57 protein-coding genes (1 of these 57 running past the window's edge) are annotated in these 57,393 nt (G+C 69.6%); 40 read left to right on the top strand and 17 right to left on the bottom strand.

The genetic code is table 11. The features are described from left to right. The 8 genes from FNH13_RS17450 to FNH13_RS17415 form a co-directional block, all read left to right on the top strand. Positions 1-473: the final stretch of a zinc-dependent metalloprotease gene (locus FNH13_RS17450; protein WP_143784611.1), read on the top strand. The gene continues 667 nt to the left of window position 1, outside the view; only the last 473 of its 1,140 coding nucleotides appear in the window; its start codon lies beyond the left edge, outside the window; its stop codon occupies positions 471-473. 7 nt (positions 474-480) lie between these two features. Then, positions 481-1,479, top strand: a complete 999-nt coding sequence (gene tilS / locus FNH13_RS17445; RefSeq protein ID WP_143784610.1) for a tRNA lysidine(34) synthetase TilS — start codon at positions 481-483, stop codon at positions 1,477-1,479. Positions 1,480-1,592: 113 nt separating this feature from the next. Beyond that, positions 1,593-2,144, top strand: a complete 552-nt coding sequence (gene hpt / locus FNH13_RS17440; RefSeq protein ID WP_143784609.1) for a hypoxanthine phosphoribosyltransferase — start codon at positions 1,593-1,595, stop codon at positions 2,142-2,144. Positions 2,145-2,315: 171 nt separating this feature from the next. Next, positions 2,316-4,337 (top strand): ATP-dependent zinc metalloprotease FtsH, encoded by a 2,022-nt coding sequence (gene ftsH, locus FNH13_RS17435; RefSeq protein ID WP_228266473.1) that lies wholly within the window; start codon positions 2,316-2,318, stop codon positions 4,335-4,337. Further along, positions 4,315-4,908 (top strand): GTP cyclohydrolase I FolE, encoded by a 594-nt coding sequence (gene folE, locus FNH13_RS17430; protein ID WP_143784608.1) that lies wholly within the window; start codon positions 4,315-4,317, stop codon positions 4,906-4,908. The genes ftsH and folE overlap by 23 nt, the downstream gene beginning before the upstream one ends. Continuing rightward, the gene (gene folP / locus FNH13_RS17425) at positions 4,905-5,783 is read left to right on the top strand and encodes a dihydropteroate synthase (RefSeq protein ID WP_407669917.1); all 879 of its coding nucleotides are present in this window, start codon (positions 4,905-4,907) and stop codon (positions 5,781-5,783) included. The genes folE and folP overlap by 4 nt, the downstream gene beginning before the upstream one ends. Next, positions 5,776-6,669: a 2-amino-4-hydroxy-6-hydroxymethyldihydropteridine diphosphokinase gene (gene folK / locus FNH13_RS17420; RefSeq protein ID WP_143784607.1), complete on the top strand. Its 894-nt coding sequence runs from the start codon at positions 5,776-5,778 to the stop codon at positions 6,667-6,669. The genes folP and folK overlap by 8 nt, the downstream gene beginning before the upstream one ends. After that, on the top strand, positions 6,662-7,180 hold the full coding sequence (locus FNH13_RS17415) for a DUF3180 family protein (protein WP_165700165.1): 519 nt from the start codon (positions 6,662-6,664) through the stop codon (positions 7,178-7,180). The genes folK and FNH13_RS17415 overlap by 8 nt, the downstream gene beginning before the upstream one ends. A 42-nt stretch (positions 7,181-7,222) precedes the next feature. Here the strand turns inward: FNH13_RS17415 and FNH13_RS17410 are convergent, their stop codons facing one another. Next, positions 7,223-8,326: an NADH-quinone oxidoreductase subunit D gene (locus tag FNH13_RS17410; protein WP_143785215.1), complete on the bottom strand. Its 1,104-nt coding sequence runs from the start codon at positions 8,324-8,326 to the stop codon at positions 7,223-7,225. Between the two features lie 79 nt (positions 8,327-8,405). Continuing rightward, a complete protein-coding gene (locus FNH13_RS17405) occupies positions 8,406-9,359 on the bottom strand; it encodes an SAM-dependent methyltransferase (protein ID WP_228266471.1) in 954 nt (317 codons plus the stop codon). Positions 9,360-9,546: 187 nt separating this feature from the next. On the opposite strand from FNH13_RS17405, the gene FNH13_RS17400 reads away from it, so the two are divergent. The 3 genes from FNH13_RS17400 to FNH13_RS17385 all read left to right on the top strand — a co-directional run bounded on the left by FNH13_RS17400 (position 9,547) and on the right by FNH13_RS17385 (position 12,472). Beyond that, on the top strand, positions 9,547-10,113 hold the full coding sequence (locus tag FNH13_RS17400; protein WP_143784604.1) for a methylated-DNA--[protein]-cysteine S-methyltransferase: 567 nt from the start codon (positions 9,547-9,549) through the stop codon (positions 10,111-10,113). Positions 10,114-10,242: 129 nt separating this feature from the next. After that, entirely contained in the window at positions 10,243-11,766 is a 1,524-nt protein-coding gene (gene lysS, locus FNH13_RS17395; protein WP_143784603.1) for a lysine--tRNA ligase, read from the top strand. 370 nt (positions 11,767-12,136) lie between these two features. Continuing rightward, entirely contained in the window at positions 12,137-12,472 is a 336-nt protein-coding gene (locus FNH13_RS17385) for a histone-like nucleoid-structuring protein Lsr2 (RefSeq protein WP_143784601.1), read from the top strand. A gap of 99 nt (positions 12,473-12,571) precedes the next feature. On the opposite strand, the gene ligD (FNH13_RS17380) is transcribed toward FNH13_RS17385, so the two are convergent. Together ligD (FNH13_RS17380) and ligD (FNH13_RS17375) are read right to left on the bottom strand one after the other, a co-directional pair. Continuing rightward, positions 12,572-13,432 (bottom strand): non-homologous end-joining DNA ligase, encoded by an 861-nt coding sequence (gene ligD / locus FNH13_RS17380; protein ID WP_143784600.1) that lies wholly within the window; start codon positions 13,430-13,432, stop codon positions 12,572-12,574. Between the two features lie 31 nt (positions 13,433-13,463). Then, a complete protein-coding gene (gene ligD, locus FNH13_RS17375; RefSeq protein ID WP_143784599.1) occupies positions 13,464-14,426 on the bottom strand; it encodes a non-homologous end-joining DNA ligase in 963 nt (320 codons plus the stop codon). Positions 14,427-14,443: 17 nt separating this feature from the next. Between ligD (FNH13_RS17375) and ku the strand changes: the two genes are divergently transcribed. After that, entirely contained in the window at positions 14,444-15,475 is a 1,032-nt protein-coding gene (gene ku, locus FNH13_RS17370) for a non-homologous end joining protein Ku (RefSeq protein ID WP_143784598.1), read from the top strand. 2 nt (positions 15,476-15,477) lie between these two features. Here the strand turns inward: ku and FNH13_RS17365 are convergent, their stop codons facing one another. Beyond that, entirely contained in the window at positions 15,478-16,164 is a 687-nt protein-coding gene (locus FNH13_RS17365; protein WP_143784597.1) for a hypothetical protein, read from the bottom strand. Between the two features lie 284 nt (positions 16,165-16,448). Between FNH13_RS17365 and FNH13_RS17360 the strand changes: the two genes are divergently transcribed. The 4 genes from FNH13_RS17360 (at position 16,449) to FNH13_RS17345 (ending at position 25,449) form a co-directional block, all read left to right on the top strand. Continuing rightward, positions 16,449-18,959, top strand: coding sequence for an ATP-dependent Clp protease ATP-binding subunit (locus FNH13_RS17360; RefSeq protein WP_143784596.1), 2,511 nt, complete (start codon positions 16,449-16,451; stop codon positions 18,957-18,959). 367 nt (positions 18,960-19,326) lie between these two features. Next, complete coding sequence (locus FNH13_RS17355) at positions 19,327-19,947, top strand: winged helix-turn-helix domain-containing protein (RefSeq protein WP_143784595.1); 621 nt, start codon at positions 19,327-19,329, stop codon at positions 19,945-19,947. Between the two features lie 301 nt (positions 19,948-20,248). Next, entirely contained in the window at positions 20,249-24,583 is a 4,335-nt protein-coding gene (locus FNH13_RS17350) for a S8 family serine peptidase (protein ID WP_228266470.1), read from the top strand. A 266-nt stretch (positions 24,584-24,849) separates the two neighbouring features. After that, positions 24,850-25,449: a winged helix-turn-helix domain-containing protein gene (locus tag FNH13_RS17345; RefSeq protein ID WP_143784593.1), complete on the top strand. Its 600-nt coding sequence runs from the start codon at positions 24,850-24,852 to the stop codon at positions 25,447-25,449. Here the strand turns inward: FNH13_RS17345 and FNH13_RS17340 are convergent. The 4 genes from FNH13_RS17340 to FNH13_RS17325 form a co-directional block, all read right to left on the bottom strand. Continuing rightward, the gene (locus tag FNH13_RS17340) at positions 25,439-26,335 is read right to left on the bottom strand and encodes an HhH-GPD family protein (protein WP_228266469.1); all 897 of its coding nucleotides are present in this window, start codon (positions 26,333-26,335) and stop codon (positions 25,439-25,441) included. The genes FNH13_RS17345 and FNH13_RS17340 overlap by 11 nt on opposite strands. Further along, the gene (gene disA / locus FNH13_RS17335; protein WP_143784592.1) at positions 26,332-27,408 is read right to left on the bottom strand and encodes a DNA integrity scanning diadenylate cyclase DisA; all 1,077 of its coding nucleotides are present in this window, start codon (positions 27,406-27,408) and stop codon (positions 26,332-26,334) included. The genes FNH13_RS17340 and disA overlap by 4 nt, the downstream gene beginning before the upstream one ends. Before the next feature lie 139 nt (positions 27,409-27,547). Continuing rightward, positions 27,548-28,918 (bottom strand): DNA repair protein RadA, encoded by a 1,371-nt coding sequence (gene radA / locus FNH13_RS17330; protein ID WP_143784591.1) that lies wholly within the window; start codon positions 28,916-28,918, stop codon positions 27,548-27,550. An 89-nt stretch (positions 28,919-29,007) separates the two neighbouring features. Next, positions 29,008-29,841, bottom strand: a complete 834-nt coding sequence (locus FNH13_RS17325; RefSeq protein WP_228266468.1) for a hypothetical protein — start codon at positions 29,839-29,841, stop codon at positions 29,008-29,010. A 57-nt stretch (positions 29,842-29,898) separates the two neighbouring features. On the opposite strand from FNH13_RS17325, the gene FNH13_RS17320 reads away from it, so the two are divergent. The 5 genes from FNH13_RS17320 (at position 29,899) to FNH13_RS17300 (ending at position 34,024) form a co-directional block, all read left to right on the top strand. Next, positions 29,899-30,825 (top strand): Ppx/GppA phosphatase family protein, encoded by a 927-nt coding sequence (locus tag FNH13_RS17320; RefSeq protein ID WP_143784590.1) that lies wholly within the window; start codon positions 29,899-29,901, stop codon positions 30,823-30,825. Then, positions 30,825-31,604, top strand: coding sequence for a sugar phosphate isomerase/epimerase family protein (locus tag FNH13_RS17315; protein WP_143784589.1), 780 nt, complete (start codon positions 30,825-30,827; stop codon positions 31,602-31,604). Before FNH13_RS17320 ends, FNH13_RS17315 begins: the two co-directional genes overlap by 1 nt. A 41-nt stretch (positions 31,605-31,645) precedes the next feature. Continuing rightward, on the top strand, positions 31,646-32,611 hold the full coding sequence (locus FNH13_RS17310) for a proline dehydrogenase family protein (protein ID WP_143784588.1): 966 nt from the start codon (positions 31,646-31,648) through the stop codon (positions 32,609-32,611). 4 nt (positions 32,612-32,615) lie between these two features. Beyond that, positions 32,616-33,419 (top strand): pyrroline-5-carboxylate reductase, encoded by an 804-nt coding sequence (gene proC, locus FNH13_RS17305; protein WP_143784587.1) that lies wholly within the window; start codon positions 32,616-32,618, stop codon positions 33,417-33,419. A 71-nt stretch (positions 33,420-33,490) separates the two neighbouring features. Further along, complete coding sequence (locus FNH13_RS17300; RefSeq protein ID WP_143784586.1) at positions 33,491-34,024, top strand: GNAT family N-acetyltransferase; 534 nt, start codon at positions 33,491-33,493, stop codon at positions 34,022-34,024. A 113-nt stretch (positions 34,025-34,137) separates the two neighbouring features. Here FNH13_RS17300 and FNH13_RS17295 read toward each other — a convergent pair whose 3' ends face one another. Continuing rightward, positions 34,138-34,815 (bottom strand): potassium channel family protein, encoded by a 678-nt coding sequence (locus tag FNH13_RS17295; protein ID WP_165700164.1) that lies wholly within the window; start codon positions 34,813-34,815, stop codon positions 34,138-34,140. A gap of 36 nt (positions 34,816-34,851) precedes the next feature. Between FNH13_RS17295 and FNH13_RS17290 the strand changes: the two genes are divergently transcribed. From FNH13_RS17290 to hemB, 11 genes are all read left to right on the top strand, one after another. After that, positions 34,852-36,039 (top strand): acetoin utilization protein AcuC, encoded by a 1,188-nt coding sequence (locus tag FNH13_RS17290; protein ID WP_143784585.1) that lies wholly within the window; start codon positions 34,852-34,854, stop codon positions 36,037-36,039. Between the two features lie 170 nt (positions 36,040-36,209). Further along, entirely contained in the window at positions 36,210-36,410 is a 201-nt protein-coding gene (locus tag FNH13_RS17285; protein ID WP_143784584.1) for a helix-turn-helix domain-containing protein, read from the top strand. A gap of 123 nt (positions 36,411-36,533) precedes the next feature. After that, positions 36,534-36,632: a 30S ribosomal protein bS22 gene (locus FNH13_RS17280; protein WP_003792170.1), complete on the top strand. Its 99-nt coding sequence runs from the start codon at positions 36,534-36,536 to the stop codon at positions 36,630-36,632. 74 nt (positions 36,633-36,706) lie between these two features. Beyond that, complete coding sequence (locus tag FNH13_RS17275; protein ID WP_143784583.1) at positions 36,707-37,714, top strand: NAD-dependent epimerase/dehydratase family protein; 1,008 nt, start codon at positions 36,707-36,709, stop codon at positions 37,712-37,714. Beyond that, positions 37,711-38,667, top strand: coding sequence for a lysophospholipid acyltransferase family protein (locus tag FNH13_RS17270; protein ID WP_228266467.1), 957 nt, complete (start codon positions 37,711-37,713; stop codon positions 38,665-38,667). The genes FNH13_RS17275 and FNH13_RS17270 overlap by 4 nt, the downstream gene beginning before the upstream one ends. A 2-nt stretch (positions 38,668-38,669) precedes the next feature. Next, positions 38,670-38,972 carry a glutaredoxin family protein gene (locus tag FNH13_RS17265; protein ID WP_143784582.1) on the top strand — a complete coding sequence of 101 codons (303 nt, stop codon included), beginning with the start codon at positions 38,670-38,672 and terminating at the stop codon, positions 38,970-38,972. A 152-nt stretch (positions 38,973-39,124) separates the two neighbouring features. Beyond that, positions 39,125-39,790, top strand: a complete 666-nt coding sequence (locus FNH13_RS17260) for a redox-sensing transcriptional repressor Rex (protein ID WP_229576543.1) — start codon at positions 39,125-39,127, stop codon at positions 39,788-39,790. Beyond that, complete coding sequence (gene hemA, locus FNH13_RS17255) at positions 39,787-41,181, top strand: glutamyl-tRNA reductase (RefSeq protein ID WP_143784581.1); 1,395 nt, start codon at positions 39,787-39,789, stop codon at positions 41,179-41,181. Before FNH13_RS17260 ends, hemA begins: the two co-directional genes overlap by 4 nt. Before the next feature lie 23 nt (positions 41,182-41,204). After that, positions 41,205-42,143, top strand: coding sequence for a hydroxymethylbilane synthase (gene hemC, locus FNH13_RS17250; protein ID WP_143784580.1), 939 nt, complete (start codon positions 41,205-41,207; stop codon positions 42,141-42,143). A 4-nt stretch (positions 42,144-42,147) separates the two neighbouring features. Next, on the top strand, positions 42,148-43,785 hold the full coding sequence (locus tag FNH13_RS17245; RefSeq protein WP_165699942.1) for a bifunctional uroporphyrinogen-III C-methyltransferase/uroporphyrinogen-III synthase: 1,638 nt from the start codon (positions 42,148-42,150) through the stop codon (positions 43,783-43,785). 53 nt (positions 43,786-43,838) lie between these two features. Beyond that, entirely contained in the window at positions 43,839-44,819 is a 981-nt protein-coding gene (gene hemB, locus FNH13_RS17240; protein WP_202878991.1) for a porphobilinogen synthase, read from the top strand. Between the two features lie 75 nt (positions 44,820-44,894). Here hemB and FNH13_RS17235 read toward each other — a convergent pair whose 3' ends face one another. Beyond that, positions 44,895-45,446 carry a YceI family protein gene (locus FNH13_RS17235; protein ID WP_143784578.1) on the bottom strand — a complete coding sequence of 184 codons (552 nt, stop codon included), beginning with the start codon at positions 45,444-45,446 and terminating at the stop codon, positions 44,895-44,897. 155 nt (positions 45,447-45,601) lie between these two features. Here FNH13_RS17235 and FNH13_RS17230 point away from each other — a divergent pair, with 155 nt between their 5' ends. The 8 genes from FNH13_RS17230 to FNH13_RS17195 are packed head-to-tail and all read left to right on the top strand — an operon-like array spanning position 45,602 to position 52,434. Then, positions 45,602-46,138, top strand: coding sequence for a MarR family winged helix-turn-helix transcriptional regulator (locus FNH13_RS17230; RefSeq protein ID WP_143784577.1), 537 nt, complete (start codon positions 45,602-45,604; stop codon positions 46,136-46,138). Then, positions 46,132-47,448: a glutamate-1-semialdehyde 2,1-aminomutase gene (gene hemL, locus FNH13_RS17225; RefSeq protein WP_143784576.1), complete on the top strand. Its 1,317-nt coding sequence runs from the start codon at positions 46,132-46,134 to the stop codon at positions 47,446-47,448. Before FNH13_RS17230 ends, hemL begins: the two co-directional genes overlap by 7 nt. Positions 47,449-47,492: 44 nt before the next feature. Next, positions 47,493-48,140 carry a histidine phosphatase family protein gene (locus tag FNH13_RS17220; RefSeq protein ID WP_143784575.1) on the top strand — a complete coding sequence of 216 codons (648 nt, stop codon included), beginning with the start codon at positions 47,493-47,495 and terminating at the stop codon, positions 48,138-48,140. Between the two features lie 8 nt (positions 48,141-48,148). Further along, entirely contained in the window at positions 48,149-48,757 is a 609-nt protein-coding gene (locus FNH13_RS17215) for a TlpA family protein disulfide reductase (protein WP_143784574.1), read from the top strand. A 39-nt stretch (positions 48,758-48,796) separates the two neighbouring features. After that, the gene (locus FNH13_RS17210; protein ID WP_143784573.1) at positions 48,797-49,537 is read left to right on the top strand and encodes a cytochrome c biogenesis CcdA family protein; all 741 of its coding nucleotides are present in this window, start codon (positions 48,797-48,799) and stop codon (positions 49,535-49,537) included. Further along, entirely contained in the window at positions 49,537-51,144 is a 1,608-nt protein-coding gene (gene resB, locus FNH13_RS17205; protein ID WP_143784572.1) for a cytochrome c biogenesis protein ResB, read from the top strand. The genes FNH13_RS17210 and resB overlap by 1 nt, the downstream gene beginning before the upstream one ends. Further along, complete coding sequence (gene ccsB, locus FNH13_RS17200; RefSeq protein WP_143784571.1) at positions 51,141-52,169, top strand: c-type cytochrome biogenesis protein CcsB; 1,029 nt, start codon at positions 51,141-51,143, stop codon at positions 52,167-52,169. The genes resB and ccsB overlap by 4 nt, the downstream gene beginning before the upstream one ends. 4 nt (positions 52,170-52,173) lie before the next feature. Beyond that, positions 52,174-52,434: a DUF4229 domain-containing protein gene (locus tag FNH13_RS17195; protein ID WP_165700163.1), complete on the top strand. Its 261-nt coding sequence runs from the start codon at positions 52,174-52,176 to the stop codon at positions 52,432-52,434. A 225-nt stretch (positions 52,435-52,659) separates the two neighbouring features. On the opposite strand, the gene FNH13_RS17190 is transcribed toward FNH13_RS17195, so the two are convergent. From FNH13_RS17190 to FNH13_RS17165, 6 genes are all read right to left on the bottom strand, one after another. Next, a complete protein-coding gene (locus FNH13_RS17190) occupies positions 52,660-53,535 on the bottom strand; it encodes a 1,4-dihydroxy-2-naphthoate polyprenyltransferase (RefSeq protein WP_143784569.1) in 876 nt (291 codons plus the stop codon). Between the two features lie 3 nt (positions 53,536-53,538). Further along, positions 53,539-53,784 (bottom strand): PLDc N-terminal domain-containing protein, encoded by a 246-nt coding sequence (locus FNH13_RS17185; RefSeq protein WP_321169239.1) that lies wholly within the window; start codon positions 53,782-53,784, stop codon positions 53,539-53,541. 37 nt (positions 53,785-53,821) lie between these two features. After that, on the bottom strand, positions 53,822-54,970 hold the full coding sequence (locus FNH13_RS17180) for an AMP-binding protein (protein ID WP_143784567.1): 1,149 nt from the start codon (positions 54,968-54,970) through the stop codon (positions 53,822-53,824). Between the two features lie 76 nt (positions 54,971-55,046). Beyond that, complete coding sequence (locus tag FNH13_RS19370; protein ID WP_202878818.1) at positions 55,047-55,724, bottom strand: hypothetical protein; 678 nt, start codon at positions 55,722-55,724, stop codon at positions 55,047-55,049. 145 nt (positions 55,725-55,869) lie between these two features. Beyond that, positions 55,870-56,799, bottom strand: coding sequence for a 1,4-dihydroxy-2-naphthoyl-CoA synthase (locus FNH13_RS17170; protein ID WP_143784566.1), 930 nt, complete (start codon positions 56,797-56,799; stop codon positions 55,870-55,872). Between the two features lie 66 nt (positions 56,800-56,865). Then, positions 56,866-57,279 (bottom strand): VOC family protein, encoded by a 414-nt coding sequence (locus tag FNH13_RS17165; RefSeq protein WP_143784565.1) that lies wholly within the window; start codon positions 57,277-57,279, stop codon positions 56,866-56,868. Positions 57,280-57,393 lie beyond the last annotated feature (114 nt).

Raw genomic sequence — 57,393 nt, 5'->3', positions numbered from 1 at the left:
AGCTCGGCACCCAGCTGGTGCCCGAGTCCGACCAGCTCGGCCAACGGGTGCAGGAGATCGTCTCGGCACTGCCGGGCGTGGTCCGCGGCGAGACTGACATCACCCAGGTCCTGGCCACCCCCGAACAGCGCGAACGGCTGGCCGCCGTCACGGCGATCATGTCGCTGCTCGAGGGGCACGCCGACGTGATCATGGACGACGTCGGCCCCTCCGTGATCCCCAGCGTGGCCACCATCCGCTCCCGCTTCCAGGAACGGCGCAAGGGCTCCGGCTCGGTCGACCGGATCCTGCGCCGACTGCTGGGCATGGACGCCAAGATGGCGCAGTACCGCGACGGCGCTGTCTTTGTCCGGACCGTCACCGACCAGGTGGGCCGTGACGGGTTCAACCGCGTCTGGGAGTCACCTGAGACCCTGCCGCGGGCGGCGGAGATCGCCGACCCTGCTGCCTGGGTGGCTCGGGTCCACGGCTGAGTCGGCAGTGGTCGGCCCCGACCCGCACGTCGCCGCCGCCCGGGTCGCGGTCCGGCGGACCGTGCAGTCCCTCGGCCTGGGGGGCCAGTTCCTGCTGGTGGGCTGCTCGGGGGGAGCAGACTCCCTGGCGCTCGCCGCCGCCGCCGGCTTCGTCGTCCCCCGGCTGGGGGGCACGGTCGGAGCCGTCGTCGTCGACCACGGGCTGCAGCCCGGGTCGGCACGGGTGGCCGAGAAGGCCGCGGCGCAGTGCCGGCAACTGGGACTGGCGCCGGTGCAGGTCCTGACCGTCACGGTCACCCGCGCGGGGGAGGGCCCGGAGTCGGCGGCCCGGGACGCCCGATACGCCGCGCTCACGGAGGCAGCCAGGGCCCACGGGGCCGCCGCCGTCCTGCTCGGTCACACCCGGGACGACCAGGCCGAGCAGGTGCTCCTCGGCCTGGCGCGCGGATCCGGGGCGCGCTCGCTCGCCGGTATGCCGGTGGCGCGCCCTGCAGGACCTGGGGCAGTCATCCAGATCGTCCGCCCCCTCCTGACGGTGTCGCGCACCCAGACCGAGGGCGCCTGTCGCGCGCTGGGACTGAGCACCTGGACGGACCCGCACAACACCGACCCGGGGTTCGCGCGGGTGCGAGCGCGCGCCCTGCTGCCGGTGCTGGAGGGTGCGCTCGGTCCTGGCATCTCGGCAGCGCTGGCGCGCTCTGCCGACCTGCTCCGCGACGATGCCGATGCGTTGGACGCGGCGGCGCGCACGGCATACGAGCAGCTCGGCGAGCCTCCCTGGCCGGTGAGCCGGCTGGTGGACCTGCCGGTCGCGGTGCGACGCCGGGTCTGGCGCGAGCTCGCGCTCGGTGCCGGCTCCCCCTCCGGGGCGTTGAGCGCCGAGCACCTGCGCGCCGTCGATGACCTGGTCACCGGATGGCGGGGGCAGGGGCCGGTCGACCTGCCCGGCGGGCTGCGGGTGCACCGGCGCGCAGGTCTGGTGTCGCTGCTGGACCGGACCCCCTAAGGTGGGAACGCCCGATCGAGCGCAACCGACGGGTCACGACCGACAGCCAGACCGACAGCCAGACCGACTGGGCACGCTCAACCAGAGCACCCCGACCGAGCACAGGAGATGACGTGGACGCCGAGGACATGGGTGCCGACCTGGAGCAGGTGCTCTTCTCCGAGGAGCAGATCCAAGCGCGACTTGGGGAGCTGGCGGCCGATATCTGGGCCGACTACCAGGATAAGAATGTGTTGTTGGTCGGTGTGCTCAAGGGTGCGGTCGTGGTCATGGCCGACCTGATGCGGGCCCTGCCCGGGACCGCCGAGATGGACTGGATGGCGGTCTCCTCCTACGGCTCGGGGACAAAGTCCTCCGGCGTGGTGCGGATCCTCAAGGACCTGGACACCGACATCACCGGTCGCCACGTCCTGATCGTCGAGGACATCATCGACTCCGGGCTGACGTTGAGCTGGATCCGCTCCAACCTTGACTCCCGCCACCCGGCGTCGGTCGAGATCTGCACGCTGCTGCGCAAGCCGGAGGCTGCCAAGGTGGAGATCGACGTGCGCTATGTCGGCTTCGACATCCCCAACGCCTTCGTCGTCGGCTACGGCCTGGACTTCGCCGAGAAGTACCGCAACCTGCGCGTCGTGGGCACTCTGGCTCCCCACGTCTACTCCTGATCACTCCTGCACAGGCCACCACCCCTGAGCGGGTGCCTGGCGGATGGCTCGATGCAGGACGGTGCTCGTGTCCCGTCTAGTCTGGAACACTGGGATGATCTGGGTCGTTGTCGGCACCAGACACAGTTGTGAACCGAGCAGGAGGACCGGGGCCCACCGCCTCGACAGTTAATGACCAAACAGCGCACGCGTGGCCCCTGGATGTGGATCCTGATGATCCTCGGTCTGGGCGTCCTGTGGTACACCCTGATGATGCCCAGCCCCTACGAGCGCATCGACACCTCCGAGGCACTGGAGCTGATCCGCAGCGACAAGGTCGCCGAGGCCACCCTGACACCGGACCGTGTCGACATGGTGCTCAAGGAGGGGGAGTCCTTCAGCAACGACGAGGTGGAGGACGCCACCCGGGTGCAGGCCTTCTATGTCCCCTCCCGCGGTGACATGTTGGTCCAGGAGTTCGAGGAGCACCAGCCCAGCGAGTCCTTCACCGACGACCCGGCGCGGGCCAACTGGCTTGCCTCGCTGCTGATGACCGTCATCCCGCTGCTGCTGATCCTGGGTCTGTTCCTGTTCCTCATGACCCGCATGCAGGGTGGCGGACGCGGGGTCATGCAGTTCGGCAAGTCCAAGGCCAAGCTCGCCTCCAAGGACATGCCCAAGGTGACCTTTGCCGATGTCGCCGGCACGGACGAGGCGGTGGAGGAGCTCCACGAGATCAAGGAGTTCCTGGCCGAGCCACGCAAGTTCCTCGAGGTCGGTGCCAAGATCCCCAAGGGCGTCCTGCTCTATGGCCCGCCCGGCACGGGCAAGACCCTGCTCGCGCGGGCGGTCGCCGGTGAGGCCGGGGTGCCGTTCTACACGATCTCCGGCTCCGACTTCGTGGAAATGTTCGTCGGCGTCGGTGCCTCTCGCGTGCGCGACCTGTTCAAGGAAGCCAAGGAAAACGCCCCGGCCATCATCTTCGTCGACGAGATCGACGCGGTCGGCCGACACCGCGGCGCCGGCATGGGAGGCGGGCACGACGAGCGCGAGCAGACGCTCAACCAGCTGCTCGTGGAGATGGACGGCTTCGACGGCCACGCCAACGTCATCCTCATCGCGGCGACCAACCGGCCCGACATCCTCGACCCCGCGCTGCTGCGCCCCGGACGTTTTGACCGGCAGATCGCCGTCGAGGCACCGGACATGCTCGGCCGTCTGCACATCCTGCAGGTGCACTCCAAGGGCAAGCCGATGGGGGCTGACCTGGACCTGATGACCGTCGCGCGTCGCACCCCGGGCTTCTCCGGTGCCGACCTGGCCAACGTGCTCAACGAGGCGGCGCTGCTGACCGCCCGGCGCAACGAGACCGTCATCGAGGACCACCACCTCGACGAGGCGATCGACCGTGTCATGGCCGGGCCGCAGAAGAAGACCCGCATGATGAGCGCGAAGGAAAAGAAGATCACCGCCTACCACGAGGGTGGGCACGCGCTGGTCGCCGCGGCGATGCGCAACACCGACCCGGTGAGCAAGGTGACGATCCTGCCGCGCGGACGGGCACTGGGTTACACGATGGTGCTGCCGACGGACGACAGGTACTCCACGACGCGCAACGAGCTGCTCGACCAGTTGGCCTACGCCCTGGGCGGCCGCGTCGCCGAGGAGATGGTCTTCCATGACCCGACGACCGGCGCCTCCAACGACATCGAGAAGGCCACCGCCCTGGCCCGCAAGATGGTCACCGAGTTCGGCATGAGCGAGCGCATCGGCGCGGTCAAGCTCGGCGCGGGCAGCGGTGAGGTCTTCATGGGCCGCGACATGGGTCACGGGCGCGACTTCTCTGAGGACCTGGCCGGCGTCGTCGACCAGGAGGTGCGTCGCATCATCGAGTCCGCCCACGACGAAGCCTGGCACGCGCTGAACGACAACCGGCACATCCTGGACCGTCTGGTGCTCGAGCTGCTCGAGAAGGAGACGCTCAACGCCCCCGCGCTCGCCGAGATCTTCGCTGACGTGCACAAGCGCCCGGAGCGACCGATCTGGTTGAGCAGTGATCACCGCAGCGTCCACACCTCCGGTCCGGTGATGACCGAGGCCGAGCGGCGCGCGCTGGCCAACGGTCACCACCCGCACGGCGACGGGCGGGAGCACCCGCCGAGCGCGGTCGTGGAGATCCCTGACGGCGGATATGTCGACGGTGGCGAGTACTGAGGTGGACCACGGCCGGATCGAGGCTGCGGTCCGGGAGATCCTGATCGCCGTGGGTGAGGACCCCGATCGTGAGGGTCTGCGCGACACCCCGGCCCGAGTGGCCCGCTCCTACGCCGAGATCTTCGCTGGCCTGCACCAGGACCCCGAGTCCGCGATGTCCGTGACCTTCGACGTGGCGCACGACGAGATGGTGCTGGTCAAGGACATCGCAATGTACAGCACCTGCGAGCACCACCTCGTGCCCTTCCACGGGGTGGCTCACGTCGGCTATATCCCCGGCGCGGACGGACGGGTCACCGGACTGTCCAAACTCGCGCGTCTGGTGGAGGTCTTTGCCCGGCGCCCCCAGGTGCAGGAGCGACTCACCACGCAGATCGCCGAGGCGCTCAAGGAGCACCTGCAACCCCGCGGCGTGATCGTGGTCATCGAGGCCGAGCACCTGTGCATGTCGATGCGTGGGGTCCGCAAGCCGGGCGCCACGACCATCACCTCGGCCGTCCGCGGTCAGCTGACAGACCCGGCCACCCGGGCTGAGGCGATGAGTCTGATCCTCGCCGACCGAGGTCGGTGAGCTCGACGGTGCTGGCGACGCTGCGTCCGCCCGGCCACCCGCCCGGCCGGCCGCTGATCATGGGCGTGGTCAACGTGACCCCCGACTCCTTCAGCGACGGGGGCCGCTGGTTTGAGCCGCGGGCCGCCATCGAGCACGGTGCCCTGCTGCTCGAGCAGGGCGCTGACCTGCTCGACATCGGGGGTGAGTCCACCCGACCAGGAGCCGCTCGGCCCTCGGAGCGAGAGGAGCTCGACCGGGTTCTGGAGGTCGTTCGTGCCCTCGCCGACCAGGGCGCCAAGGTCTCGGTGGACACCATGCGTGCCCGGGTGGCCGCTGAGGCCCTCGACGCCGGCGCCTGCCTGATCAATGACGTCTCCGGTGGCCTGGCCGACCCGCAGATGGCTCCGCTCGTCGCCTCCGCAGGCGTGCCTTTCGTGGCCATGCACTGGCGTGCCCACTCCGCGCAGATGGACCTCGAGGCGCGGTATGCCGATGTCCTGGGTGAGGTGGTCGCCGAGCTTGAGCAGCGGGTCGCCGGACTACTCGAGGCGGGGGTCGCCGCGGAGGCGATCATCCTGGACCCCGGGTTCGGATTCAGCAAGGACGCCGGACACAACTGGGAGCTACTCGCCGGCCTCGGTCAGGTGGTCGCGCTAGGCCACCCGGTGCTGGTCGGCACCTCTCGCAAGCGCTTCCTGGGCCGCCTCGACCCGACCGCCGGTCCCGATGCCGAGCCGTCCCCGCCCATCGAGCGGGACGCCGCGACAGCCGCGACCAGCCTGCTGGCGGCGCAGGCGGGGGCCTGGGCAGTGCGGGTCCACGACGTGCCCAGCACCCGCGACGCCCTGGCGGTCTGGGAGCACGTGCGGGCAGCTGGGGCAGACCATGACTGACACCCACTCAGCCAGGCGCAGCCCGGACCGGATCACCCTGACCGGTGTCACGGCATACGGGTATCACGGGGTCCTGGCCAGTGAGAAGACCGACGGCCAGGAATTTGGCGTCGACCTGTGCCTGGAAGTGGACCTGTCCCGGGCAGGCGAGAGCGACAACCTGGCTCACACGGTCAACTATGCGGAGGTCGCGGCGGACGTCGTGACGATCCTGCAGGGCCCGAGCCAGGACCTCATCGAGGGCGTCGCTGCGCAGATCGCGGACGCGGTCCTCACCCGTCCACTGGTCGAGGCCGTCGAGGTCACCCTGCACAAGCCGCACGCACCGGTCGGGGTCCCGTTCACCGACGTGACCGTGCAGGTGCGCCGGGAGCGGGACGTGCCCGTGGTCATCGCGCTGGGCGCCAACCTCGGCGACGACCCGGCGGACACCCTGAACCGTGCCGCCGAGCGGTTGAGCGGGCTGCCCGGGCTGCGCGACGTGGTGCTCTCCGCGTTGTTTGAGACCGACCCGGTCGGTGGCCCAGAGCAGCCGGTCTACACCAACGCGGTGGCCCTGGCCCGCACCTCACTGGCACCCTGGCGGCTGCTCGCCGCGCTGCACGGCATCGAGCACGAGTTCGGGCGCACCCGGGAGATCAGGTGGGGTGCCCGGTCCCTGGACCTCGACCTGATCCAGGTCGGGGTGCCCGGTGAGACCTCAGAGGTGCTCAGCGACGACCCTGAGCTCCTGCTTCCCCATCCGCGGGCCCACCAGCGCGGCTTCGTGCTCACTCCCTGGCACAGCGTCGACCCCTCCGCCGCGCTGCGCGTCGGTGACGCCGTCTCCCCGGTGGCCGACCTGCTCCCGGACGTGGCGGATCAGGGGGTGCGGCCGCGTGGATGACCTCACCGGTGTGCGGGTGTCGGCGGTCGCCCTCGTCGCGGTCGCCTCGACCGCGGTCTGTGTGCTGCTGCTGCGAGGGTGGCAGGCCCTGGGCAACGGGGTGCCGGAGGTGCCTTGGATCGCTGTCGCCCCGCTGCTCCTGCTCATCGTGCTGGTCCTGTTCAGCGCCTGGCAGGTGCGCCGCTATGCGCGCTTCCGCAGCCAGGGCTCACGGGGCAGCGCTCCGCAGCGGGTCTCGCCCCAGCGTGCTCGAGGCACGCTGGTCGCCGCCCAGGCCGCGGCGCTGGGCGGGGGAGCGCTGGTGGGGTGGTATCTCGCGATCGTGCTGCTGCGGGTGCCCAACACCGACGTGTCCTCGGTGCGGGATCAGGCCGTGCGCGCTGCTGTCTGCGCAGGCGTCGCGGTGGTCCTGGGGCTGGCTGGCCTGGTCGCCCAGCACTGGTGTCGGCTGCCCCCGGGTGACAGCGATGACGAGGACGACGAGCCGCCCCGCGGGGTCTCCTACATCTGAGGGGCCGGTGACGATTTCTGAGCGGTCCGGCGACGCGGCGTCCTACTTGTCGATGTCGCCGACCACGAAGAAGGTGGAGCCCAGGATCGCGACCATGTCGCCGATCAGGGCACCGGGCAGCAGCTCGGACAGCACCTGGACGTTGTTGAACGAGGCGGAGCGCAGCTTGAGGCGCCAGGGGACCTTGTCGCCCCGACTCACCAGGTAGTAGCCGTTCAGGCCCAGCGGGTTCTCGGTCGCGAAGTAGTGCTCGCCCTCAGGCACCCGCAGCACCTTGGGCAGTTTGACGTCGATCGGACCGTCGGGCAGCCCGCGCAGCACCTCGGTGCACCGCTCGGCGAGGTCGAGACTGACCTGCACCTGCTCCAGCAGCACTTCGAGGCGCGCATAGCAGTCGCCCGCGCTGCGGGTCACCACCCGGCCGGGACCGTCTGGCCCGAACAGGTCGGCGTAGGCGAGGTAGGGCTCGTCGCGACGCAGGTCCACGTCCAGACCGGACGCTCGGGCGATCGGCCCGGACACGCCATACTGTCTGACCTGCTCGGGGGTGAGGACCCCCACGCCGACTGTCCGACCGCGCAGGATTGGGTTGTCGATCAGCATCGACTCCAGGTCCGGCATCCGTGAACGCACCGCAGCCACGGCCGTGTCGACCCGGTCCAGCCAGCCCTCGGGGATGTCCTCACGGAGGCCGCCGACGCGGGCAATCATGTAGTGCATCCGGCCGCCGGAGATCTCCTCCATCACGGCCTGCAGTTCCTCGCGCTCCCGGAACGCATAGAAGATCGGTGTGATCGCGCCCAGCTCCAGGGGATAGGAGCCCAGGAACATCAGGTGGTTGAGCACCCGGTTGAGCTCGGCGAGCAGGGTGCGGGTCCAGGTGGCGCGCTCGGGCACCTCCATGCCGAGCATGTGCTCGACGGTCAGCGCGACGCCGATCTCGTTGCTGAAGGCGGACAGCCAGTCGTGCCGGTTGGCGAGCACCATGATCTGGCGGTAGTCGCGCACCTCGAAGAGTTTTTCGGCACCGCGGTGCATGTAGCCGACGATCGGCTCGGCCGCCACGATGCGCTCGCCGTCCACGGTGATGCGCAGGCGCAGGACGCCATGCGTGGCGGGGTGCTGGGGACCGATATTGAGCACCATCTCGGTGGTGGTCAGTCCGGCGGTTCCCAACTCGACGTCGAGTTCCCTCGGGGCGTTGCGGTGCGGCACCCTCCCCACGCTATCCGAGGTCAGGGCTGCTGCGGAGCGACGTGGCCCACCAGAAGGCACCCAGCCCAGTGGGGGATGTCAGCGTCGCCAGGGCGTTGGCACGGGTCAACAGGCGCAGATAGCCCGTCGGGTCGGTGCGGGAGAGGTCGTGGGAGGGAAGCTCGGCCCGACCGAGCAGATCGTGCAGCGCCTCACGCTGGCTCCGCACGTGGTCGGCGCCCAGGGAGTCGAGTGCCACGTGAGCCGTCAGGTCGCAGGAGCCGTCCGGCACCGGGGGCGCCTGGGTCCCGTCGCGATAGCCGGTGAGCGTGCCGTGGAGCGGGCGGTCTGCCGCCAGGTGGCCGTAGTCGACGACCAGCACCAGTCCGGTCCGCACCCGTGCGCTCAGATCGGCAAAGGCCGCGTCACGGGGGCGGCCGATCTCCGCCCGGTCGACCTCGGCGGGCAGGTGCCCGCGGAGCCAGTCCAGGTCGGGTCCGGCCACCGGTGGGCCAGGCTGCTCGCTGCCGTCCGGGGCGACCAGGACGGCATGCCAGGTCCCGTCCGGCCCGCGCGCCGCGACGGGGCAGGGCACCACGTCGAGCCACTCGTGGGCCACCAGGAGGGTGTCGGTCAGGCCGGTCAGCTCGTCGGGCAGGGGTGCTCCACCAGGGGAGCGGATCCAGCTGACCTCCGGTGGGAGAGGCTCCGGGCGGTCGACGATGTCGACCCCGACCAGTTCAGTGTCGGGGCTCATCGCGGCCAGGGCGGTGAGCAGTTCACCCCGCCCGGCACCGATCTCGACGATGCGGGTGAGACCGTGCCGCTCAGCCAGCAGCAGGAGCGACTCGGCCAGCAGTGCCCCGGTCGCACCAAGACCCTGCGCGGAGGTCGCGAAGTGCTCCGCCGGCGCGGCCCGGCGATAGAACCCTCCCGGCCCGTAGAGCGCCTCCTGCCACGCCTCGTCCCACCGCCGCCAACCCACGGGCCCAGTCTCACCTATTTCTGGAGGGGTTTTGTTGCTGTTCCACGGATTTTTGGAGGGGTTTCGTTGCTGCCGCGCGCAGTTTTGGAGAGGTTTGGTTCGGGCTGAGCCGGCTCTGGGGGAGGTGCGGTTGCCGCGGGCGATGCCGATACCGCGCAGTGTCAGCATCCTGGTGCACCATGGACAGATGACGACCCTCCCTGACCGGGGTCCTGCGGCACGCTGGCGGGAGCCGGCCGGCCCCAACACCCACCACGTGGTCGTCGAGAGTCCGATCGACGAGATCACGCTGGTCTGTGACGGCGTGGCTCTCACCGGTGTCTACATGGCCGTGCACCGGCACACGGACCGCTCCGGCTGGGGAGAGTGGACAGCCCTCGACTCCGACTCGACGCCCCAGGTGTTGGGGGCCGCGGCGAGCCAGCTGGCGGCCTACTTCGCGGGGGAACTGACCGATTTTGACCTGCCGTTGGCGCCGCGAGGCACCGATTTCCAACGGAGCGTCTGGGAGTGCCTGCTGCGTATCCCCTATGGGCAGACCCGTTCCTATGGTCAGCTCGCCGCTGAGCTGGGGAGCCCCGGCGCCTCGCGAGCCGTCGGGCTCGCCAACGGGCGCAACCCGCTCTCGATCATCGTGCCCTGCCACCGCGTGGTGGGGTCGACGGGCAAGCTCACTGGCTATGGCGGTGGTGTCGAGCGCAAGCGCTGGCTGCTGGGTCTGGAGGAAGGCGTGGGTGGGCTCTCGCTCTGGTGACGGACCGTCGCCAGGGGCGTCGGGTCGCGGGGTGATGTAGGGCGGGGTCGCGGGGTGCTGGGTGGCCGTCACCCCTGAGGGTCAAGCGCCGAGTCGGGATGCGCCGGGCCCGCTAGGTAGGCTGGACGGGTGACTGCACCCTCCGCCCCTGACCCCGAGACCACGCCGGACGAGCACACCAGCGACGTCCCCGAGCAGGTCCGGGTGCGCACCGCCAAGCGAGCCCAGATGCTGGCGGCCGGGATCGAGCCCTACCCCGTGCAGGTGCCGGTCACCCACACCATCGACGCGGTGCGCCGGCAGTGGGGTCACCTGCAGACCGGCGAGGAGACGACCGACGAGGTCGGTGTCGCGGGCCGCGTGGTCTTCGTGCGCAACACCGGCAAGCTGTGCTTTGCCACGATCCAGTCCGGCGACGGCACCCGGTTGCAGGTGATGCTCAGCCTGGCCGAGATCGGGGAGGAGTCCCTGACGTCGTGGAAGTCCCTCGTCGACCTGGGCGATCATGTCTTCGTGCAGGGCCGGGTGATCTCGAGCCGTCGCGGCGAGCTCTCCGTCATGGCCCAGTCCTGGCAGATGGCCAGCAAGGCGCTGCGTCCCCTCCCGGTGCTGCACAAGGACATGTCGGAGGAGGCTCGGGTCCGGCGTCGGTATGTCGATCTGATCGTCCGGGACGAAGCCCGCCAGATGGTGCGCGCCCGGTCCGCGGTGATTCGCGCGATCCGACAGATCCTCGAGGGCGATGGCTATATCGAGATCGAGACGCCGGTCCTGCAATCGGTGCACGGAGGGGCTACGGCACGGCCGTTCCACACGACACTCAATGCTTTCCACCTGCCCATGACGATGCGCATCGCACTGGAGCTCCACCTCAAGAGAGCGGTGGTGGGCGGAGTCGAGCGCGTCTATGAGATCGGTCGGGTGTTTCGCAACGAGGGGATCGACTCGACCCATAGCCCCGAGTTCACGATGCTGGAGGCTTATCAGGCCTACGGCGATCAACACACCATGGCAGACCTCACCCGGCAGATGATCCAGGCTGCGGCAGATGCGGCCGTGGGAACGCGGCAGATTGAAACCACACATGGTGTCGTGGATCTCGATGGCGAGTGGGCCTGGCTCCCGTTCTATGAGGCGCTTTCCACCGAGCTTGGCCTGCCGATATCAATTGAAACTGAAACTAGTGTGTTGGCCGCCCTCGCGGCCGAGCATGAAGTGCCGATCGAGCAGTCCTGGGACGGGCAGAAGATCGCCCTCGAGTTGTTCGGTGAACTCGTCGAGCCGAAGATTGTGCAGCCCACTTTTGTCTGCGACTATCCGCCGGCGGCCCAACCGCTGGCGCGTCAGCACCGTAGCGATCCCAGGCTCATCGAGGCCTGGGATCTCATCATCGCGGGCACCGAGCGGGCGACCGCCTTCTCGGAGCTCATTGACCCGGTCGTGCAGCGAGACCGCCTCACGGCCCAGTCCCGGCTGGCGGCCCAGGGTGACGACGAGGCGATGCACCTGGATGAGGACTTCCTCCGGGCGCTGGAGCACGCGGCGCCCCCCATGGGTGGTCTGGGCCTGGGCATCGACCGCGTCATGATGCTCCTGATGGGCGTGGGCATCCGCGAGACCATCCTGTTCCCCTTTGTGAAGCCCGAGGTCTGACATGGGGTGGTGGGATAGCCTCTGGCCCGTCATTGCGGCCCTGATCCCCTCTGTGGGGTTGTTGTTTCTCTTCGCGGTGATCATGAAGCGCATTGTCGAGGCCGATAGGCGTGAGCGGGCTGCAGAACGTCGGTGGCACGCAGAGCGTGAGGCACGTGCGAAGAAGTCTGACGAGTCCGACAACACAAAAACCTGAGCGCGCGCTGACAGTTCGCCTGTCGTGTCGACCCCCCAGCATCACTCTCGCTAGGTCATAACACGGTCTTTCACTGTGGCGGTAGCCAATTCGTTTTGTCGTGGACTTTAATTCACGGTACATTACTGAGCGTCGCCGACGGCGGCCTTGGCCCAAGACAAAGAGGAGTGGCACATGGCACAGCGTGTCCAAGTGATACTGGTGGATGACCTCACCGGCGGAGAAGCGACTGAATCGGTCGAATTCGCGCTTGATGGTGTGACCTATGAGGTTGACCTGTCCGACGCGAACGCCGCGAAGCTTCGCGACGACTTTGCCCAGTGGATTGGTGTGGCTCGACGTTCCGGGGGACGTCGCCAGACCCGACGTGCAGGCCGGGGCGGGGGCGCCGGCGCGTCTCGCGACGACCTTGCCAAGATGCGGGAGTGGGGCCGTGCCAACGGCTTCAAGGTGAGCGACCGCGGTCGTGTCTCCAAGGAGCTGCAGGACGCCTACGCCGCAGCTCACTGAGCTCCGCACCTCCGTTGCTCCAGACCCATGAGGGTCTGGGGCAACGTGCGTATGACGCGGGTCCGCGTGCCGGTCCGGGCACCATCACCCCGCGTCGCCTCAGAGGAGGTCGCGGAAAGGCCGCTGGGTGAGCGGCTCACGTCCAGCGACCGCGGCCTCGATCTCCTCCCAGGTGCGTGGCGCGGCAGCATGTGGCTGCTCACGGCCCCGCAGCGAGTACGGACAGATCGTGGTCTTGGCGGCGTTGTTCTGCGACCAGTCCAGAAAGATCTTGCCGCCACGCTTGGCCTTGGTCATCTGCCACAGCACCAGGTCAGGATGCTCCTCAGTCAGGTGCTGCGCCAGGGCCTTGGTCACCGCGCTGACCTCGTCCGACGTGCGCACCCCGTCGAGGTCGGCATACAGCTGCATGCCCTTGCTGCCACTGGTCACCGGCCGGCAGTCCAGCCCGGCCCCGGAGAGTCGGTCACGCACCAGCACCGCCACCGTCGCGCACTCGGCCAACCCGGCGCCTGGGCCGGGGTCCAGATCGATCACGAGCCGGTCGGGCGGCTGGGGCACCCCGTGTACGTCGACGCGCCACTGGGGGACATGGAGCTCGAGCGATCCGAGATTGACCAGATAGACCAGTCCGGCCAGGTCCTCCACGAGCGGGTAGGTCACGCTGGTGCGTCCGGACCGCGAGCCGTGCCCCTGGATCTCCACCCGGGGTAGCCAGTCGGGGGCCCCGCTCGGCACGTTCTTCTCGAAGAAGCTCTCCCCGGAGACTCCGTGCGGCCAGCGGATCCGGGTGACCGGACGTCCGGCCAGCTGGGGCAGGAGACGGTCGGCGATCTGCACGTAGTAGTTCAGGACCTCACCCTTGGTGGTGCCCCGGGAGGGATAGATCACCTTGTCCAGGCTGCTGACCCGCAACGTGCGGCCCGCGACGTGCACGCTCTGGACCTCACCGCTGGCCATCAGGCACACCCAGCCTGTCGAGGACTAGCCATCACAGCTCACCATCCCTCTCCTCGGCACCCACGTCCGTCGGCGTGAGATCGCTGCGCCACCCCTTGTAGGCAGGTTGACGCAGTCGACTGCCCGCAGTGGTCCCGAGCGAGGCGATCTCCACCACCAGTTGTGGGGTCAGCCAGGTCGCACCGGCACGGTCCGGTCCGGGCACGTCGTCGACGAACGGGCACGGACCGACCGGGACCTTCTCGATGAGCTCGGCCAGTCGCGCACCCGCCCGCCCGGCCAGGCCGCTGCCCACCCGGCCGCGAAAGGACAGCCCACCGGGGACCGGCACACCGACCAGGACCGCACCCAGCCGGCTGCGGCCCGTCTCGGGACGCCACCCACCGACCACCAGGCTGGAGGTCTCCCGGTGCGGGAACTTGAGCCAGTCCGGGCTCCGCACCCCCGGCTGGTAGGTGCTGGTGACCCGCTTGCTGACGATTCCCTCGAGCCCCTGCTCGGCGGTGGCGCGCCACAGATCCGGCCCGTCGGCATACTGCGGAGAGATCTGCCAGCGCGCCCGGTCCGGCAGGATCTCCTCCAGTGCCGACCGCCGGGTGGACCAGGGCAGGCTGGTCAGGTCAAGGGCGTCCAGGCTCACCAGGTCAAAGACGAGGTATGTCGTGGGGCGGCGGTCCGCGAGCAGTCGCGCCCTGGTGGCCGAGGTGGTGTGCACCCGCTCCACCAACTGGCTGAAGGACGGGGTGCCATCGACAAAGGCGACCGCCTCGCCGTCGAGGATCAGGTCGTGGCCCAGGTCGGCGAGGCCGGACAGCTCGGGGAAGGCGACGGTCACATCGCGCTCGCTACGGGTGGTCAGCCGCAACTGCCCCTCGCGCACGGTGGCGAGCAGACGGATCCCGTCCCACTTGATCTCGTGCGCCCACCCGTCACCGTCGGGCACCCCGGCGCTGCCCGCAGATCCGGGCCCCGAGGTGGCGAGCATGGGTCTCATGGGTCCATCCTGTAACAGTGAGAGCGATCTGGAAGGGTGCCGTGTCGTTCGGACTGGTGAATGTGCCGGTCCGGCTCTACTCGGCGACCGAGAACCATGACCTGAGTTTCCATCAGGTGCGCAAGTCTGATGGGAGCCGGATCCGCTACAAGCGGGTTGCGCAAGCGGACGGCGAGGAGGTGGCCTACAAGGAGATCGCCAAGGGATATGAGACCGAGGACGGGAAATCGGTGATCCTGACCGACGAGGATCTTGCCTCGCTCCCCAACCGTTCCAGCAAGGAGATCTCGGTCGAGAAGTTCGTTCCGATCGAGCAGATCGACCCGATCCTGTATGACAAGGCCTACTACATCGAGCCCGATGCGATGGGCGCCAAGGCCTACGGTCTGCTGCGGGAGGCGCTGCGCGAGAGCGAGCGCGTGGCCATCGTGACGGTCTCGGTCCGGACCAGGATGACGATGGCGGTGCTGCGGGTCATCGACGAGGCGATCGTGCTGCAGACCCTGCTGTGGCCCGACGAGGTCCGTGACGTCGGCCAGCTGAATAACCTCGACGAGGTCTCCGAGCCGAAGGACTCCGAGGTCGCGATGGCCCGGATGCTGATCGACTCGATGGCCGGTGATTTCGAGCACGAGGAGCACGAGGACGACTACCAGATCGCTGTCGAGGCACTCGTGAAGTCCAAGATCGAGGGTGGGGACGTCACCGAGTCGCCGGACCGCGACGACGAGGAGGACTCCGGCGAGGTGGTGGACCTGCTCGCGGCCCTGCAGCGCAGTGTCGACCGGGCCAAGGCCTCCCGTGGGGAGAGCGGGTCGGACGACTCGGACGATGAGGAGTCCGGCAGTTCTGGCAGCAAGGGATCCGCGGCCGGGAGTGCCGGGACGCGGACTCCTGCCAAGAAGTCCACGTCGGCGAAGTCCACGTCGGCGAAGTCCACGTCCACGAAGAGCCCGGCCAAGAAGTCGACCGCCAAGAAGTCGACGGCCAGCAAGACGCCGGCGAGCAAGACGACTGCCAAGAAGTCGGCGGCCAAGAAGGCCGGCTGAGGTCAGGGAGCCGTCGTCACCGAGGAGTCGTCAGCGTCACCGGTGGGGCCGCCGGTCTGGTCGCCCCGGTCCTTGTTCTCGTGGATCAGGCTGGGGCTGCAGCCGTAGGTCTGGTCCGTCTCCCGAGCCAGCCGGGTGAGGGAGTCGTCCAGCAACCCGGTCGCCGCCCCCTCGGTGTCCAGCGGTGCCCGCATCACGAAGACGTAGGGCACCGGAGGCTCCTCGTCCAGGGCCCCGACCCGGGTCTTGCACGGGACGACGGACACCGCCAGGGTGTCCGCGATGTAGGAGACTCCGAGGTGCTCGGGCCCGGGGGTGGCCCCCTCGATCGCCATCACCTCGGCCAGCAGCTCGTCAGCCAGGCCGGGGATGTTGCGGTGCATCGACAGGCTCATCGCCACCTCGGTGTCGCCGTCGGCCGTCGGGAGCACCACGTCGCACTGGAACTCGTCCTCAGTGCTCACCGCCTCCACCTCGCGGGCCTCGGCCGACCGGCCATCAGTGACGGCATCAACGGCCTCGCTCGCGATCAGCCGACAGAACCAGTCCGGGTTCTGCGTCGGGGCGCCCTCGCTCGTCGGCCCGGCTGTCGTGGTTGTTTCTGCCGGGTCCTCACCCGAGGTGCAGGCAGTCAGTGCGCTCGCCGCGAGCAGGACGAGGGACAGGCTGAGCGTGGTGCGACGCTGCATGGATGTGACTCCTAGTCGGCCAGAAGGCCGTCGGGGGTGGTGCGGCGAGCGATTATGGCCCATCTTCCTGAAGGTTGCCCGTGAGGGGAAGCGTGCCGCACAGCAGGTGCCTACCCGGCGGGGAGGCCTACGCCGTGGGCGAACAGGGGCAGTACGAGCGAGCTGGTGTGGAACAGTGCTGCGCACGGCGGCGTTGAGCTCAGCAGACGCAAGTAGCATCAGGGTATGGACGGTCGTGCGGCAAGAGCACACAGGCCAGCCCGGATCGATTGTCAGGAGTGACGATGTTCGAACGGTTTACCGACCGCGCCCGGCGAGTTGTGGTGCTCGCGCAGGAGGAAGCGCGGATGCTCAACCACAACTACATCGGCACTGAGCACATCCTGCTCGGCCTGATTCACGAGGGGGAAGGGGTCGCCGCCAAGGCGCTGGAGACTCTTGACATCTCGCTGGACGCGGTCCGCGAGCAGGTGCAGGAGATTATTGGCCAGGGCCAGCAGTCGCCCACCGGTCACATCCCCTTCACGCCCCGTGCCAAGAAGGTGCTTGAGCTCAGCCTCCGGGAGGGTCTGCAGCTCGGCCACAACTACATCGGCACCGAGCACATCCTGCTCGGGCTGATCCGCGAGGGCGAGGGCGTTGCCGCCCAGGTCCTGATCAAGCTCGGTGCTGACCTCAACAGGGTCCGCCAGCAGGTCATCCAGCTGCTCTCGGGATATCAGGGCAAGGAGTCCGCCACCGCGGGCGTCGGCGCTGGAGCCCAGGAGGGCACCCCTGCCGGCTCACTGGTGCTCGACCAGTTCGGTCGCAACCTGACCCAGGCCGCGCGGGAGGGCAAGCTCGACCCGGTCATCGGGCGCGAGAAGGAGATCGAGCGCGTGATGCAGGTGCTCTCCCGGCGCACCAAGAACAACCCGGTGCTCATCGGGGAGCCCGGCGTCGGCAAGACCGCCGTCGTCGAGGGGCTGGCCAGCGACATCGTGCGCGGCGAGGTGCCGGAGACGCTCAAGGACAAGCAGCTCTACACCCTCGACCTCGGCTCGCTGGTGGCTGGCTCGCGCTATCGCGGTGACTTCGAGGAGCGTCTCAAGAAGGTGCTCAAGGAGATTCGCACCCGCGGCGACATCATCCTGTTTATCGACGAGATCCACACGCTCGTGGGTGCCGGTGCGGCGGAGGGCGCCATCGATGCGGCCAGCATCCTGAAGCCGATGCTGGCCCGCGGCGAGCTGCAGACCATCGGTGCGACCACGCTCGACGAGTACCGCAAGCACATCGAGAAGGACGCCGCCCTCGAGCGGCGCTTCCAGCCGATCCAGGTCAACGAGCCGAACCTGGCGCACGCCATCGAGATCCTCAAGGGGCTTCGGGACCGTTATGAGGCCCACCACCGGGTCTCGATCACGGACGGTGCCCTGGTCGCGGCGGCGACGATGGCCGACCGCTATGTCAACGACCGCTACCTGCCGGACAAGGCGATCGACCTCATTGACGAGGCCGGTGCCCGCCTACGGATCCGCCGGATGACCGCACCGCCGGACCTGCGGGAGTTCGACGAGAAGATCTCGCACACCAAGCGCGAGAAGGAGTCGGCGATCGACGCCCAGGACTTCGAGAAGGCTGCCCGTCTGCGGGACGAGGAGCACAAGCTCAGCCAGGCTCGCGCCGAGCGTGAGAAGGAGTGGAAGTCCGGCGACATGGACGTCGTGGCCGAGGTCGACGAGGAGCTCGTCGCTGAGGTTCTCGCGGCGGCTACCGGCATCCCGGTGATCAAGCTGACCGAGGAGGAGTCGAGCCGCCTGCTCAACATGGAGGACGAGCTGCACAAGCGGATCGTCGGCATGAACGAGGCCATCTCGGCGCTGTCCCAGGCGATCCGGCGCACGCGGGCCGGCCTGAAGGACCCGCGTCGCCCCGGAGGCTCATTCATCTTTGCCGGCCCCACGGGTGTCGGCAAGACCGAGTTGGCCAAGACGCTGGCCGAGTTCCTGTTCGGTGACGAGGACGCCCTCATCACCCTGGACATGTCCGAGTACTCCGAGAAGCACACGGTGTCCCGGATGTTCGGTTCGCCCCCCGGCTATGTCGGATACGAGGAGGGCGGCCAGCTGACCGAGAAGGTGCGCCGCAAGCCGTTCTCCGTGGTCCTCTTCGACGAGGTAGAGAAGGCCCACCCGGACATCTTCAACAGCCTGTTGCAGATCCTGGAGGACGGTCGCCTGACCGATGCCCAGGGCCGAGTCGTGGACTTCAAGAACACGGTCATCATCATGACGACCAACCTCGGCACCCGGGACATCGCCAAGGGCATCTCCCTGGGCTTCTCGGGTGGCAACGACGGAGCCAGCGACTACGAGCGCATGAAGAACAAGGTCACGGACGAGCTCAAGCAGCACTTCCGCCCCGAGTTCCTCAACCGCGTCGACGACACCATCGTCTTCCCGCAGCTCACCCAGGAGGAGATCGTCCAGATCGTGGACCTGATGGTCGCCAGCCTGGACGAACGGCTCAAGGACAAGGACATGGGCATCGAGCTCACGCCCGTGGCCAAGAAGCTGCTCGCGGTCAAGGGTTACGACCCTGTGCTGGGTGCGCGGCCGCTGCGTCGCGCGATCCAGCGAGAGATCGAGGACGCGCTCTCCGAGAAGATCCTGTATGGCGAGCTGGTGCCTGGGCAGATCGTCCTGGTGGACGCGACGGCCGAGGACCGCACGGGGGAGTTCACCTTCTCCGGTGCGGCCAAGTCCGAGACCCCGGACACCGTGCCCGTCGAGGAGGCACAGCCCGGCGCCTGATCGGCACCGCGCACGACATCGCACCACAGCAGGCCCCCTCCGCGACCGCGGAGGGGGCCTGCTGCCGTCGTCGCCCTGGGTGCGAGCGCCGGCGGGGTGCTGCCCTCGTCGCCCTGGGTGCGAGGGCTGGCGGGGTGCTGCTGTCCGGCCGGGATCTACGGGGCAGGCCAGCCGCTGTCCCGCCCGAGGCATTCTTTCGGTCAAATCTGGGTCAAGCCCCTTGCTTGCGTGGCCCACTGCTGGATAACTGGATCCCAGGGCGCGGCCGCGCCCGCGGGACCGGGGAGGAGTCGAGTCGGTGGAGCACCATCCAGCGGCGGCGTCCGAGGGCAGCCGTCCTCTCGCGTGCGAACCCCTCGTCGTGGTCGTGGCAGACACCGCTGAGGAGCGCCTGTCATTGACCGCGGGCATCCCGGCCTCGTCCCCGATCCTCCTCGTGCGAGATGTCACCCAGGCGCGCCAGGTCCTGGCCCAGTTGCCGGGCGCCTCGCCAAGCCGGCGCTCCGGCCCCGGACGCACCTCCCCGGCGCGGCACGCCGCGCCCAGCAGGGGACACCGCGGAGCGGGAGTCCGCCCCCCGCGCCGCGTGGTCGAGGACGGACCCGAGCACCGGGCCGACCCGATGGACCAGGTGTGCTCCGACGAGCCGATCCGATCGGGGGTGGCTGCCCCGTTGCAGCTGCGCGAGGACCGCCTGTCCCTGACTGCCGCTGGCCGAGAGGTCATGCTCACCCGTCTGGAGTTCGCCCTCTTGCAGCACCTTCTGCCGCGGATGGGCGAGGTCGCCACCTTCGAGCAACTCTCTCAGGTGGGCTGGCGCACGCCCTACCTCGGCAACGGAGCCCACATGCACGCAGCGGTCGGCCGCCTCCGTCTCAAGCTCGCTGAGCTCGGCGTCCCGGTGGAACTGGAGGCGGTCCGAGGTCTCGGATTCAGACTCGTGGGACACCGACCGACACCCGCGGTGCAGGAGGCGGTCGGCAACTGAGTCACTGGTCCGCACACCGTCCCTGCGGACGGTGGTTTTGTGCTGTCCAGATCAATTCCGTTGCGCCACAATTGTATACGTTGCCTATGAGTTGCCCATCTCATGTTGTTGTCCGGCTCTCAGGATCTTCCTAGGTTCGGTTGATAACCGGGGACAACCCTCGGGTCACCCACCGTATGGAGGAGGAGTCGTGGCCGTACACGGACACCGTGCACGTCGATGGCTGGCTGCAGTAGCCGGCGCATCGCTCGTGGCATCGGGATTCGGCCTGGCAGGCGCCAGTGCCCAACCCCCGCAGCCCATGGCAGAGGTCGGAGCCACCGACAAGATCGATGAGGAGGTCAGCGCCCAGATCGAGGAGAAGGGGGCTGCTGACTTCTGGGTGCGCTTTGACGGGCGCCCGGACATGTCGCAGTTCAGTTCGATCAGCGACTGGGACGCGCGGGGTCAGGCCGTCTACGACGCCCTCACCGAGAGCGCGGACGCCAGCCAGCAGGACATCCGCGAGCAGCTGGACGCCGACGGCGTCGATTACCAGGCGTTCTGGGCCACCAACGCCATCCGCATCACCAGCGGCGACCAGTCCCTGGTCAGCACGCTGGCCGCGGACTCCGGGGTCGAGGGCATCTACCCGACCACGACCTACGAGGCGCCAGAGCTCGTCGAGGCCGACCGAGAGATGTCGCCCTCGGCAGTGGAGTGGGGCGTCGCCGACATCAACGCCGACGACGTCTGGAGCACCTACGGCGTGCACGGCGAGGGCATCGTGGTCGGCAGCATCGACACCGGTGTCCAGTGGGACCACCCCGCGCTCGTGGACGCCTACCGCGGCAACAACGGTGACGGCACGTTCACGCACGACTACAACTGGTATGACGCAGCGGGCACCTCTCCCGAGGTCCCCGCTGACGGCAACGGGCACGGCACCCACGTGACCGGCACCATGGTGGGTGACGACGGTGGGGAGAACCAGGTCGGTGTCGCCCCCGGCGCCACCTGGATCTCCGCCAACGGTTGCTGCCCGAGCGACCAGGCTCTGATCGACTCCGGTCAGTGGATGCTGGCGCCGACCAAGCTGGACGGGACCTCCCCGGACACCACCAAGCGTCCGCACATCATCAACAACTCCTGGGGCACCACGCTGCCGAGCAACGACCCCTTCATGGAGGACGTGATCGAGGCCTGGGACGCCGCTGGCATCTTCAGCATGTGGGCCAACGGCAACAGTGGCCCGGCCTGCAACACCTCCGGTGCGCCGGGCAGCCGGATCATCACCTACTCGGTGGGCAACTACAACTCGAGTCACGCCATCTCCAACACCTCGGGCAAGGGCGCCGGTCAGGACGGGGAGATCAAGCCCAACATCGCCGCCCCGGGCAGCGCGATCCGGTCCTCGGTTCCCGGCAACGGCTATGCCAACTACTCAGGCACGTCGATGGCTTCGCCGCACGCGGCCGGCGCCGTCGCGCTGCTGTGGTCGGCAGCCCCCTCGCTGGTCGGTGACATCGAGGGCACGCGTGCCCTGCTCGATGGCACCGCGATCGACACCGAGAACCTGACCTGCGGTGGCACAGCCGACGACAACAACGTCTTCGGTGAGGGTCGTCTCGACGCGTTGGCACTGATTGAGGCGGCTCCCACCGGTGACACCGGTGAGCTGAACGGCACGGTCACGGACGCCGACACCGGCGACGCGATCTCCGGGGCCAACGTCGTCATCGTCGGTGAGGCAGAGCGCACCACCGTCACCGATGCGGAGGGCACCTACTCCTCGCTCCTGGTGGCCGGTGACTACGACGTCACTGTCTCCAAGTTCGGCTACGGCACCGAGACCGAGTCGGTCACTGTGCCCGCCGGTGGGACCGCGACGCTGGACTTCGACCTGGAGGCCCAGGAGTCCACAGCGGTCTCCGGTGTGGTCACCGATGGCTCTGGGCACGGTTGGCCCGTCTACGCGAAGGTGTCCGTCCAGGGCACCGACGTCAGCACCTACACCGACCCGGCCACGGGGGAGTACACCCTCGCCCTGCCGATCGGAGCCGACTACACGCTGGAGGTCGAGGCGCAGTACCCCGGCTACGAGACCGCCACGGTGGTCGTCAGCCCCCAGGGCGCACCGCTCACCGGGTCGCGCGAGTCCGCCAAGCGGGTTCCGCAGGTCGTGCAGGACATTCAGGTCATCGTGGACGCCGACAGCTGTGTCGCCCCCGGTTATGCGCACAGCAGTGAGGGTGTGGTCGAGTCCTTCGACGGCACCGAGACGCCTGAGGGCTGGACGGTGACCGACGACGCGGGCACCGGTCAGGTCTGGCTGTTCGACGACTCGAGAAACCGTGGCAACCTCACCGGCGGTGAGGGCGGCTACGCGATCGTCGACAGTGACAACTACGGCAGCGGCGGCGTCCAGGACACCTCCCTGGTCACCCCGGTGGTCGACATGAGCGCGCTGGCTGAGCCCGTCATCGGGTTCAAGCACGACTACAACGCCTTCCTCGGCACCGGTGAGTCCGGTGAGGTGGACGTGAGCATCGACGGCGGCGAGACCTGGGAGACGCTGGCGACCTACACGACGGACAGCCGTGGTGAGGTCGTTCTGCCGATGCCCACCGCCGCCGGTGAGAGCGATGTGCAGGTCCGCTTCCACTACTCCGCTTCCTGGGACTACTGGTGGCAGGTTGACGACGTCTTCGTCGGCAACCGCACCTGTGAGCCCAGCATCGCCGGAGGTTATGTGGTCGGCACTGTGGCCAGCGCCGAGACCGGCGAGGGCATCGTTGGCGCCTCGGTGACCAGCGTCGAGGCTCCCGAGGAGTCCGCGACGACCGTGGCCACTCCGGACGACGAGAACCTCGACGACGGCTTCTACTGGATCTTCTCGACGCTGACCGGCGCCCACGACTTCGAGGCCACCGCGCGTGGCTACGAGAGCGTGACCCAGTCGGTTGACGTGGCTGAGGATGACGCCGTCCGGGCCGACTTCACGCTGGGCTCCGGCCTGGTGGACGTCAGCCCCGACTCGATCACCACCTACGTGCAGCTCGGTGACTCGGTCACCGACAAGCTCACGATCAGCAACACCGGCACCGGTGCTGCAGAGGTGACGCTGTCCGAGCTCGCTGGCGACTTTGAGATCCTGCGGGCCGATGGCACCAAGGAGCTCATGAGCGAGATGCACAAGACCGAGGGTGCTCCGCTGCAAGAGATCGAGGCTGAGGTCTCCTTCGCCCAGCACGCGAGCGGTCTGGCTGCTCAGGCCGAGCCCGCTGCGCGCGGCGTGGCCGAGGCACCGTGGACCGACCTGCCGCAGCTGGGTTCGGTCAACATGGATGGCCGGGCGGTCAACCTGGACGGCACGTGGTACCTCATCACGGGCGGTTCGGGTTCGGCGTCCTACGCCGATGTGCTGCGCTATGACGCAGAAGACATGAGCTGGACCGCGGTGGCGCCGCTGCCCAGTGCCCGCAACGCGGTCACTGCAGGTGTCGTCAACGGCCAGATCGTCGTCTCCGGCGGCTGGGTCGCGGCAGGAACCACTGCCGAGACCTTCGTCTACGACGAGGGCGCGGACAGCTGGACCGCCGTGGCAGACAACCCGGTCGCGGTCTCGGCCGCCGGCCAGGCCGTCGCAGACGGCAAGCTGTACTCCGTGGGTGGCTGCTCCAGCGCCGATTGCACCCCGATGTCGAACGCCGTCACGGCCTACGACCCGGGCACGGACACGTGGGAAACCCTGGCCAACTACCCCGCGCCGGTGGCCTTCGCCTCCTGCGGTGGGATCAACGGCGAGGTCTACTGCACCGGTGGCAACGGCGGTGCCGCAGGCACCGCAGCCAGCTACGTCTACACCCCGGACACGGACACCTGGACGGCTATCGCGGACGCCCCGATCGACACCTGGGCGAGCCAGTACGCGGCAGCCAACGGGATGCTCATCGTCAACGGCGGTGTGCAGGGTGGCACCATCACCAACGCCACCTTCGCCTACGACCCGTCGACCGACGAGTGGGTGGACCTGCCCAACTCCAACACCGCGGTCTACCGTGGTGCGGCGGCGTGTGGGTTCGGCAAGTTCGGCGGGTCCTCTGGCAACTTCAACGCCACGGCCAACACCGAGTACCTGCCTGGGTTCGACGACTGCGGCGCAGCCGGCGCCGACGTCGAGTGGCTCTCCCTGAGCGCCACCGAGCTGACCATCCCGGCCGGTGAGAGCGTCACGGTTGACGTGACGACCGACGGCAACGTCGCACAGCCGGGTGTCTACACCGCAGGGATCAAGGTGAGCGCCAACACGCCGCAGTCCTTCGACCCGATCCCCGTCACGATGCACGTCTCCCCGCCCCGTCCGTGGGGCAAGTTGATGGGCAACGTCTCGGGAGTGGACTGTGACACGGTCACGGCGCCGATCGCCGGCGCCACGGTGGACATCACCCCGACGCGGACCGATCACCCTGGCTGGGTGCTCTCGACCGACGCCGACGGTGACTACGCCACCTGGGTCAACACCCAGCACACCCGCCCCGGTGGGGTGCAGATCATCGCGGCCAAGGACGGCTGGCGGCCGAAGGCTGCCACTGCTGACCCGGCACGTGGTGTGGTGCGCACGGTGAACTTCACGCTCGCGAAGATCGGATGCTGAGGCTTCACCCTGGGAACTGATCCCACCTGAGGATCAGGTCACGGGACGGCCCGTCCGGAGCGCTGCTCCGGGCGGGCCGTTTCTCTGTGATCTGCCATGAACTCCGGCAGGTTGAGCGTCCGGTCGGACACACGACCGCCAGCAGACCCGATTCCTGTGGCCACATCGTCTGGGTTGAGCAAAGGCTTGACCAAGTCTGTTGCGTTACCCCGCGGTAGGAGGCAAGTTGGGTTCGGGTCGCGAAGGTCGCGGGGTGAGGAGCACGGGTGTCGGCGCAGACAACGTCAACGACGGAGCGGGTGCAGCCGCCCGATCGCCCCTCCCGCTCCACCGCGCTGATCGTTCTGGTCGCCCCTACCGTCGAGGACCGTGCTGACTTCCTGGCCCAGCTGGATCCGTCCGCACCGGTCCTGATCGTCCCGTCCGTGCCGGCGGCCCAGCGCCTCATGGAGCCGGAGCCACCCGGGGTGCGACCGCGGACCGAGGCGCTGGCGTCCAGGCAGGGCACAGCGCCTGGCACGACGGCCCGACCGGTCAGCGGGGTGCGCGTGCACGAGGATCGCCAGGCGGTCGGGTTCGGCACCGCCGAGGTGTCGCTGACCCCCCTGGAGTTTGCCCTGCTGCGGCTGCTGATCCGCGAGCCCGGCCGGGTCTGGCGGTTCGACGAGCTGGTGCGGCGCGTCTGGGGCACCGAGCATCTCGGCGACGCCAGCCAGGTGCACGCCGTCGTCAAGCGCCTGCGGGCCAAGCTCACCCGAGAGCGCGTGCCCGTCGCCATCGAGGCCGTGCGCGGCGTAGGTTTCCGTGCGGTGCGACGACCGGTTGCCCCGCACGGCCGGTCCCTGAGCCAGACCCCTAGTCGGTGAGCCCCGGCAGCTGAAGCCAGCCGGGCTCCACCTGCTCGACCAGGCCGTCGGACAGCAGGCCCGACAGGGACCGCGCGAACTGGTCGTTGTCGGGCCAGTGCTCTGCCAGGTCACCGACGGAGATCGGACGGGCCGACGAGCGCAGCTCGGCGATGATCACGCCGCGGCACTGCCGATCGGTCCCGTGCCAGGCCTGGGTCCTGCGGGGCGGGCCGGCGTAGGCGGGGGACCCAGTGGCGACCCAGGTGCAGTGGGCGGCCAGCGGGCACCGCGAGCAGTCCGGGGACCGGGCGGTGCAGACCAGTGCGCCGAGCTCCATGACCGCGACGCTCCAGCGGGCGGCGATCGCCGGGTCCTCGGGAAGGAGTGCCTCGGCCAGCGTCAGCTCCGCAGCGGTGAGCGAGGGAGCGGGCAGCGCCAGGCCGGAGACTGCCCGGGCGTGCACCCGGCGCACGTTCGTGTCCACGACCGCCGCCCGGATGCCGAACGCGAAGGCGCCCACGGCGGCCGCGGTGTACTGCCCGACCCCGGGCAGTGCCCGCAGGGCCCCCAGGTCAGCGGGCACAGCACCGTCGTGACGCTCGGTCAGGGCCACCGCACAGCCGTGCAGGCGCAGCGCCCTACGCGGGTATCCCAGGCGTCCCCACGCGCGCACCGCCTCCCCAGGGGCCACCGCCGCCAGGTCACGCGGCTCCGGCCACCGCGCGAGCCATTCGGCCCACACGGGCAGGACCCGAGCGACCGGTGTCTGCTGGAGCATGACCTCGGAGACGAGTACCCCCCACGGTGAGCAGTCGGGCGCCCGCCACGGCAGATCGCGGGCGTGGGCGGCATACCAGGTCAGCAGCGGCTCGAGCAGGTGCGGCTGGGTGGACTGAGCGGTCACACGTAGCGTTCGAGGATGCTCGACTCGGCCAGCCGGGACAGCCCCTCGCGCACCGCGCGGGCTCGGCCCTCACCGACCCCCTCGACGGTCATCAGGTCCTCAAGACTGGCGGAGAGCAGCGCCTGCAGACTGCCGAAGCGCTCCACGAGCCGGTCGATCACCACAGCAGGCAGGCGGGGGATACGCGACAGCAGGCGGTAGCCGCGCGGGCTGACGCTGGCATCCAGGCCGTCGCCGACCACGATGAACCCCAGGCATCGGGCGGCAGAGGTCAGGTCGAGCAGCTCGCCGCCGCTGACCGAGGACAGGCAGCCCAGCACCTCCTGGACCGAGTTGTCGTCGGTGAGGTGTTCGGCGTAGTCACGGATGACCAGCTCGCGATCGTTGCTCAGCCCTCCGGTCAGTTCCTCCAGCTGCAGGCTCATCAGTCGACCGTCGGTGCCCAGCTCCAGGGCGTACTGTGCGATCTCCTCGCTGATCCGGCGCACCATCTCCAGGCGCTGCAGCACCGCGGTGACATCACGGATCGTGACCAGGTCCTCGATCTCCAGGGCCGACAGGTTGCTGCTGACCTCGTCCAGGCGCGACTTGTAACGCTCCAGCGTCTGCAGGGCCTGGTTGGCCCGGGACAGGATCGCGGTGGACGCCTCGAGCACGTGTCGCAGGTTGCCGACATAGATCGCCACGATCGCCATCGACTGGCTGACCGAGACGACCGGGTGGCCCGTCTGCTTGGCGGCGCGCTCGGCCGTGCGGTGGCGGGTGCCGCTCTCCCGGGTCTCGATCGAGGGGTCCGGCACCAACTGGGTGGCGGCCCGCACGATGCGGCTGCCGTCGCGGTCCAGGACGATGGCACCGTCCATCTTGGCCAGCTCGCGCAGGCGCGTGCTGGAGAACTCGACGTCGAGCTCGAACCCGCCTGAACAGATGGCCTCCACCGCTTTGTCATAGCCGATGACCACCAGGGCACCGGTCCGACCGCGCAGCACCCGTTCCAGGCCGTCTCGCAGCTCGGTGCCGGGAGCGACTGCGGCCAGCGTCGCGCGCAGGGAGTCCTCGTCTCTGCGGTCCACTGAATGCTCCGTCCGTGCCCTGACCTGTCGTGCGGAGTCTAACCAGGCCCGAGGCTATTTCCGGTGGGGTCGCCGCCAGTCTTTACCGATCCGAGACGAAGTGCCGGGTGGAGGGGAGAGCTAAGCCTCGCTCTCGGGCCTAGTCGGGCCAGCCGAGCGCGGCTGTGACGGCCTCGTGCAGGGTGCTGACCTCACGGACCCGGACGGCCGCCGGTGGTGGCCCCTCGGTGAGCGAGCCGACAGGGACGACGGCCTTGGTGAAGCCGATGCGGGCCGCCTCGCTGAGCCGACGCGGCAGCCCGGTGACGGGTCGGATGTCGCCGGCCAGCCCAACCTCGCCCACGGCGACGAGTCCCTGGGGCAGCGGCGCGTCGCGATAGGCCCCGGCGACAGCCAGGGCCAGGGCCAGGTCGGCCGACGGCTCCGCCAGGCGCACGCCACCGACCGTCGAGGCATAACAGTCCTGAGTGGCGACCTTGACGTCGGCTCGCCGGGTCAGCACTGCGAGCACCATGGCCAACCGGGAGGAGTCCAGGCCGCTGGTGGTGCGCCGCGGGGAGCCACCCGAGCTCTCGGTGACCAGAGCCTGCACCTCGGTCACCAGGGGACGGCGCCCCTCGAGCGTCACCGTCACGCAGGTGCCCGGGACCGGACGGTCCCGGCTGGTGAGGAAGAGCCCGCTGGGGTCCGGAAGGCCCACGATGCCGGAGTCGCCGAGATCAAAACAGCCCACCTCATCGGTCGGGCCGAACCGGTTCTTCACCGCGCGGACCAGGCGTAGGCGCGAGTGGCGCTCGCCCTCGAACTGCACCACCACGTCCACCAGGTGCTCCAACACCCGAGGGCCCGCGATCGCCCCATCCTTGGTGACGTGGCCGATCAGGATCGCGGCGGTGTTGGCGGCCTTGGCGGACTGGATCAGCGCCGAGGCGACCTCGCGGACCTGCCCGACATTGCCGGGCGCACCCTCGACCTCGGAGCTGGCGATGGTCTGCACCGAGTCGACGACCACCAGGGCGGGGGCGATCTGCTCCAGGTGTCCCAGCACGGCTCCCAGATCGGTCTCGGAGGCGAGGTAGAGGCTGTCGGCCAGTGCCCCGATCCGTTGGGCGCGCAGGCGGACCTGGGCCGCGGACTCCTCGCCGGAGACATAGAGCACCCGGCGTCCCTGGCGGGCAGCGCGCGCGGCCACGTCCAGGGCGAGCGTCGACTTGCCGATGCCAGGCTCGCCAGCCATCAGGATCACACCGCCTGGGACCAGCCCACCCCCGAGCACCCGGTCGAACTCGCCCACTCCGGTCGTGCCAGCCAGGGCCAGGGTTGCATCAACCTCCGCGATCGGGACTGCGGGGCGCCGCGGGGCGGCGGGCGCGGTCCGGACGCTGGTGCTCTGCCCCGCCTCGGTGACCGTGCCCCAGGCCTGGCACTCGCCGCAGCGCCCGACCCACTTCACGGCGCTCCAACCGCACTCCGTGCACCGGTAGGCCGGGGTCTTGCTCTTGGTCGCCACGATCTCTCCTCTGTCAGCCGCTGGCGGGAACTCTAGGGCGAGCCTGCGACAGTGCACCCCGCGCTCGCCGTGCGGGAGCGCAGGTCAGGTCAGGGGGCCTGCAGCGTCGCCGGGTGGACCAAGAGGGGCAGCAACCGCCGCCCGGCGGGGGTGCTGCGAGCACCGGCCACAGCGGTCAGGTGGGCCGCGCAGTATGCCGACAGCTCGGCATACGCAGCGCTCCCCAGGAGCTCGGTGAGCTCGGCCGCGAGACCGAGGTAGACCGGCTGCGCGGCGGTGTGCGCCTCGGGACGCCCGGAGCAGTACCAGTCGAGGTCGTGTCCGCCCGGACCCCAGCCACGGCGGTCGTACTCGGTGATGGTGACCTCGAGGTAGGAGGTGTCGTCCGGCAGCTCCACGGTGCGATAGGAGCGCCGGATCGGCAGCTGCCAGCAGACGTCCGGCTTGGCCTCCAGGGGCTCGGTGCCCTCCAGGACGGCGTGCTGGTGCAGGGCACACCCGGCCCCGGCGGGGTGGCCGGGCCGGTTGAGGAAGATGCAGGCCCCCTCGACCCGGCGGGTGGTGACCGTCTCCCCGTCCTCGTCCAGGTCCTGCCACCCCGGGCGCTCCCCCACCGGGGTCGTGCCCTGGTCGTGGAACTGCCACTCGTCGGGTCCGAGCCGGTCGGCCACGGCGGTGACCCGGGCCAGGTCGTCGGCGTCGGTGAAGTGGGCGCCGAGGGTGCAACAGCCGTCGTCGGGGCGGTCGGCATAGATCCCCGCGCAGCCGGAGCCGAAGATGCAGTGCCACGAGGAGGTGAGCCAGGTCAGGTCCGCGCGCACCCGCTGGGCGGGCTCTGCCGGGTCGGTGAACTCGGCCCAGACCCGCGGTGTGTCGAGCGGGGTCTCGCCGCGTGCGTCCAGGCCCGCCACTGTGCTACTCACCCGGCCACTCTACGAGCCGAGGCTGGCAGGAGAGGGGGGAGGGACTAGCCTGAGGTAATGCGTCTGGGTGTGATCGATGTCGGTTCCAACACCGTCCACCTCCTCGTGATCGACGCGCACCCCGGAGCGCACCCGCTGCCGGACTACTCCCACAAGGTCGACCTGCGTCTGGCGGAGCAACTGACTCCGCAGGGGGCGATCTCCGAGGAGGGGGCCGCCCGGCTGGCGACCTTTGTCCAGGACTGCACCGAGGTGGCCGAGAGCCGCGGGGTCTCCGAGCTGCTGGGCTTTGCCACCAGCGCCATCCGGGACGCCACCAACACCGACGAGGTCCTCGACCGCGTGCGGCAGGCGTCCGGGGTCCGGCTCCAGGTGCTCAGCGGCGAGAACGAGGCCCGGCTGACCTTCCTGGCTGCCCGGCGCTGGTTCGGCTGGTCCTCCGGACGGCTCTTCCTGATCGACATCGGCGGTGGCTCCCTCGAGCTGGGGGCCGGTATCGACGAGGAGGCGGACGCCGTGGCCAGCCTGCCCCTCGGGGCGGGTCGACTGACCCGCGAGCTGGCGGAGCACGGTGACAACCCCTCGGAGAAGACGCTCAAGGAGCTGCGCAAGCGGATCCGGAGCCAGATCGCGACGGCACACCGCTCCCTGGCCAAGGTGGGGGAGCCGCACCGGGTGGTCGGCACCAGCAAGACGATCCGCTCGCTCGGTCGCCTCTGCGGGGCGGCGCCGTCCGCGGAGGGACAGCACGTGCCGCGCTCCCTCGCCCGGGCGGACCTGACCGCCTGGGTGCCCAAGTTGGCCGCGATGTCACCCCAGGAGCGGTCCTCGCTGCCAGGCATCTCCGAGGCGCGGGCCCCGCAGATGCTGGCGGGTGCCATGGTGGTCGAGGCGGTCATGGAGTTGTTCGACGTCGAGCAGCTCGACATCTGTCCGTGGGCACTGCGCGAGGGTTTCATCCTGCGCCGGATGGACGGTCTGTGATGGCTACGAACCCCGTCCTGCTGTCCACCTCGTCCGTCTATCCCGAAAACGGTGCCTACGCCTTCGACCTGGCAGAACGGCTGGGCTATGACGGGGTGGAGATCATGGTCTGGACCGACCCGCTGACCCAGGAGCCGGGCGCGCTGCAGGCCCTCGCCAGTCTGCACGACCTGCAGATCGGAGCGATCCACGCGCCGACGCTGCTGCTGGCGCAGCGGCTGTGGGGGTGGGAGCCGTGGGGCAAGGTGGACCGATCGGTGCGGCTCGCTGAGGAGGTCGGCGCGAAGGTGGTGGTCATCCACCCGCCCTTCCGCTGGCAGCGGGACTATGCCGAGGGGTTCGTCGAAGGGATCGCCGAGCGACAGGAGACCACGGACGTGCTGCTGGCTGTGGAGAACATGTTTCCGTGGCGGGCCGGCACCTCCGAGATGCAGGCCTACCGCCCGCACTGGGATCCCGTGGAGCAGACCTATCAGCACGTGACGCTGGACGTCTCGCACGCCTCGACGGGATCGGTCGACTGCGTCGACCTGCTGGACCGTCTCGGTGACCGGGTCAGCCACATCCACCTCGGTGACGGCACCGGCTCGTTCAAGGACGAGCACCTGGTGCCCGGCCGCGGCACCCAGCCCGTCGACGTCCTGCTGCGCACCCTCGTCGAGCGCGACTATGCCGGTGCTATCACCCTGGAGGTGGGGACCCGGAAGGCGAGCGTCACGCAACGCGAGGCCGACCTGGCGGAAGCGCTCGAGTTCACCCGCAAGCACCTCGACCAGTAGCGACTACTCTGGGCCTGCCCAGGAATGATCAAGGAGGCATGATGGACGCCGCGGACCTCGACCCGAGCGTGTGGATGAAGCAGGGACTGCTCGTGCTCAGTCGCAACCACCAGTTGCGGGACGTCCTGGAAAAGGCCCCGGTCAGCCGGTCCGTGGTCCGACGTTTCGTGGCGGGGGAGTCCACGGACGCGGCCGTCGAGGTGGCGGGCGAGCTCCACACCTCCGGTCGGATGGCCACCATCGACTTCCTGGGGGAAGACACCCTCGACCCGGCTCAGGCGACCTACACCAGGGACGCCTACGTGACCCTGCTGGGTGCGCTCTCCGAGGCGGGGCTGACCCAGGACGGGACGGTCGAGGTCAGCCTCAAACTGAGTGCGCTGGGGCAAGCCCTCGGCGGCGACGGGGAGCAGATCGCGCTCGAGCACGCCCGGGCCATCTGCCAGGTCGCAGCCAACGCCGGGACCACGGTGACCCTCGACATGGAGGACCACACCACCACCGACTCGACCCTGTCGATCCTGCGCGAGCTGCGTCAGGACTGGCCGTGGGTCGGCGCCGTGCTCCAGTCCTACCTCTACCGCACCGAGCAGGACTGCCGGGAGCTGGCCGGTGAGGGCAGCCGGGTGCGGCTCTGCAAGGGCACCTACAAGGAGCCGCAGTCGGTGGCCTACCAGGACAAGAGCGAGGTCGACAAGGCCTATGTGCGCTGCCTGAAGATCCTGATGTCCGGGCAGGGCTATCCCATGGTCGCCACCCACGACCCGCGGCTGGTCGAGATCGCGGGCATGCTGGCGGCCGCCAACGGACGGGCAGCGGACAGCTTCGAGTATCAGATGCTGCTGGGCATCCGGCCCGAGGAGCAGCGCCGCCTGGCAGCCCAGGGCGAGCAGGTCCGGGTCTACATCCCCTATGGCGACGAGTGGTACGGCTATCTCATGCGCCGTATGGCCGAGCGTCCGTCCAACCTGCGCTTCTTCCTGCGCGCGCTGGCCACGAAGGGCTGAGCAGATGACCCGTGTCGCCATCCTGGGAGCCGGGGTGATGGGTGGAGCGGTGCTGTCCGCACTGCTGCGCTCCGGTCGCCCGCCCGCTGACATCGTGCTCAGCGACCGCATGGTCGAGCCCACCCGGGAGCTGGCGCAGCAGCACGGCGTCGTCTCAGCCCCGGCGGCCGAAGCGGCACAACACGCCGACATCGTCGTGCTCGCCGTGAAGCCGCAGGACATGCCCGACCTGCTGGCCACGATCCACGCCAGCATCGGGACCGAGACCCTCGTGATCTCCGTCGCGGCGGGGATCAGCACCGAGTATCTCGAGAACCGGCTGCCGGCCAACACCGGCGTCGTCCGGGTCATGCCGAACACCCCGGCCCAGGTCGACCAGGGAATGTCCATCCTGAGTGCGGGGCGACACTGCACCCCCAAGCACCTCGCCCAGGCAGAGGAGCTCCTGGCCACCTTCGGGCGGGTGCTGATCCTGGACGAGAAGCACCAGCACGCGGCCACCGCGATCAGTGGCAGCGGCCCGGCATACATCTTTTATGTCACCGAGGCGATGATCGAGGCCGGGGTGCTGCTCGGGCTGCCCCGCCAGACCGCGACGGAGATGGTGGTGCAGACGCTCTATGGGGCGGCGACCATGATCCGGGAGACCGGCGAGCATCCGAGCATCCTGCGAGAGCAGGTCTCCAGCCCCGGCGGGACCAGCGTGGCAGCCCTCAGGCAACTCGAAGACCACAAGGTCAGAGCCGCTTTTCTGACGGCCATCGAGGCCGCTGCGCGCCGGTCCCAGGAGCTGTCGGAAGGTGACTGAGGGAAGAATCACCCACTGTTCACCACAGCCCCCATGGAGTCTTGTGGGCGGCTTGTGCCAGAGTTATGCCCATGACTGACATCAGCGTGCGTGTGCTTGAGGAAGAGAACTGGTCAGAGTACCGAGAGGCTCGGCTGCGTGCGCTGAAGGAATCCCCCGAGGCGTTCGTCGCCTCGGCGGAGGAGGAAGAGAGCTACGACGAGGCCCGCTGGCGCGACCGGATGCAGCGCTCGCGCCGGCTCCTGGCCGAGCAGGACGGAGCTCTCCTGGGCGTCGTCAGCGTCGGCAGTCACAAGATCGAGGAGCCAGGCGTCGGCGAGCTGTTCGGGCTCTGGGTCGAGCCGGCCCGTCGCGGCACCGGCGTGGCCCGCAAGCTCCTTGAGGCAGCCGCGGCCCAGGCCCGCAACGATGACCTGAAGCAGCTCATCTACTGGGTGGGCACCGACAACGGTCCCGCCGTGGCCTTCGCCAGCAGCTTTGGCTTCCGACCGACCGACAACCGCCGCCCCATGCAGATCCACGGTGTCGATGACGCCGAGGACGCCGAGGAGCTGGCGATGGTCCTGCCGCTGAGCAACTCGGCCGGGGTGCCCACCTCGCTCTGAGGCGCCTCCGCTCGTCGGGCAGCGGCGACGGGTTCTTGGAGCGTGCTGCAGCCGGCTCGTGGAACCACTTCTGGCTTCACGACGTCGAGTCGGCGCTGCGTCGGGTCTGAACCTCAGGGACGGGCGGCGAGTTGCTCGATCAGTTTGCTCGGCCCGGACACGATCATCATGTGGTGGCGACCGACCTTGGTCTCGGGAACCGCGTGGGCGAAGTCCTCGCCCGGCGCCTTGACGCCGACGACCGTGACGCCATAGCGCTTGCGGATGTCGGTCTCGGCCAGCGTGAAGCCGATCATCTCCTGCGGCGGTGCCATCTTGACGATGGCGTAGCCGTCCTCGAACTCGATATAACCCTGCATCCGGTCGTTGACCAGGTGAGCCACCCTGCTGCCCGACTCCGCCTCGGGGAAGATCACGTGGTGCACGCCGATCCGCTCGAGCAGCCGCGCGTGCTCGGCTGAGACGGCCTTGGCCCAGATGGACGGGACGCCGGCATCCACCAGATTGCCGGCCGTGAGCAGCGAACCCTCGATCGAGGTGCCGATGCCGACGACAGCGACCCGGAAGTCCTGCGGCTTGGCCTGGGCGAGCTGGCTGGGGTCGGCAGAGTCGACGGCGATCACCCGGGTCAGTTTGCGGGAGAACCGCTCGGCCAGTGCGTGGTCGCTCTCGATGGCGTGGACGCGATAGCCGAGTCGATCCATCTCCAGAGCGGCCGCCGCCCCGAAGCGCCCCAGCCCGATGACGAGCACGTCCTCGTCAAACAACCGGTGCTTGCTCAACCCGACCATGTTCGGCTCCTGACCCTGGTGGTCTAGCGTGTCACCATGATTGGGGCACGCGTTGTGTGGGACCAGCGTTTCACGTCCTACGACTTCGGGCCGGGACATCCGATGCATCCCTCCCGCCTGGAGCTCACCCACCGGCTGTGTGACGAGCTGGGCCTGCTGTCGTTGCCGCAGGTGACTGTCGTGGGGGCCGAGGAGGCCACTGACGACCAGATCCGCACGGTGCACACCGCGGCACTGGTCGAGGCCGTCCGGGCCGTCTCCGAGGACCCCCGTGCCGACGTCACCGGTCACGGGCTGGGGATGGACGACACCCCGAGTTTCGCCGGTATGCACGACGCGACCGCGCTCGCCGTCGGGGCGACCATCGACTCGTGTCGTGCCGTCTGGACCGGAGAGGCCTCTCACGCGGTCAACATCGCCGGGGGGCTGCACCACGGTATGCCGGACAGCGTCGCCGGCTTCTGTGTCTACAACGACATCGCCGTGGGCATCCAGTGGCTGCTGGACCAGGGGGTGGAACGGGTGGCCTACGTGGACGTCGACGTCCACCACGGGGACGGTGTGGAGCGGGCGTTCTGGGACGATCCGCGGGTCATGACGGTCTCGGTGCACGAGACGGGTGCCGCGCTCTTCCCGGGCACCGGCTTTCCCGGTGACACCGGCGGCCCCCGGGCACCAGACAGCGCAGTCAACGTGGCCCTGCCTCCTGGCACCGGTGACGAGGGCTGGCTGCGGGCGATCCACTCCGTCGTGCCGCAGGTGGTGCGGGCGTTCCGTCCGCAGATCCTGGTGACCCAGCACGGCTGTGACGCACACTATGCCGACCCGCTGAGCCACCTGACCGTCTCGATCGACGCGATGGAGGCGGCCTACCGGCTGGTGCACGATCTTGCTCACGAGCTGACGGGCGGTAAGTGGGTGGCCCTGGGCGGTGGCGGCTACGAGCTCGTGGAGGTGGTGCCTCGCGCGTGGACCCACCTGGTGGCGATCGCGGCCCACCAGCCGGTGTCCCTGACGCTGGACACCCCGCAGCCCTGGCGTGACTATGTCGCGGAGCACTACGGGCGCGATGCCCCGCTGCGCATGGGGGACCTGGACGGTCGGGAGATCCGCTACGGGACCTGGGAATCGGGCTACGAGCCGGAGCGTCCCGTCGACGCGGCGATCATGGCGACCCGTCGGGCGGTCTTCCCGGGGTGGGGACTGGACCCCTGGTTTGACTAGCCGGGCGACGAAAGAAGGTCACAGTTTGGTCAAGACGGCGTGTCTACTGGACTTTTCTGGCGCAACGACTTTCGCAACAGCCCCATCTGCCCCTATGGTTCTCCACAGACAGATGGACCGCCACCGGAGACCCGTTGGCCCCGAAGCGCGCGGAAGACGGGATGACGTCGATGGCTGATGAGCACCGACTCGGCGAGATGAGTTTCATGACTGTGGCTGAGGTCGCGGCGGTGATGCGTGTCTCGAAGATGACTGTGTACCGTCTTGTGCACTCTGGCGAGCTGCCGTCGGTGCGCGTCGGCCGGTCCTTCCGAGTCCCCGAGAAGGCCGTGACGGCCTATCTCGAGGACTCCTATCACGGGACCGCCTGAGCACGACGCGTTTGGGACGGGCCAGACGTGGGCGGTAGACTGTGCCGACTGTCCGGTGGCCGCCCCCGCGGGTGCTGTCGGCCATTGACAACATCTCCACGAGCGAAGGACACGGTTTAGCCAATGGGCTCTGTGATCAAGAAGCGCCGCAAGCGTATGGCGAAGAAGAAGCACCGCAAACTGCTGCGCAAGACGCGTCACCAGCGTCGCAACAAGAAGTGACCCACCGCGACGGCGCCGACTCCTGGGTGGAGTTCGGCGCCGTCGCGCACGTCCGCCGAGGAGAGTGAGCGCCAGTGGTCGGGACACCTGTCCCCGGTCCCCGGGTCGTGCTGGTCACCGGCGTGGCCCGCGAACTGGCCGGGAGGGTGGTCCGACGACTGGCCGACGACCCCTCGCTCGAGCGTGTCATCGGCGTGGACCTGGTGCCGCCGCGGCACCCCATGGGGCGCGGTGAGTATGTCCGTGCCGACGTCCGCAGTCCGCTGCTGGCGCGGTTGATCGCGCAGGCTGGCGTCGACACCGTGGTCCATATGGGCGTCATCGCCACCCCTCGCGATGCCGGCGGACGGGTCGTCCAGAAGGACATCAACGTCCTGGGCACGATGCAGCTGATGGCTGCCTGCCAGAAGTCACCCGGCGTGCGTCGGGTCGTGGTGAAGTCCACGGCCGGTGTCTATGGCTCCTCCCCGCGCGACCCCGCGGTGTTCACCGAGGAGATGACCGCCAAGAAGCTGCCGCGCTCCGGCTTTCCCCAGGACTCCATGGAGGCCGAGAGCTATGTGCGTGGCCTGTCCCGGCGACGCCCCGACCTCGACATCACGATGCTGCGGATGGCCAACGTGATCGGTCCCAGCATCCGCACCGTCCTGACGGACTACTTCCGGATGCCGGTGCTGCCGGTGCCCTTCGGCCAGCAGGGCCGCCTGCAGTTCCTGCACGAGGACGACGCAGTGGCAGCGGTCGTGCACGCGACCACCGGACCGGTGGTCGGCACGGTGAACGTCGCCGGAGACGGTGTGCTGTCCCTGGGGCAGGCCGTGGCCCTGAGCAGGCGTCCGTGGCTGGCGGTTGTGCCGGGCGCCGGTGGTCTGTCGCTGTGGGCCTCCCGTCGGCTGGGATGGGCGGCGCTGCCCTCTGACCATCTCGAGTTCCTGTCCTACGGTCGGGTGATCGACACCGGCCGGATGCGCAAGGAGCTGGGGTTCGCCCCGGCATACACGACCCGGGGTGCCTTTGAGTCCTTCCTGGCCGCACGCCGGGCCGGCGACCGGCCCGAGCAGGCCCCCGAGGAGGCACTGTGACCGCACACCCTGAGCAGGAGCGACCGCCGGTGCTGGAGGGTGACCTCGAGCACCTGGTGATGGTGCTGATCAAGGGGCTCCGGGCGGCTGGCGCCGCCGCGGGGCTCGCCGGTGACGAGCTCGACGAGTCCGTCGCGCGCACCCTCGCCTTCCTGCGGCGCCGGATCACCGGTGATTACACCGTCGACGAGTTCGGCTATGACGGTGACTTCACCGAGCACGTGGCGCTGCCACTGCTGCGCCCGCTCTATCGCGACTGGTTCCGGGTGGAGGTCCGCGGCGCGGAGAACATCCCGCTGCACGGCGGTGCGCTCATCGTGGCCAACCACTCCGGCACGATCGCCCTGGACTCCCTGATGACCCAGGTCGCGGTCCACACGGAGACACCCGGGAACCGTGCCCTGCGGATGCTCGGAGCCGACCTGGTCTTCGCCAGCCCGGTGATGGGACCGATCGCGCGCAAGACCGGCAGCACGCTGGCGACCAGCGCTGACGCCCAGCGGCTGTTCAGTGAGGGGCAGCTGGTCGGTGTCTGGCCGGAGGGCTTCAAGGGCGTCGGCAAGCTCTACAAGGATCGCTACCGGCTGCAACGCTTCGGCCGAGGCGGCTTTGTCGCGGCGGCCCTGCGGGCTGAGGTGCCGATCATCCCGTGCTCCATCGTCGGGGCCGAGGAGATCGCCCCGATGCTGGCCAACGCCGCCCCCCTTGCGCGGCTGCTCGGTCTGCCCTACTTCCCGCTGACCCCGACCTTCCCGTGGTTGGGCCCGCTCGGGATGGTGCCGCTGCCGAGCAAGTGGCTGATCGAGTTCGGTGCGCCGATCCGCACCGACGATCGGGGTGAGGGTGCTGCGGACGACCCGGCGGTGGTCTTCGAGCTCTCCGACCGGGTGCGCGAGACCATCCAGCACACCCTCTACAACCTGCTGCGCGACCGCCGCTCGGTCTTCTTCTAGGCATGGGTCTGTTCGCCCGGAAGAGATCGGCAGCCGCTGGGCCGCGCATCACGGTGATCGACCGCACGGGCTGTCATCTGTGCGATCAGGCCGTCGCGGTGGTGGATGATGTGGCCCGCCGCGCCGGGGTGGACTGGGAGCGGGTCGATGTCGACTCATCTCCCGAACTCCTGCATAAATATGCAGACCTGGTGCCGGTCGTTCTGGTCGACGGGCGAGAGATTGCTCACTGGACAGTGACTGGCAAGGCGCTGACCAGTGCACTTGCCCGCGGGAGGTCGTGGCGCGCGCGCTACAACATCTGAGCGCCAATGTCGACTTTGTGCAAGCCTTCACAAAGTCATAAGGTGGGGGGGTCCCTGAATCCCACTGACCGGCTGCTGGTATAGGGCCTTGGTCGCGGTCGAGAGGAGCCGGTGCCGAGGTGGTGCCCGAGTCTGCCCGTCGCGCAGGTGGCGTGCCTGATGCCACTGTCGGCAGGCTGCCGCTGTATCTGAGGGCACTGACCTCTCTGCACGACCGAGGGGTCACCAGCATCTCCTCCGGAGAGCTCGCCTCCCTGGCCGGGGTCCGTTCCACCCAGCTGCGCAAGGATCTGTCCCACCTGGGCACCTACGGGGTGCGCGGGGTGGGCTATGAGGTCGAGCTCCTGGCGGCACAGATCGCCCAGGAGCTGGGGCTGACCCAGGAGTGGCCCGTGGTGATCGTCGGGATGGGCAACCTGGGCCGTGCGTTGGCGTCCTACGGCGGGTTCTCCGACCGCGGCTTCCGGATCGTCGCGCTCGTCGACGACGATCCCGACGTGGTCGGCACAGACGTCGAGGGACTGATCGTCACCACCCTGGATGAGCTTGAGGACTCCGGGCCGACGGTCGCCATCGGCGTGGTGGCGACCCCGAGTCCGGCCGCGCAGCAGGTCGCCGAGCGTCTGGTGGGCATGGGGGTGCGCTCCATCCTCAACTTCGCCCCGGGCTATCTGAGCCTGCCCGAGGGTGTCGACGTGCGTGGGGTTGACCTCGGCACCGAGCTGCAGATTCTCGCTTTCCACGAGCAGCGGCGACTGCTCGCCCCCTCCACGCACGACCCCCTCCGGGGCGACGCCGAGAAGGAGGCGATGGGATGAGTGTGCTCGTCGTCGGGGTCTCCCACCACAGTGCGCCCCTGGAGCTGCTCGAGCGTGTCTCCCTGGACCAGGCCCGCGCGCGCGCCCTGGCCGCCGGGGTGGTGGGTCTCGACGACGTCAGCGAGACGCTCGTCCTGACCACCTGCAACCGCACCGAGGTGTATGCCGAGGCCCTCAGCTTCCATGGCGCGGTCGCCCAGGTCGGTGCCGCCCTCGCTGCTCAGTCAGGCGTCGACCTGGTCGAGCTCACGCCGCACCTCTATGTGCACTACGAGGAGCGGGCCGTCGATCACCTGTTCTCCCTGGCCTGCGGCCTGGAGTCGATGGCGCTCGGTGAGAGCGAGATCCTCGGACAGCTCCGGGAGTCGCTGCGGGCCGGTCAGCGCGAGGCGCAGCTGGGCTCCGTCCTCAACCCCCTCTTCCAGCAGGCCCTGCGCGTCGGCAAGCGTGCGCACTCCGAGACCGACCTGGACCGGGTCGCGCGCTCCCTGGTCACCATGGGACTGCACGGCGCGCGAGATGTGCTCGGCGACCTGGGGCGCGCGAGGGCGCTGGTCGTCGGTGCCGGTGCGATGTCCGGACTGGCAGCGGCCTCCCTGTCCCGCGCCGGGGTCGGGGCGCTGACCGTGGTCAACCGCACCCTGGAGCGAGCGCAGCGACTGGCGCTGGCGCACGGCGCCCGCGCGCTCGGCTGGAGCGAGCTGGAGTCCCAACTGGCCGGGGCCGACCTGGTGCTCACCTGCACCGGTGCCACGGGCCACGTGATCACCCAACAGCTCCTGGGCGCCACCGACCGCTCTGCCCGGCCCCTGGTCCTGGTGGACCTGGGGATGCCCCGCGACGTCGACCCCGAGGTGGGCGAGCTGCCCGGGGTGACCGTGCTGGGCCTGCGGGAGCTGACCGAGCTGGCCGCCCGGGGCGGGGACGAGACGGGGGACGAGACGGCCACTGGTGTGGATCTGGGCGCGGGGGCGCAGCACTCCGTCCCGGGGACGCCGGACCCCACTCCGCAGGAGGTCCAGACGGTGCTGGGCACCGTGCGCGAACTGGTCACGGGCGAGGTGGCCGCTTATCTGGCGACCCGGCGCTCCGCGCAGGTCGGGCCCACGCTGGCCGTGCTGCGCTCTCGGGCTGCGGCGGTCGCGGACGTGGAGCTCGACCGGCTCGACCAGCGTCTTCCCGACCTCCCCGAGCAGGACCGCGCCGAGGTGCACCAGAGCGTGCGACGGATCCTGGACAAGCTGCTGCACACCCCGACCGTGCGGGCCAAGGCGCTGGCTGCCCGTGACTCGGAGAGCAACTACGTCGCTCTGCTGCGTGAACTCTTCGACCTGGACCCGCGCGAGACCGCTGCCGTGGACGCGCCGCCCCGCGTGGGTGGGCTGCCATGAGTGCGAACGCTGGAGGAACGACCATGACCCACGACCGCCGCTCGCTGCGGCTCGGCACCAGGGCCAGCGAGCTGGCCACCTCACAGTCCGGCTGGGTGGCTGACCAGCTCCGTGCCCTGGGCCATGAGGTGGAGCTCGTCCTGGTCTCGACCGAGGGCGACCGTTCGAGCGCGCCGCTCACGCAGATCGGGGGCACCGGCGTCTTCGTCTCGGCCCTGCGAGAGGCGCTGCAGGAGGGACGCATCGACCTGGCCGTCCACTCGTTGAAGGACCTCCCCGTGGGGGAGGAGGCAGGCCTCGTCGTCGCTGCCATCCCGGAGCGCGAGGACCCGCGGGACATCGTGATCTCCCGGGACCGGCTGCGTCTGGCCGACCTGCCCGAGGGGGCCGTGATCGGCACCGGGTCGCCGCGCCGAGCGGTACAGCTCGAGGCCGCGGCACCGCACACCACGGTGGTCGGGCTGCGCGGCAATGTCGGTCGTCGGATCGGCAAGGTGACCGACGGCAGCCTCGACGCGATCGTGCTGGCGGCAGCCGGACTCCGGCGCCTGGGGCGCATCGCCGAGGCCAGCGAGGTGCTCGAGCCCGCGGTCATGCTCCCCGCCCCAGGCCAGGGCGCCCTGGCCGTGGAGTGTCGCACCGACGACCGCGAGACCACCCGCCTCCTGATGCAGCTCGACCACGCCCCCACCCGTGAGGCCGTGACGGCCGAGCGGGCGCTGCTGGGAGCTCTGGAGGCAGGCTGCAGCGCTCCGATCGGGGCGCTGGCCACCCGCCACGGAGATGCCCTCGTCCTGGACGCCGTCATCGGGACGAGCGAGGGACTCCTGCGGCACACATTGCGCGGCACGACCCCCGTTGACCTCGGCCACGAGATGGCCCACCACTTCCTCACCCACCTGGCTCCGCAGGACCGGCCGAGCCTCCTCAAGACCCCCACAGCACAACACCCTGGAGCGTGATCACGTGAGCACCAGCACAGCAGCACCCCCTAGCGCACCGCCAGAGATCGGCGCCCGCGTCGCCTTCGTTGGTGCGGGCCCCGGCGACCTCGGGCTGCTCACCGTGCGAGCTAGGGACTATCTCGCGCGCGCCGACACCGTCGTGGTCGACGACCCGGAGACCGGGGAACGGCTGGCCGGGCTGCTCCGCGAGGACGCCACGGTCGTGCACGCTGCCGCGGTCGGCGGACCACGCCGGTCGCCGGCGGCCCGGGCCAAGCTCCTGGTCCGGGAGGCGCGAGCACTCAAGCAGCCCGACACCCTGGTGGTGCGCGTGATGGCCGGCGACCCCGGAGCCTTCACCACGCTGAGCCAGGAGGCCCTCGCCTGTCGCGGTGCCGGCGTGCCCTTCGAGGTCGTCCCGGGCGTCTCCATCGCCTCGTCGGTGCCGACCTATGCCGGCGTGCCCCTCACCTCTGCCGAGGCCGGCGAGGTCCACATCATCGATGCCGCGGACTCCCGCACCGACTGGTCCACCTCTGTCGCCGACGGCGTCACCGTGGTCCTGTTGGGATCGCCCACCGAACTGCGCAAGGCGCTGTCCGGCCTGCGCCGAGCCGGGCGCGACCCGCAGACGCCGGTCTGCGTGACCGAGCACGGCACCACGGTGGAACAGCGGAGCCTGGTGACCGACCTGGGGTCCGCCGAGGCCACGCTCGCCGAGCACGACAGCGCCGGGGTCGTGGTCGTGGGCCGCGCCGTGGAGCAGCGTGCGGACCTGAGCTGGTTTGAGACCAAGGCGCTCTTCGGCTGGAACGTGCTGGTGCCCCGCACCAGGGACCAGGCCGGCACGATGACCCAGCGGATCGCCTCGCACGGTGCCTCCTCCAAGGTCGTGCCGACCATCAGTGTCGAACCACCACGGACACCGCAGCAGATGGACCGGGCGATCCGTGGGTTGGTGACCGGGCGCTACGAGTGGATCGGCTTCACCTCCGTCAACGCCGTGCGCGCGGTGCGGGAGAAGTTCACCGAGCTGGGTCTGGACGCGCGCTCCTTCGCCGGCCTCAAGATCGCAGCGGTCGGTGGCGTCACCGCCGACGCGTTGCGCGAGTGGGGGATCGAGCCCGACCTGATCCCCTCCACCGAGCAGTCCGCCCGCGGCCTGCTCGCCGACTGGCCCGAGTATGACGACGTGCTCGACCCCATCGACCGGGTCTTCCTGCCCCGGGCAGACATCGCCACGGACACCCTCGTGGCGGGCCTGATCGAGATGGGTTGGGAGGTCGACGACGTGACGGCCTACCGCACCGTGCGGGCCGCACCGCCACCCGCGCCGATCCGGGACGCTATCAAGGGCGGTGCCTTTGACGCGGTCTGTTTCACATCCTCCTCGACGGTGCGCAACCTGGTCGGCATCGCGGGCAAGCCACACCCCAACACGGTCGTGGCGTGCATCGGACCCGCCACCGCCAAGACGGCTGAGGAGCACGGACTGCGGGTTGACGTCGTGGCACCGGAGCCGAACGCCGCTGCCCTCGTCGACGCGCTCGCCCGGCACGGTGCCGAGCTGACCCTGGCCGCCCGGGCCGCCGGAGAGCCGGTCCGTCCCAGCCAGCGCCGGACCGCCGGCCGACGGGGCGCCGCGCGAGTCCGCGCGTGAACGGAGCGTCCGGCGCAGCGGGTGGAGATGCCCTCGGGAGCCGTGGCCTCGGCCTGGCTCCGGTGGAGCGGCCCCGGCGTCTGCGCACCACCCCGGCCCTGCGCCGGCTGGTGGCGCAGACCAGGCTCTCCCCGGCCGACCTGGTGCTGCCGGTCTTTGTCCGCGAAGGCATCACCGAGCCCGCACCGATCAGCTCGATGCCCGGCGTGGTGCAGCACACCCGTGACTCGCTGCGCCGCGCGGCCGTCGCGGCGGTCGAGGCCGGTGTCGGTGGGCTGATGCTGTTTGGGGTGCCGACCCCTGAGCACAAGGATGCTGAGGGGCTCTGGGGAACCCGGCCCGACGGCATACTCAATGTGGCGCTGGAGGACCTGCGCGCCGAGCTGGGGGACGAGACCGTCCTCATGTCCGACCTGTGCCTGGACGAGTTCACTGACCACGGGCACTGCGGAGTGCTTGATGACCGGGGTCGGGTGGACAACGACGCGACGCTGGAGCGGTATGCCGAAATGGCCCTCGCGCAGGCCCGTGCCGGTGCCCATGTGGTCGGGCCCTCCGGGATGATGGACGGGCAGGTCGCGGTCATCCGGGCGGCCCTGGACGCGGCGGGTTTCGCCGACGTGTCGGTGCTCGCCTACACCGCCAAGTACGCCTCGGCCTACTACGGCCCGTTCCGGGAGGCGGTGGGGTCCAGCCTGCAGGGCGACCGCAAGACCTATCAGCAGGACCCCGCCAACGCGACCGAGTCGCTGCGCGAGCTGCGCCTCGACCTGGCCGAGGGGGCGGACCTGGTGATGGTCAAGCCGGCCCTGCCCTATCTGGACATCGTGCGCCAGGTCGCGGAGGTCTCAGACGTGCCGGTCGCCGCCTACCAGGTCTCGGGGGAGTACTCCCAGATCGAGGCTGCCGCCGAACGCGGCTGGCTCGACCGGGATCGCACCGTGCTGGAGTCGCTCACGGCGGTGCGGCGCGCCGGAGCCCAGGTGGTGCTGACCTACTACGCCGTCCATGCGGCGGGGCTGCTCACGCACTGATTGCTCACACAGGAAACCCCCGCACCGGATGGTGCGGGGGTTTCCTGATGTGTGGGGTCAGGGGTGAGCCGGGGCTCAGGCCTGAGCGCTCTCCTCGGCCGGCGCGACCAGCTCGACGTCCAGGTGCAGCTTGACCTTCTCGGAGACGAGCACACCGCCACCCTCGACGGCGACGTTCCAGGTCAGGTCCCAGTCCTTGCGGTTGACCTCGGTGGTGGCCTCGAAGCCCGCGCGGGTGCCGCCCCACGGGTCGGGGGAGACGCCGTTGAACTCCAGGTCGAAGGTGACCGGGCGGGTGGTGCCCTTGATGGTCAGGTCACCGGTCAGCGAGGACTCGGTGATCTCGGTGGAACGGAAAGTCATGGTCGGGTGGTTCTCGACATCGAAGAAGTCAGAGGTGCGCAGGTGGGTGTCGCGGTCCTCGTTGCGGGTGTCGACGGAGGTCAGCTGGACCTCGGCGGTCACCACGGACTCGGCGAGGGTCTCGCCCACGACGACGTCAGCGGTGAACTCCTGGAAGGTGCCGCGGACCTTGGCGACCATCATGTGACGGGCGGTGAACCCGATCTCGGTGTGGGTCGGGTCGACGGTGTAGGTGCCCGGGGCCAGGCTGTTGAAGACGGTCATACTGAACTCCTGAGGGGTGCTTGGCGGATGTGCTCGTCACTGGGGATAACCATTGATGGTTCAACTATATTCCGACTGGGTACGATCAGTCAACGCATCCCCCATCAACTCCAACACATCTTTGGCCAGTGGACCACTGCAGGAGGACTCGACCCATGCAGGACAGCATCCCCGGGGATCCGGGCCGCGCTCCCACGGCGCCCGGTCAGGACCCTGCCGACGTCGGGGAGGACGTGCGGTGGCTCAGCGCGCAGGAGCAGGGCGCCTGGCGTGCCTATCTGCGCGCCTCCCGGTTGATCACGGTGGCCCTGGACGAGGGCCTCACCGAGCACGGCACCCGGCTGACGGAGTACGAGATCCTGTCCATGCTCTCGGAGGCGCCCGGCGGCAGGCTGCGGATGTCCGCCCTGGCCCAGCGCGTCGTGCAGTCCCGCAGCCGCCTGACCCACACCGCCACCCGTCTCGAGAAGCTCGGCTGGGTGGAGCGCCGTGCGGTCCGCGAGGACCGTCGTGGCGTCGAACTCATCCTGGCGCCCAAGGGCTGGGAGGTCCTCAAGGAGCTGTCCGCGGTGCACGTGCGTGATGTCCGCCGGGTGCTGATCGACCGGCTGGACCCCGACGAGTTCGCCGCGCTCGGCCGGGCGATGGCCCGGATCGTGGAGGCCTACGACGTCTCGGAGGAAGAGTGCTGAACATCCCCTATCCCGACGAGGCTGCCGAGTCGGCAAGCCTGCTGCGGCGTGCTCGCGACGTCATCCCCGGGGGAGTCAACTCCCCGGTGCGGGCGTTCCGCTCGGTGGGCGGGACCCCCCGGTTCATGCGCTCGGCGAGCGGCCCCTGGTTGACCGACGTCGACGGACGCCGCTATGTGGACCTGGTCTGCAGTTGGGGGCCGATGATCCTGGGCCACGCCCATCCGGAGGTGCTCGAGGCGGTCCGGACGACCGCGGCTGACGGCTTCAGTTTTGGCACCCCTAGCGAGCACGAAGTGGCCCTGGCCGAGGAGATCGTCGCCCGGGTCGCCCCGGTGGAGCAGGTGCGCCTGGTCAACTCGGGCACCGAGGCCACGATGAGCGCGATCCGTCTGGCCCGGGGGGCCACCGGGCGCAGCGTCATCGTCAAGTTCGCCGGCTGCTATCACGGCCACGTGGACTCCCTCCTGGCTGCTGCTGGCTCGGGACTGGCCACCTTTGCGCTGCCCGACTCCGCCGGGGTGCCGGCCAGCAGCGCGGCCGAGACCATCGTGCTGCCCTACAACGACGTGCCCGCCCTGGAGGCGGCCTTCGCCGAGCGAGGCGGGCAGATCGCTGCCGTCATCACCGAGGCCTGCCCCGGCAACATGGGCGTGGTCCCGCCCGAGCCAGGCTTCACCGAGGCGCTGCGCCAGGTGACCGCCGCGCACGGCGCGTTGCTGATCTCGGACGAGGTGATGACCGGCTTCCGGTGCAGCGTCGCGGGATGGTTCGGGCTCGAGGGGCCGTATGCCGCGGGCGCACCCGATCTGTTCACCTTCGGCAAGGTGATGGGCGGGGGCTTCCCCACGGCCGCCTTCGGGGGGCGGGCCGACCTGATGGCCCAGCTGGCCCCGGAGGGACCGGTCTATCAGGCCGGCACGCTGTCGGGCAATCCGGTCGCCAGTGCCGCGGGCCTGACCACGCTGCGACTGTGCACGCCCGAGGTCTATGCCCGACTCGACGAGGTGTCCCGCACCATCGCCGGTGCCGTCACCGACGAGTTCACCCGGGCCGGGGTGGCGCACCGCATCCAGTGGGCGGGATCGATGTTCAGCGTGTTCTTCCGGGACGGGCAGGTCCGCAACTATGCCGACTCCCAGGCGCAGGACACGGCTGCCTTCGGTCGCTTCTTTCACGGCATGCTGCGTCGCGGCGTCCACCTGCCGCCCAGTGCCTTTGAGACGTGGTTTGTGTCGGCGGCGATGGACGACGAGGCCGTCGAGACGGTGCTCAGCGCCCTGCCGGGGGCGGTCGCCGACATCGGCTGAGGGGCTGAGGTTCCCACCCAGGGATGCATGGGACAATTGCCGCCATGACCGCTGGCACCCGCACCCTCGTCCACGTGGTCCGCCACGGTGAGGTCGACAATCCCGGGCGGGTCCTCTATGGGCGCCTGCCCGGCTACCGGTTGTCGCCCCTCGGGGAGCAGATGGCCGAGCAGGTCGCCGAGTTCATGACCGGTCGCGACATCGTGCACCTGGTGGCCTCTCCGCTGGAACGTGCCCAGCAGACCGCGGCACCGATCGGGCGGGCCCTGGGGCTGGAGGTCGGATCGGACGAGCGTCTCATCGAGGCGGGCAACAGCTTCGAGGGCACGACGGTCGGGGCCGACCCAAGGCAGTTGCTCCAGTGGCAGCACCTGCGCAGGCTGGGCAACCCCAGAACGCCCTCCTGGGGTGAGGCCTACCGCGACATCGCCACCCGGATGCACGCGGCCGTCGAGGCCGCCCGTCGCGCCGCACGCGGCCACGAGGCGGTGCTGGTCAGTCACCAGCTCCCGATCGAGACGCTGCGTCGCAGCATCGAGGGTCGCCGGCTCTGGCACAACCCGCGCCAGCGGCAGTGCACACTCGCCTCCGTCACCACGATCACCTATGTCGGCGACGAGCCGGTCACGCTGGACTATGCCGAGCCCGCAGCCGCCCTGCTGGCTGTCGCGGCCCCCGGAGCCGGCACGTGAGGCGGCGGGTGAGGCGCGGATCGATCCTGCTGGCCGCCGCGGCCCTGCTCCTGAGCGCGTGCAGTGACGACGGCAACACGGTCAGCGGTCAGGCGCGGGACGGCAGCCAGAAGGGCTATGTCTCCGGCGACGGCACCGTCGAGCAGCTCGCCCCGGAGGACCGGACGCGGGTGATCGAGCTGAACGGCCAGGCCATCGTCGGGGCCGGCTCGGCAGGCGGCGAGGTCGAGCTGGAGCCCTGGTCCTCACAGGCGGCGCTCGGCGACGTCCTGGTCATCAATGTCTGGGGCTCCTGGTGCGGGCCCTGTGTGGAAGAGGTCCCGGACCTGAAGGCGGCCCACGCCCACTTCCAGGAGAGTGGGGATCCCGTCCAGTTCATCGGCGTCAATGATCGCGACTCAGCCTCGGCGGCCCTGGCCTTTGAGCAGCGTCACGACATGCCCTACCAGTCCCTCGTCGACGACGGCGGCAAGACGCTCCTGCAACTGCAGGGGATGGCCAACCCGCGGCCCACCACGCTGGTGCTGGACCAGGAGGGCAGGCTGGCTGCCCGGGTCGCCGGACAGGTTGACGACGCGACCCTGCAGGGCCTGGTCGAGGATGTGCTCGAGCAGTGACCGTCGATCCCACGAGCCCGGCGACCCCATGGCACTCGCGTGAGTGAGCTCGTCTTCAGCGGACCACTGCTCGCGGCGCTCGCCGTTGCCGCGCTCGCCGGCCTGGTCAGCTTCGCCTCCCCGTGCGTGCTGCCGCTCGTGCCCGGTTTCCTCGGCTATCTCGGCGGGATGACCACTGAGGCCACCGAGGACGGTGGCCGGGGTCGGTTGCTCGCGGGGACCGCCCTGTTCATCGCTGGCTTCAGCGCGGTGTTCATCACGATGAGCGTCGTCGTCTCGGGCCTGGCGCTGACCCTGGTGGAGCACCAGGATCTGTTGCTGCGCATCGGTGGGGCGGTGGTTATCGCGCTCGGTCTGATCATGCTGTTGAACCCCGGTGCCAGCTTCGGGCCGCGCTGGCGTCCGGCCGCGGGGATCGCTGGAGCACCTCTGCTCGGTGTGGTCTTCGGCCTGGGGTTCACCGCCTGCACCGGACCGGCGCTGGCAGCCATCCAGACTCTCGGCGCGTCGATGTCTCCTGATGAGGCCACTGTGGCTCGCGGGACGGTCCTCGCGATTGCCTATTGCATCGGGCTTGGTCTGCCCTTCCTGCTGGTGGCCGCGGGCCTGGGCTGGGTGAGCCGACTCTCCCGGTGGCTGCGGGACCGGCACCGCATCGTGTCGGCGATCGGCGGCGCGACCCTGATCCTGCTCGGCCTGCTGATGGTGACCGGCGTCTGGGACGGCGTGACCACGTGGATCCAGACTCGCCTGGTCGACGGATTCCGGACGGTGCTGTGATGACGCAGACACACAAGACACCCTTCCGGGAGCCGGTCACTCAGCCCAGGCTCGGGCTGGTCGGCTGGCTGCGCTGGATGTGGCGGCAACTGACCAGCATGCGCACCGCGCTGATGCTGCTGATGCTGCTGGCCGTCGCGGCCGTCCCCGGCTCGATCTGGCCGCAGCGCAGCGTGGACCCGGCCCGCGTCAACGAATACATCCGGGACAACCCCACGGCTGGGGAGTGGCTGGATCGGTTCAGCCTGTTCGATGTCTACTCCTCACCGTGGTTTGCCGCGATCTATCTGCTGCTGATGGTTTCCCTGATCGGTTGCATCGTGCCGCGGGCTGGCCAGCACTGGAGGACGATGCGCGCCCAGCCGCCGCGGGCGCCGCGCAACCTGAGCCGCCTCGAGGCGCACACCACCACCCAGTTGGCGGCCGACCCCGAGGTGGTCCTCGACGCGGCCCGCGCGACACTCCGCCGCCGGCGCCTGCGGATTCGTCCGGTCGAGGCGGGCCGTGAGCACGACATCGGCGCCGAGGGCGGCTACCTGCGCGAGACCGGCAACCTCATCTTTCACATCTCGCTGCTGGCTGTCATCGTCTCTGTCGCGGTCGGTCACCTGTGGGGGTGGCGGGGCGAGATCATCCTGGCTGAGGGGGAGACCTTCACCGCCCAGGCGGCCCGGTTCGACACCCTGGAGGCCGGACCGTGGGTGGACGAGAACTCCATCCAGCCGTTCTCGCTGCGCATGGACCGGCTCGATGTGCGCTTCGAGACCGAGGCCGGCGGATCGCAGTTCGGGGCGCCGCGACTCTTCGAGGCGGCAGTGACCACCACGGATGAGCCTGGTGCCGCAGAGGTGCAGCAGACCTTCGGGGTGAACAACCCGTTGCATTTCGGCACGACCTCGGTCTTCCTGCTCGGCAACGGCTATGCCCCGGTCATCACGGTGACCGATGGTGGCGGCAACTCCTTGGGCACCTTCGTCTCACCCTTCCTGCCCCAGGACGACAACTACACGTCTACCGGCGCGACCAAGGTCCCGGCAGCCGATCCGCAACTGGGGTTCTACGGTGCCTTCCTGCCGACCTTCGGCGGATTCGTCGAAGCACTTGGCCCCACCTCGACGTTCCCGGATCTGATGGACCCGGTCCTCGCGCTGGGCGTCTATGAGGGGACGCTCTTTCCGGGTGGCCGCCCCCAGTCGGTCTACACGCTGGACACCGCACAGATGGAGCAGATCGAGACCGGCGACGGTGATGTCTCCCGGATCCTGCTCCGGCCGGGCGAGACGATCGAGCTGCCTGGCGACCGGGGCACCGTGATTTTTGACGATGTCGTTCGGTGGGGCGGGCTGGTGGTGCGGCACGACCCGGGCCGAGTGCCGGTGCTGATCAGCTCCATCGTCCTGCTCGGTGCGCTGATCGCGATGCTGACCGTGAAACGGCGCCGGGTGTTCGTCCGGGTGCAGCCCCCGGGTGAGGACGGCGCGGAGGGCGGCGAGCGGCATACTGGGTTGGTGGTCGCGGGTCTGGCGAAGGGCTCGGACCCCAACCTGCAGGACTATCTCGACTCCCTCGTCGAGGAGATCACGGCACGAGTGAAGGACGACGCATGATCGACCAGGAACTGGCGCGCAATGCCGACATCGCGGTCTGGGCGGCGATGGTGGCACTGGCTGTGGCGATGCTCGCCTTCGCGGCTCACCTCGCCGTGACCGGATCCGGCCGCGAGCGCGCGTCGGAGGGCGTGCGTCCGTCAGGCGTGGACGCGCAGTCCGCCGGGGCCGCAGCTGGCGAGTCCGGCCGTGGCGAATCCGAGGGTGGCGAATCCGAGGGTGGCGAGTCTGGCGGTGGTGTGGACGTCCTGGCCCCGCCGGAGACCGACGCGCCGGCCCCGACCCGTCGCTGGGGCATCATCGGTCTGCAGGTGACCTGGCTGGCGACCTTCGCCCTCGTGGCGGCCGTCGTCATGCGCAGCCTGTCCGTGGGCCGCGCCCCGCTGGGCAATATGTATGAGTTTGCCCTGGTCGCCTGCATGTTCACGCTGGTCGTCTACTCCCTGTGGAGCCTGCGCAAGGACCGGCTCTGGCTCGGCCTGTTCGTCACGCTGCCGGTCCTGGTGACCCTGGGCCTGGCCATGGTGTCGTGGCACACCGAGGCGTCCAAGCTGATGCCGTCGCTGAACTCGATCTGGTTGATCATCCACGTCACGATCGCGACGCTGTCCGTGGCGCTGTTCACGATCGGCTGCGCCGTGGCGCTGCTCTATCTGGCCAAGGACCGCGCAGAGCAGCGCGGCCCGGTCACCGGGTGGCTCGCGGCGTTGCCGGAGAGCAAGGCCCTCGAGCGGATCACCTACGGCATCCACATCGTGGCCTTCCCGCTGTGGACCTTCACGCTCATCGCCGGGGCGATCTGGGCCGAGCAGGCCTGGGGCCGCTACTGGGGCTGGGACCCCAAGGAGGTGTGGACTTTCGTGATCTGGGTGGTCTACGCCGCCTACCTGCACGCCCGGGCGACCTCTGGCTGGGCCGCCCGCAAGGCCACCTGGCTCGCCGTCGCCGGCTTCGTCTCCATCATCATCAACTACGCCGTCGTCAACGTCTTCTTCGTCGGCTGGCACTCCTACTCGGGGCTGTGAGCAGGTGCTGAAATACTCGATCTACCGCCTCGGCCTGTTCCTGGTCGTCACGCTGGTCCTACTCCTGATCGGCGTCCCCGAGCTCTGGGCCGTGGTCTTCGGAGCGCTCTTCTCCATGGTCACCTCGCTGTTCGTCCTGGCCGGACCGCGGGAGGAGGCGGCCCGCAAGATCGAGGCACGCCTGGAGGAGAAGCGCGCGCGGCGCGCTGAGGCGCTGGACGACCAGCGCACCGACGAAGAGGTCGAGGACCAGGACTACCGCTGAGCGGTGCCGCCGAGCGTGACTCGTGGCGTGCGTGTGCCGCAACCCGTGGGTATGAGCCGAATGTGTGGCGTGTGCGGAAACCGTGCGACGCTCTGGGCGTCCCAGCCCTCGCCACGCCGCAACGATTGGTGCACTGTGCGCGACACGCGGGGGCGGCTGGAGCATGGCTGGGCCTGCGGGCGCGTGATTGGACGTGCGTGGCGTGCTCTGGCGCGCAGGGCCAGGTCAGACTGACAGGACCAGCCCGAGCGTCAGCAGCGCGGAGTAGCCCAGCAGGTAGCGCCCGGTGCTCCCGATCGCCGGCACCAGATCCCGACCGAGCGCGCCCCGCAGGACCGGCCGGGCGGCCAGATAGCCCAGCGGCGCGGACAGGAGCGCGAGCAGTGCCCACAGGTGCAGCAGCGCAGCGATGCCGGCGGCCAGCAGGGGGAGGGCGAGCAGCCCGACATACAGCTGGCGGGTCCGGCGGTCCCCCATCCGCACCGCGAGGGTGCGCTTGCCGGAGGTGGTGTCGCCCGGGATGTCCCGCAGGTTGTTGGCGACCAGGACCGCGCAGGTGATGGACCCAACACCCACCGCGCCGGACCAGGACGCCGCGTCCAGGGAGTGGGCCTGTGTCCACGTGGTGCCGAGCACCGCGACCAGCCCGAAGAAGATGAAGACCATCACCTCCCCGAGACCGCGATAGCCGTAGGGGTTGTCTCCGCCGGTGTAGCGCCAGGCGGCCACGATCGCCGCGACCCCGATCAACAGGAGGACGGGCGTGTTGGACAGCGCGACGAGCGCCAGGCCGCAGAGCGCCGCGAACCCGAACCACAGGAAGGCCATGAGCTTGACGTTGGCCGGGTCGGCCAGCCGTTGCCCGACGAGGCGGATCGGGCCGACCCGCTCCTCATCCGTGCCGCGGACGCCGTCGGAGTAGTCATTGGCGTAGTTCACGCCGATCTGCAGGGCCAGGGAGACCAGGAGCGCGAGCAGGGCCAGTCCGAGGTCGGAGCTGCCGAGCACGTGCGCCGAGCCGGTGCCGACCGCGACAGGCGCGATGGCGGCAGGGAAGGTCCGGGGTCGAGCACCCTCGACCCACTGAGCGAGCGAGGCCACGTCCTAGATGCCCCGGAGGAAGTCGGGGTCGTCGTCCGGGCCGCGCGGACCCCGCGGACGCGTCTGCGGGCGGGGCTGGAGGATGCCACGGGCGCGTCCCGCGATCAGCCAGCTGAGCCCCCCGGCGAGCGGCACGATCAGCACGACCAGGAGCCACACCAGCTTGGGCAGCCCCCGGACCTTGTCCTCCTCCGTCTGGACCACGTCGACGACGCAATAGACGGTGAAGGCCAGCACGGCCACGGCCATCGCCACCCTGAGCACCTGTCTCCCTCCGAGTTTTCGTTCAGTCCGCGGATCCGCGGTAAGGGTCCATTGTGCCACTCTCACCTGCACACATTGCCCTCAGCGCCGCCCGGTCCGGCTTGCCGGAGCGCAGCAGCGGCAACTCCTCCACCCAGAGCACCTGACGGGGCAGAGCGTGGGCCGGCAGGACATCCCGCACCAGGTCCCGTATGTCGGACACACCCGGCCGTGCACCCCTCGCCTCCGCGTCGCCACCCAGGGTGTGGGGGTGCTGTGCGTGAGGGGTATGTGCGTGAGGGGTCTGGGCGACGAGCACCGCGGCCACCCGCTCTCCCCACTCCGCGTCGGGCACCCCGAGCACGAGGGCATCCCGGATCTGGGGCAGGCCCAGCAGGGCGTCCTCGACCGGTCGCGGGGCGACCTTGAACCCGCCGGTGTTGATCAGGTCGTCCATGCGGCCGAGCAGGTGCAGCCGGCCCTGGACGTCGAGCTCGCCGACGTCATCGGTGACGAACCAACGCCGACCGTCATCGTCGGTCACGAAGCGCTCCGCGGTCAGGTGCGGGTCCCCGGCATACTCCGTGGCGAGCACCGACCCGGAGAGGCGGACCCGACCCTCGTCCAAGCGGATGCCGACGCCGGGGAGGGGCGTCCCGTCATACACACAGCCACCGGAGGTCTCGGTCATGCCATAGGTGCGGTGCACCCGGATCCCTGCGGCTTCCGTGCGCTCTCTGACGGAGGTGGGGAGCGCGGCGCCCCCGACCAGGACGGCGTCGAACGTGGCGAGTGTCGCCAGCCCCGCCAGGTCCTCGGCCAGGCGCACGACCTGGGTCGGAACCAGCGAGACATAGCGGCGCCGCCCGGTGAGAGTCGCTGCTGCGGCCGTGAAGGCCGCGACGGTGAACGAGCCGTCGAGCCGGGCAGGAACAGTGCCAGCCAGCGCCGAACGCACCACCACCTGCCAGCCTGCGACGTGGTCGGTCGGCAGCGTGAGCAGCCACTGCCCGGGCCCACCGATGCGCTCGGCGGTCGCGGCCGCCGAGGCACGGAGAGCGTCCGCGGACAGGACGACAGACTTGGGCTGTCCCGTCGAGCCGGACGTCGTGAGCACCACGCCACTGCCCGCGAGCGCGCGCTCGGCGGCGCGCAGGTGCTCGGAGATGGTCGCGTCGGAGGTGGGCGGCATCGTCACAGGTTATGAAATGGCAGGAGCCGGACCCCGAGGGAGTCCGGCTCACTGGCCTGTTAGTTCGCGGGGTAGGTCACTTCTCCGCGTTGAAGCTCTCGTTCATGTCGACATACCACTCGCCGTCGACCATCCGCAGGGTGATGACCTGGTCGCCCATGCCCTCGGCGAACAGCGCGGAGAAGTGGTCCTTGTTGACGATGGCGGTGTCGCCGGTCACGTCGGCGCCGTTGATCTGCATGGACTCGATGATGCCGGCGGTCTCGGCGTCGAACATGCTGCTGGCCATGCTGGGGAAGGTGGCGACGCAGATCGGGTAGTCCGTCTCGTCGTCCTTCATCGGGCCCTCGCTGTCGAGGTCCAGCATGAGGTCGCAGACAGCCTCTTCGCCGTTGACGAAGGCGACCAGCCACTCCTTGGTGCGGTCGGCTGCGGCCTGCCCATCACCGGAGGCGTTCTCGCCACCGTCGTCAGTGGGCTCCTCGGTCGTGGCGCCGTCGTCGGTCGGCTCCTCGGTCGTGGCGCCGTCGTCGGTGGGCTCCTCGGTGGTCGGCTCCTCGGTGGTCGGCTCCTCCGTGGTGGGGGCCGGCGCCTCGGTGGTCGGAGCCTCGTCCGTCGGCTCCTCGGTGGTGGGCTCCTCGGAGGTCTGCTCCTCGGTGGTGGGTGCGTCCTGCACCTCGGGCTCGTCGCCGTCGCCACAGGCGGACAGCAGCAGAGCCGGAACGGCCAGAGCGGCCACTAGTGAACGTCGCATAGTCGGGTTCCTCCCCAAACGTGAAAAGTCTCAGGTGGGATTCTCCCACGCGATGGCGATGCTGGATAAATCCTCATCAGGCCTGTGACCTCGCCACCTGCGGATTCGTTCCGTGGGCTTAGTCACAGATTGGCAAGCTGCCGACTCAGAAGTACCAAGGGAACGGGCCCCACTCGGGGTCCCTGCGCTCCAAGAAAGCGTCGCGTCCCTCGACGGCCTCGTCCGTCATGTAAGCCAGCCGGGTCGCCTCGCCGGCGAAGACCTGCTGCCCCATCAGCCCGTCGTCGATCTGGTTGAAGGCGAACTTCAGCATCCGCTGCGCGGTGGGGGACTTGCCCATGATCTCGCGGGCGACGGTCAGCGACTCGCGCTCCAGGTCGGCATGATCAATCACCAGGTTGACCGCACCCATCTGATGCATCTGCTCTGCGTCATAGGTCCGGCCGAGGAAGAAGATCTCGCGGGCGAACTTCTGGCCCACCATGCGGGCCAGGTAGGCCGAGCCGTAGCCGGCGTCGAAACTGCCAACGTCGGCGTCGGTCTGCTTGAACCGGGCGTGCTCGCGCGAGGCGATGGTGAGGTCGCAGACGACGTGCAGGGAGTGACCACCGCCGGCGGCCCACCCGTTGACCACCGCGATCACCACCTTGGGCATGGTGCGGATCAGTCGCTGCACCTCCAGGATGTGCAGTCGGCCCCCGGCTGCCTTGACCCGGGCCTGGTCGACGGTGTCCGCGGTCTCGCCCTCGGCATACTGATAGCCCGAGCGGCCGCGGATGCGCTGGTCGCCTCCGGAGCAGAACGCGTGGCCGCCGTCCTTGGGGCTCGGTCCGTTGCCGGTGAGTAGGACGACACCCACGTCCGGCGTCATCCGCGCGTGGTCGAGGGCGCGATAGAGCTCGTCGACCGTGTGCGGGCGGAAGGCGTTGCGCACCTCGGGACGGTCGAAGGCGATCCGCACCGCCCCCACGTCGCGGGCGCGGTGGTAGGTGATGTCGGTGAAGTCGAATCCCTCGACCGCCTCCCACTGCGTCGGGTCGAACGGGTTGGCTGCCTGGCTGGTCTGCTCGCTCACGCCGCTCAGGTTAGCCACGTGGCGTCAGCGGCGGGCACCTGGCTCTGGCCACGGCAGACTCACCCCTCACCGGTCTCGTGTGGACAGCACGCAGAACTCGTTGCCCTCCGGGTCCGCGAGCACGGTCCAGGTCACCTCCTGGGGGTCCTGGCCGACGTCCACCTCGGTGGCGCCCATCTCCAGCAGGCGGTGGATCTCGACGTCCCGGTCCTGGCTGACGTGGGGCGCCAGGTCGAGGTGGAGGCGGTTCTTGACCTCCTTGCCCTCGGGCACCACGCCAAAGACCAGGCCCTGGCCGCGGCGCATCCAGGTGTCGAGGTCGGCGACGGGGCCGCCCTCCTCCATCGCGTGCCGGGGCACGAGGACCACCTCGTCGGGCGCCTCGTAGGCCACGGACCAGTCCAGCACCTCGGCCCACCAGCGCGCCTGCGCGTGGGGGTCCAGGCAGTCGATCACGACGGAGTACCACTTCAGTGCCATCCACCCAGCATGCCCGTCACGACCGACAGGGCAACCGGGATGATCTTGCGTCGGCGTCGGCGTCGGCGTCGGCTGCGGACCGGCACCGTCCTACGCTGGCCCGGTGACCCCCGA

It is taken from the genome of Ornithinimicrobium ciconiae, assembly GCF_007197575.1.
Taxonomy (GTDB): domain Bacteria; phylum Actinomycetota; class Actinomycetes; order Actinomycetales; family Dermatophilaceae; genus Ornithinicoccus; species Ornithinicoccus ciconiae.
This window is presented reverse-complemented; position numbering and strand designations above follow the sequence as displayed.

Coding starts and splice junctions, on each gene's coding strand:
- FNH13_RS17265 (WP_143784582.1), top strand. CDS start 38,670: ATGGGTCTGTTCGCCCGGAAGAGATCGGCAGCCGCTGGGCCGCGCATC.
- resB (WP_143784572.1), top strand. CDS start 49,537: ATGACGCAGACACACAAGACACCCTTCCGGGAGCCGGTCACTCAGCCC.
- ftsH (WP_228266473.1), top strand. CDS start 2,316: ATGACCAAACAGCGCACGCGTGGCCCCTGGATGTGGATCCTGATGATC.
- folE (WP_143784608.1), top strand. CDS start 4,315: ATGTCGACGGTGGCGAGTACTGAGGTGGACCACGGCCGGATCGAGGCT.
- ligD (WP_143784599.1), bottom strand. CDS start 14,426: ATGAGACCCATGCTCGCCACCTCGGGGCCCGGATCTGCGGGCAGCGCC.
- FNH13_RS17295 (WP_165700164.1), bottom strand. CDS start 34,815: ATGGTCGGGTTGAGCAAGCACCGGTTGTTTGACGAGGACGTGCTCGTC.
- FNH13_RS17410 (WP_143785215.1), bottom strand. CDS start 8,326: ATGGTGCTCAATATCGGTCCCCAGCACCCCGCCACGCATGGCGTCCTG.
- FNH13_RS17365 (WP_143784597.1), bottom strand. CDS start 16,164: ATGCAGCGTCGCACCACGCTCAGCCTGTCCCTCGTCCTGCTCGCGGCG.
- folK (WP_143784607.1), top strand. CDS start 5,776: ATGACTGACACCCACTCAGCCAGGCGCAGCCCGGACCGGATCACCCTG.
- FNH13_RS17400 (WP_143784604.1), top strand. CDS start 9,547: ATGACGACCCTCCCTGACCGGGGTCCTGCGGCACGCTGGCGGGAGCCG.
- FNH13_RS17320 (WP_143784590.1), top strand. CDS start 29,899: ATGCGTCTGGGTGTGATCGATGTCGGTTCCAACACCGTCCACCTCCTC.
- FNH13_RS17235 (WP_143784578.1), bottom strand. CDS start 45,446: ATGACCGTCTTCAACAGCCTGGCCCCGGGCACCTACACCGTCGACCCG.
- FNH13_RS19370 (WP_202878818.1), bottom strand. CDS start 55,724: ATGCGACGTTCACTAGTGGCCGCTCTGGCCGTTCCGGCTCTGCTGCTG.
- FNH13_RS17230 (WP_143784577.1), top strand. CDS start 45,602: ATGCAGGACAGCATCCCCGGGGATCCGGGCCGCGCTCCCACGGCGCCC.
- ligD (WP_143784600.1), bottom strand. CDS start 13,432: ATGGCCAGCGGTGAGGTCCAGAGCGTGCACGTCGCGGGCCGCACGTTG.
- hemC (WP_143784580.1), top strand. CDS start 41,205: ATGACCCACGACCGCCGCTCGCTGCGGCTCGGCACCAGGGCCAGCGAG.
- FNH13_RS17165 (WP_143784565.1), bottom strand. CDS start 57,279: ATGGCACTGAAGTGGTACTCCGTCGTGATCGACTGCCTGGACCCCCAC.
- FNH13_RS17285 (WP_143784584.1), top strand. CDS start 36,210: ATGGCTGATGAGCACCGACTCGGCGAGATGAGTTTCATGACTGTGGCT.
- FNH13_RS17300 (WP_143784586.1), top strand. CDS start 33,491: ATGACTGACATCAGCGTGCGTGTGCTTGAGGAAGAGAACTGGTCAGAG.
- FNH13_RS17360 (WP_143784596.1), top strand. CDS start 16,449: ATGTTCGAACGGTTTACCGACCGCGCCCGGCGAGTTGTGGTGCTCGCG.
- FNH13_RS17315 (WP_143784589.1), top strand. CDS start 30,825: ATGGCTACGAACCCCGTCCTGCTGTCCACCTCGTCCGTCTATCCCGAA.
- proC (WP_143784587.1), top strand. CDS start 32,616: ATGACCCGTGTCGCCATCCTGGGAGCCGGGGTGATGGGTGGAGCGGTG.
- FNH13_RS17220 (WP_143784575.1), top strand. CDS start 47,493: ATGACCGCTGGCACCCGCACCCTCGTCCACGTGGTCCGCCACGGTGAG.
- FNH13_RS17180 (WP_143784567.1), bottom strand. CDS start 54,970: ATGCCGCCCACCTCCGACGCGACCATCTCCGAGCACCTGCGCGCCGCC.
- FNH13_RS17185 (WP_321169239.1), bottom strand. CDS start 53,784: ATGGCCGTGGCCGTGCTGGCCTTCACCGTCTATTGCGTCGTCGACGTG.
- FNH13_RS17280 (WP_003792170.1), top strand. CDS start 36,534: ATGGGCTCTGTGATCAAGAAGCGCCGCAAGCGTATGGCGAAGAAGAAG.
- FNH13_RS17385 (WP_143784601.1), top strand. CDS start 12,137: ATGGCACAGCGTGTCCAAGTGATACTGGTGGATGACCTCACCGGCGGA.
- hemA (WP_143784581.1), top strand. CDS start 39,787: ATGAGTGTGCTCGTCGTCGGGGTCTCCCACCACAGTGCGCCCCTGGAG.
- ccsB (WP_143784571.1), top strand. CDS start 51,141: ATGATCGACCAGGAACTGGCGCGCAATGCCGACATCGCGGTCTGGGCG.
- FNH13_RS17290 (WP_143784585.1), top strand. CDS start 34,852: ATGATTGGGGCACGCGTTGTGTGGGACCAGCGTTTCACGTCCTACGAC.
- FNH13_RS17350 (WP_228266470.1), top strand. CDS start 20,249: ATGGCAGAGGTCGGAGCCACCGACAAGATCGATGAGGAGGTCAGCGCC.
- FNH13_RS17310 (WP_143784588.1), top strand. CDS start 31,646: ATGGACGCCGCGGACCTCGACCCGAGCGTGTGGATGAAGCAGGGACTG.